This window comes from Amycolatopsis jiangsuensis (assembly GCF_014204865.1).
GTDB classification, from domain to species: domain Bacteria; phylum Actinomycetota; class Actinomycetes; order Mycobacteriales; family Pseudonocardiaceae; genus Amycolatopsis; species Amycolatopsis jiangsuensis.
The window spans coordinates 2402448-2458992 of sequence record NZ_JACHMG010000001.1 but is presented as its reverse complement, the minus strand read 5'-3'; the positions used below and the strand labels follow the sequence as shown (position 1 = coordinate 2458992).

The following is a 56545-nucleotide window of genomic DNA, read 5'->3' as shown; positions in this document are numbered from 1 at the left end:
GCTTCGTCTTCCGAAATCCGCGAGCAGCCTTCGGCGTCGCCGTCGGGGGTCGGTGAGCAGGTTCCCGCGTCGCCGGTTGGAGTCCGCGAGCAGGTTTCCGCGTCGCCGCCGGGGGTCGGTGATCGGCTGTCGGCGTCGCCGTCCGAGGTGGTCGGCCGGCTTTCGGCGTTCCCGTCGGGAATCCGCGAGCAGCCTTCGGCGTCGCCGCCTGAAGTTGGCGACCGGCTTTCGGTGTCGTCGTCCGAGATGCGCGAGCAATCTTCCGCCTCGCCGTCTGGGGTCGTCGGCCGGCTGTCGACGTCGCCGTTTGAAGTCGGCGACCGGGTTTCCGCGTCGCCGCCTGAAGTTGGCGACCGGCTTTCGGTGTCGTCGTCCGAGATGCGCGAGCAATCTTCCGCCTCGCCGTCTGGGGTCGTCGGCCGGCTGTCGACGTCGCCGTTTGAAGTCGGCGACCAGGTTTCCGCGTCGCCGCCTGGGGGCGGCGGTCGGCTTGCCGCGTCGTCGTCCGGAGTCCGTGACCGGCTGCCCGCAGCGGTGGCTGAGCTTCGCCGCGCGGTGAGGCTGGTGGTGCTGGGCGATTCGACGGCTGTCGGTCTCGGGGATCCGTTGCCGCGGCGTGGGGGATGGCGTGGGGTGGGGCCGTTCGTGGCGGACGCGCTCGGCGTCGGGGACGACGGGTACCTCAACCCCTCGTTCGCCGGCGCGCGGATGCGCTGCGTGCGCACCGAGCAGTTGCCGCGCGCGCTCGCGCATCGGCCGGACGTCGCGTTGCTCGTGGTCGGCATGAACGACACGCTGCGCCCGGACTTCGACGCCGACCGCGTCGCGGCCGATCTCACCGAGGTCGTCCGCGCGCTGGCCGCCGCCGGAACCACCGTGCTTCCGGTGCGGTTTCACGACCACAGCAAGGTTTTCCGCCTGCCACCCGCGCTGAAGCGGGCGTTGAGCGCGCGGGTCGCGGAACTCAACGGCGCGATCGACCGCGTGGTCGAGACGGAGGACATCGCATGCCTGGACCTCGACGCCCTGCCCGGTGCTTACGACCTGACCGCGTGGAGCGTCGACCGGCTGCATCCCTCGGAACTCGGCCATCGCATGCTGGCGCTGGGCTTCACCTCCCTGCTCACCGAAGCCGGCTTCGCGGTACCCCGGCCGGTGAGCCTGACGTGTTCGGGCGGGGTGGAGCCGAGCGCGGCGGGACACCTCGGCTGGCTGGTGGCCAAGGGGGTGCCGTGGTTGTGGCGGCGCGGACGCGAGTTCCTGCCGTACGCCGCGGTGATCATGTGGCGCTCGTTCCGCGGGCGAGGGGACTGAAAACCCGCAGCACCTCGACGTCCGACGCCGGATTCCGGACGAATTCATCCGCCCACACACTGATTCCGGGATACCCGGACGTGTTCTCCAGCTCCCGGCAGGCGGCTTCCGCGTCGTACTCGGTGCGCCGCAGCTGGACGCCAGGGCCGAGCAGGGCCCAGTGTGCACCCGTTGTGCCGTAAGGCATCCCCACACTTCCCGGGTTGACGATCCGGCGCCGGTCCGCCAGCCGGACGAACGGCATGTGGGTGTGCCCGCACACCACGGTTTCCGCGGTGCTTCCGGCGAGCACCTCCGCCCACCGCGCGGGCGGACTGTCCACAAGCACCACTTCCTCGTCGTCGCGCGGCGTGGCGTGGCAGAACAGCACCTCGCCCAGCCCGGTCACCTCGATCGTCAGCGAAAGCGGCAGGCCGGCCAGCAATGCGAGCTGGTCCGGACGGAGGTCTCCGGCCGCCCACGGCGCGATCGGGTCGGCGATCGTGGTGCCGCCACCGGCCGCGAGCGTGACCAGCTCGCGGTCGGCGTTGCCGCGCAACCACTTCGCCCGGTCGCCCAGCCCGGCGAGCCGGTCGAGGGTCCGGCGCGGCAGTGGCCCGGCGGCGTGATCACCGCACAGCACGACGACCTCGGCCGCCGCCACATCGGGCTCGGCCAGCACCGCCTCGAGCGCGGGCAGCATGCCGTGGACGTCGGAGAGCACCGCTACCGAGGACACCATCACCCCAGTGTGCCCGCCCGCACCCCGCAGCCGAGGCGTGTTCGCCGACGGCGCACAAGCAGCGTCAACAGCAGCACCCGGACTCCATCTCGTCGACCCGCCAGCGCAGATGGACAGTGGTGCGCGACGCCCGCGAAGGCGTGGGCGCAGGAACAGCCCGTCCCGCGCCCACGCGGGTGACCCGGGCCGGGGGAGCGGGAATGTCGGGGTGGTCGGATACCGTCGTCGGCGTGGCACAGGACGAACTCTTCACGGTGAACCCCGACCTGGGACCGCCGCCGGAGCCCGCCGGGGCAGGTGGCGCCGGATCGGGGAGCGCCGGTTCGGGGCTGCAGGCCGCACCGGCCAGCTCCCCGCTCGCGGTGCGGATGCGCCCGCGCACCCTCGACGAGGTGGTGGGCCAGCAGCACCTGCTGCGTGAGGGCGCCCCGCTGCGCCGGCTCGTGGAGGGGGCGGCGCCCGCGTCGGTGCTGCTCTACGGCCCGCCCGGGACGGGCAAGACCACGCTCGCGAACCTGGTGTCCGTCGCCACCGGGCGCCGGTTCGTCGCGATGTCCGCGCTCTCGGCCGGGGTGAAGGAAGTGCGCGGGGTGATCGAGGAGGCTCGACGGCGGCGGCAGTACAACACCGAGAACACCGTGCTGTTCATCGACGAGGTGCACCGGTTCTCCAAGACCCAGCAGGACGCGCTGCTGGGCGCGGTCGAGGACCGCACCGTGCTGCTGGTGGCCGCGACGACCGAGAACCCGTCGTTCTCGGTGGTTTCCCCGTTGCTGTCCCGTTCGCTGGTGCTGCAGCTGCGTTCGCTCACCGACGACGACATCGTGGCGCTGCTCGAGCGCGCGCGGACCGACGAGCGCGGGCTGGCCGGCGAACTCACGCTCACCGAAGAAGCACTGGCGCACCTGGTGCGGCTGGCGGGCGGTGACGCGCGGCGAGCGCTCACGGCGCTGGAAGCGGCGGCCGACGCCGCGGCGGCCACCGAGCACAAGACCATCGACCTGGCCACCGTCGAGTCCACTGTGGACAAGGCGGCGGTGCGGTACGACCGCGACGGCGACCAGCACTACGACGTGATCAGCGCGTTCATCAAGTCGATCCGTGGTTCGGACGTGGACGCCGCGCTGCACTACCTGGCGCGGATGATCGAGGCGGGGGAGGACCCGCGGTTCCTGGCGCGGCGGCTGGTCGTGCACGCGAGCGAGGACGTCGGCCTCGCCGACCCCACCGCACTGCAGGCGGCGGTGGCCGCGGCGCACGCGGTGCAGTTCATCGGCATGCCGGAGGGCCGGCTCGCGCTCGCCCAGGCCACCATCCACCTGGCCACCGCGCCGAAGTCCAACGCGGTGGTCACGGCCATCGACTCGGCGCTGGCCGACGTACGATCCGGTGCCATCGGCACCGTCCCGCCGCACCTGCGCGACGGGCACTACGCGGGCGCGCAGAAGCTCGGCAACGCGCAGGGCTACCGCTACCCGCACAACGTCCCGGAAGGCGTGCTCACCCAGCAGTACCCCCCGGACGAACTCGTCGGACGCGACTACTACGAGCCCACCCAGCGCGGCGGCGAACGCCCGCTGGCCGACCGAGTACCCCGGCTGCGCCGCACGATCCGGGGCGAACGCTGACGCCCTCCCGGCCGCCCGAGCCGCCCGAGCCGCTCGGCTCGTGGTTGGGTGAGTGGACCGGTGGCTGGGTGAGTGGACCGGTGGCTGGGTGAGTGGACCGGTGGCCTGCGTAGGCCGACCCACGGCTGGGTGAGGCAACTCGCTGCCTGCGTGGGCCGACCAGGGCGGCGTGAGCCGACCCGCTTGCCGTGTGGAGTCCGCCCGTGCGAGCCGCACCCGCCTGCCGCACGAGCCGGCACCCCGGCCCGGGCGACGGGCCGTGAACCGCGCCACTTTCTTCCCGTCGGCGTGCGGAAGGGGAATGCCCGGCCGCCACGTGGGTTGGTCCTTTGCGACGGAGGGGGTGGCGATGACGCTGCTGACGGTGTGGCCGGACGATCAGCCCGGGCACGTGCTGCTGCGTACCGAGGACACCGCGACGATCACGGCCGAGCTCGGCCGGGCGGGCGCCGGGTTCGTCCGCTGGCCGCTCGCCGGCCTGGCGTCCGGCGCGGGGGAGGCCGAGGTGCTGGCGCACTTCCGGGACCGCATCGACGCCCGTACCGCGGGGCCGGGCTACCACGCCGTGGAGCTGCTGGTGGCCGAGACGGGACCGGTCGAGCGCACCTCGAACGGCGACGAAGACCGGTTCTTCGTCAGCGGCTCCGCGGTCTGGTACCTGCGCGCCGGCCGCCAGGTGCTCGCGCTGCTGTGCGAACCCGGCGACCTGCTGACCATCCCGGCGCACACCCGGCACTGGCACGACGGCGGACCGCGGCCCGATCACGTCACGATCCGGGTCCGGCACCCGGCCGCGGCCGCTCCGGCGCGGTTCCCGGAGCCGGTGGTGCCGGCGGACTTCCCCGGTTTCGGCGCCCTGGTCGCCGAACGGCGAACCTCCTGGCCTGCGCTCAGCCACTGACCGGCTCATCATGACGGCATGAGCACCGTCGCATTTCTCGGCACCGGCATCATGGGCCGCCCGATGGCCGGCCACCTCGTGCGCGCGGGCCTCGACGTCCGCGCCTGGAATCGCACCGCGGCCAAGGCCGAACCCCTCGCCGCGGAGGGTGCGACCGTCGCCGCGTCCCCGCGCGAGGCCGCCGACGGCGCGGACGTCCTGGTCACCATGCTGGCCGACGGACCGGTGGTCGCCGAGGCGTTCGACGCGGCCGCGCCCGCGCCGGGCACGTTGTGGCTGCAGACCAGCACTGTCGGCACCGAATGGGTGAGCAGACTCGCCGAGACCGCCGCCGACGCCGAGGTGCCGTTCGTCGACTGCCCGGTGATGGGCACGAAAGTGCCCGCCGAGCAGGCGCAGCTGCAGATCCTCGCCGCCGGCCCGGACGACGTGCACGAGCGTGCCGAACCGGTGTTCGGCGCGATCGGCTCGCGTACGCGCTGGCTCGGCACCGAACCCGGTACGGCGACCCGGCTGAAGCTGGTGATGAACGCCTGGGTCCTCGCGCTCACCAACGCGACCGGTGAAAGCCTCGCGCTGGCCAAGGCACTGGGAGTCGACCCGCAGCTGTTCTTCGACGTCATGGAGGGCACCGCGTTCGACGTCGGCTATGCGCGGATGAAGGGTCCGCTCATGCTGTCCGGCGACTACCCGGCCAGCTTCCCGACCTCGCTCGCGGCGAAGGACGCGGCGCTGGTCGTGGAAGCCGCGGGAGAAGCCGCCGACGTCTCGGGCGTCGGCGCGGCGCTCGCGCACCTGCGTGCCGCGGCCGAGGCCGGCCATGGCGAGGACGACATGGCCGCGCTGTACGAGGCGATCGTCAGGGACGGCCGCTGAGCAGCCCGGCGATCGGGTCCACGCTGATGCCCGTTGGTGAGGGCGTGCTCCAGCAACTGCGTGCGCTCGAACGTCCGCCCGCCGCAGTCCCGTCCGGCGAAAACCGCGGCGACGAGGGTGAAATGCGCGAAGAAGCCCGGACCGGGTGGCTGCTACGCGGCCCGCCGCCGGGCGACCTCGGGCGCAGCGTGGTCACAGTCCACGCCGGACAGCCCGGTGAGCACTTCGGGCCACCGCGCCGCCCGGTCCGCCGAGCACCCGGGCCGGCGGCCGGCGCTCGCTGCTGCCGGTCATTCCCCGTGCCCACCAGCGCCGGTGCGACGGTCGCGAACGGTTTTCCACCGAGGTGGCTGCGCTGCGTGACCACAGCGGCGGGGCGCGCCCTGCGAACGGCGGGCCAGGCGGTAACCTCACTGACACACCGGAAACCCGCACCACCCGAGGAGGGCCCGTGTCGGCAGGGCAGATCGCCGCGCTGATCGCCGCAGGTGCTTTCGTGCTGCTGGTCGTGCTGCTCGCGATCCCGCTGCTCAAACTGGGCCGCACGCTGGACGAGGCCACCATCGCGATCCGCAAGGCACACGAGAACAGCGATCCGCTGCTGATCGGCGCCAACGAGACCATCACGCACGTGAACACCCAGCTCGAGCGCGTCGACGGGATCACCTCGAACGCGCAGGCCGTGAGCGGCAACGTCTCGGCGCTCTCGTCGGTGTTCACCGCGACGCTGGGCGGGCCGCTGGTGAAGACGGCCGCGCTGTCCTACGGGGTCAGCAAGGCGATCCGCGCGCGCCGCAAGCGCCAGGAGACCAAGGCGGAGCGCCCCGGCCGGAGGAAGAAGTGAAGCGCCTCTTCTGGCTCGGGGTCGGCGTCGTCGCCGGGGTCGCGCTCAGCCGCAAGGCCTCCGAAGCCGCTCGTCAGGCCACGCCGGCGGGGTTAGCATCGAATGTGGGCGACGCCGTGCGGGAACTCGCCGGCGCCGTCGGTTCGTTCGGCGCCGAGGTGCGCGCCGGGATGAGCGAACGGGAACAGGAGCTGCACGACATGGTCGAGGAACGCACCGGGTTCACCGCACCGCCCGCGGGTGGCGCGGGCCGGCACGCCGCCCAGCGCCCCGTCCGGCGAGCTCGCCGGGCGGAGGGCTGAGCCGCTTCCGCACGCCCTCCGCCGTCGCCGACCCCGTTCTTCCGTTTTCTCCCGGCACCCGCGCGTGCGGGGCCGGGCCCAGCCTGAGGACATTCCCGTGGACACACACGAGATCACCGATCGTTTCCTGCGCCATTTCGAAAGCCGCGGCCACACCCGGGTGCCGAGCGCGCCGCTGATCCTCGACGATCCGAACCTGCTGTTCGTCAACGCCGGCATGGTGCAGTTCAAGCCGTACTTCCTCGGCGAGGCGCCGCCGCCCTACCCGCGCGCGACCAGCGTGCAGAAGTGCGTGCGCACCCCGGACATCGAAGAGGTCGGCAAGACCACCCGGCACAACACGTTCTTCCAGATGGCGGGCAACTTCTCCTTCGGCGACTACTTCAAGGACGGCGCGATCGGGAACGCCTGGGAGCTGATCACCGGCTCCCAGGACGAGGGCGGTTTCGGCCTCGACCCGGACCGCATCTGGGCGACCGTCTACGAGCAGGACAGCGAGGCGGCCGGGCTCTGGCGCAAGATCACCGGCCTGCCCTCGGAGCGGATCCAGGTCCGCGACGGCAAGGACAACTACTGGGACATGGGCGTACCCGGTCCCGGCGGCCCGTGCTCGGAGATCTACTACGACCGTGGCCCGGAGTACGGCCGCGAGGGCGGTCCGGTCGCCGACGAGGACCGCTACATCGAGATCTGGAATCTCGTGTTCATGCAGGACGTCCGCGGTGAGCAGAGCCCGAAGCTGGGCTTCCCGCCGATCGGCGAGCTGCCGAAGAAGAACATCGACACCGGCATGGGGGTCGAGCGGGTCGCGACGATCCTGCAGGGCGTGGAGAACGTCTACGAGACCGATCTCGTGCGCCCGGTGATCGGCCGCGCCGAGGAGTTCTCCGGACGGCGCTACGGCGCCAACCACGCCGACGACGTGCGGTTCCGCGTGATCGCCGACCACGCGCGCACCGGGGTGCTGCTGATCGGCGACGGCGTGACCCCCGGCAACGACGGCCGCGGCTACGTGCTGCGCCGCCTGCTGCGCCGGATCGTGCGGTCCACCCGGCTGCTCGGCGTGGGCGAGCCGGTGCTGCAGGAGTTCGCGAAGGTCGTCAGCCAGACCATGGGGCCGACCTACCCCGAGCTGGTCAGCGGTTTCGACCGGATCTCCGAGGTCGTGCGCGTGGAGGAGGAGGCGTTCCTGGCCACCCTCACCAGCGGTTCGCGCATCTTCGACCTGGCCGCGGCGGAGACCAAGCGCGGCGGCGGCGACGTGCTGGCCGGGGACAAGGCGTTCCAGCTGCACGACACCTACGGTTTCCCGATCGACCTCACCCTCGAGATGGCCGCCGAACAGGGCCTGTCGGTGGACGAGGACGGCTTCCGCACCCTCATGGAGGAGCAGCGCAAGCGCGCGAAGGCGGACGCGGCGTCGCGCAAGAGCGGCCACGGCGACCTGTCGGAGTACCGGAAGCTGCTGGAGCAGCACGGCGAGACGGAGTTCCTCGGCTACACCGAGCTGCAGGCGAGCGCGAAGGTGGTCGGGCTGCTGGCCGAAGGCGTGCCCGCGCGCAGTGTCGCCGCCGGGCACCAGGCCGAGCTGGTGCTGGACCGCACGCCGTTCTACGCCGAAAGCGGCGGCCAGATCGCCGACACCGGGGTGCTGGTGGGCGACGGCGTCGAGCTGAAGGTGCTCGACGTGCAGAAGATCGTGCCCGGCCTGTTCGTGCACCGCGTGGAGATCACCGCGGGTGAGGTCGGCCTCGGGACCGAGCTGACCGGTTCGGTGGACGCGCAGCGCCGGCTGTCGATCGAGCGGTCGCATTCGGCCACCCACCTCGTGCACGCGGCCGTGCGCGGCGCCTACGGCAAGCGCGCGGCGCAGGCCGGTTCGCTCAACGCGCCGGGCCGCATGCGGTTCGACTTCACCACGCCCGGCGCGGTGTCGGCGGACATCCTCACCGAGGTCGAGCAGGAGGTCAACGACTACCTGCAGACCGACGCCGAGGTGCGCAGCTACACGACCACCAAGGACAAGGCCCTCGAACTGGGCGCGGTCGCGCTGTTCGGCGAGAAGTACGGCAACGACGTGCGCGTGGTCGACATGGGCGAGTACTCGCGTGAGCTGTGCGGTGGCACGCACGTCGAGCGCATCGGCCAGCTGGGCCTGGTGAAGCTGGTGTCGGACGCGTCGGTCGGCTCCGGGGTGCACCGCGTCGAGGCGCTGGTCGGGCCGGACGCGCTCAAGCACGTGCGCAAGGAGCAGCTGCTCGTCTCCCAGCTGGCGAACACCTTCAAGGTGCCCTCCGACGAGCTGCCCGGCCGGATCGAGGACGTGCTGAGCCGGCTGAAGAACGCGGAGAAGGAGATCGAGCAGCTGCGCACGCAGCAGGTGCTCGGCTCGGCCGGTGCGCTGGCGGACAAGGCCCAGGACGCCGGGGGTGTCTCGGTGGTCGCCGAGGTCGTGCCGGACGTCGACGGCAACGGGCTGCGCGCACTCGCCTCGGACATCCGCGGCCGGCTCGGTGACCGGCCCGGCGTGGTCGGGTTGTTCTCGCCCGCCGGTGGCAAGGTCGCGTTCGTGGTCGCCACGACCGCGGCGGCGCGGGAACGCGGGCTCGCCGCGGGCAAGCTCGTGCCCTCGTTCGCCGAGGCGATCGGCGGCCGCGGCGGCGGCAAGCCGGACATGGCCCAGGGCGGGGGCACCAACCCGGCCGGCGCGCAGCAGGCCACGGCCGCGTTGCGCGCGGCGGTCGCCGGCGTTGCCCGCTAAGGCGCACAGAGGCCCGGATCGGCCCGGCGAGTCCGATCCGGGCCGCGGCAGGCGGCTCGCGGTCGATGTCGGGTCTGTCCGGGTGGGCGTGGCACTGAGCGATCCCGCCCCGATCCTCGCGAGCCCGCTGGTTACCCTTTCCCGTGATGCGAAGGACGACAGCGATCTCGACCGGCTTGCCGAACTCGTCACCGAACACGAGGTGGTCGAGGTGATCGTCGGGCTGCCGAGGACGCTGGCGAACCGTCAGGGCAGTGCCGCCGAGCTGGCCGTGGACTACGCGGACCGGCTCGCCACGCGGATCGGTGAGGTTCCGGTGCGACTGGCCGACGAACGGCTGACCACGGTCACCGCGTCCCGGATGCTGTCCCAGCGCGGGGTCAAGGGCCGCAAGCAGCGCGCGGTGGTCGACCAGGCCGCGGCGGTCGAGATCCTGCAGGCCTGGCTCGACGCCGCCGCCGCACACCGCGCCCGGAAAGGCGACTCATGACCGAGCCCCGCGGCCCGGAACACCCGGGCGGCCGCCGCCGGCCGCGCCCCCCGGGAGCCGAACCCCGTGCCCGCCGCCGTGCGGACGGCCCCGAAGGCCGCGACCCCGGTGGTGCACCGGCCCCGGGTGGCCCGCCGCCTTCCGGCGCGGGCCGTCCACCGCGTCCGGCCTCGCGCGACCTGCCTCCCGGCCAGGACGACCTCGCCGAACCCGGCCGGGCCCGCCCCCGCCGGATTTCCCCGGACGCCGGCTCCCCGCGTCCCGGCCGCCGTCGTCGCGTGGACGAGGCGAGTCCACCCCCGCCCGGTCGCCGCCGTGCCGCGCCTCCGCCCGGCAATCGCCCGGACGAAGCGGAACAGTCTCCACCGCCCGGCCGTCGTGCCGGAGATGACCAGCCGCCACCTCGCCGTGCGGCCGACGCCGGGCAGCAGCCTCCGCCGCCTGGCCGCCGTCGCCGCGCGGAAGGTCCTCCGCAGCCCGGTCGCCGCGAAGGTGCACAAGTTCCGGCACCTGGTCCTGGTGCTGCCGGAGAACAGCTCCCACCGCCCGGTCGCGGTGTGGAAGGTGCGCCGGTGCCGCCACCCGGTCCCGACGCCAGGGGGGGCCAGGGTCCGCAGCTTGGCCCCCGTGGTGCCGAAGGGGAACCGCTGCCGTCCGGTGGCCGTCGCCGCGACGAGGGTGAGCAGGGTACGCCGGCGGCCGGCCGTCCGGTGGACGACCGGCCGCCGCCGCCCCCGCGGCGTCGCCGGGCCGGCAACGCCGAACAACCGCCGCCCGGCCGTCGTCCGGCGGCTCGTCCACCGCAGCCCGGGCCGGGCGAACCACCCCCGGGCGACAGCCACGGCAACGCCTCGTTGAGGAGGCGCCGCCGCCTGGAACCGGACGAGGTGCCCACCCCCGACGTCGGCACGCCGCTGTCCGCCGACCCACCCGCCGCGGCACCCCGGCCGCCACGCCGCCGCCCGGTGCCACCCCCGGACGGGTCCATGCCGCCGGATCCACGCTTTGCCACAGGTCCGGTGCCGCCCGAGGGTGCGGCGCCGGCCGACCCGCGTTTCGCCGAGGGCTCGATGCCGCCGGATCCGCGGCTCGCCGACCCCGGGCAGCACCCGTCGATGCCGCCGGATCCGCGGTTCGCGGCCACTTCGATGCCGCGCGACCCGCGGTTCGCCGACACTTCGATGCCTCCCGATCCCCGGGCCGGCCGCGACGGGGCGTACCCCCAGCGACGGCGTCCGCCCGAGCCGCCGACCGAGGTCATCCCGAGCCTGCCCGAGGAACATCCCGAACCGCCCCGGGAACAGCTCGACGACCTCTTCGACGAGGGCTACGACGAGTACCCGGACGGCGACTACGCCGACGACGAGCACTACGGCTACGAGGATGGCTACGAGGACGGCTACGACGAGGACTACGCCGACGAACCGCCGGAGAAGCCGCGCCGGCGCCGTCGCAAGCGCGCCCTCGGCTGGGTCGCCGCGCTCGTCGTGCTCGTGGTGTTCGCCGGCGGCGCCTACTACGGCTACCAGCGGCTCTTCGGGTACGCCGACTTCGACGGCTCCGGCCAGGGCGACGCCCTCGTGCAGGTGGAGGACGGGGACACCACCTCGGCCATCGGCTCGAAGCTGACCGAGGCCGGGGTCGTCGCGAGCACGAAGGCGTTCGTCAAGGCGGGCGTCGACAACACCGCGCTCAGCCGCATCCAGCAGGGCTACTACCTGCTGAAAAAGCAGATGTCCGGGTCCAGTGCGGTGGACGCGATCACGTCGCCGTCGGCCCGGGTCGGCCGGCTGGAGATCCGTCCCTACACCCAGCTCGACGACGTCAAGCAGCCCGGCGGCAAGGTCACGCCGGGAGTGTTCTCCTTGATGTCGAAGGCTTCGTGCGCCACCTTGAACGGCAAGAGCACCTGCATCCCGGTCGACGAGCTGCGCAGGACCGTCGCGGAAGCGGACCTGAAAACGCTCGGTGTGCCGGACTGGGCGGCCGCCGACGCGGACAAGGCGCTGAGCAAGGACAAGCGCGTCGAGGGCCTGATCGCGGCCGGCGTCTACGACGTGAAGCCCGGCTGGAGCGCGACCGAGCTGATCAGCGACCTGGTCAAGCGGTCCACGGAGGCGATCCAGGCGGCCGGGCTCGGCCCGGAGAACACCGGCCCCGACGTGTCGCCGTACGAGACGCTGGTCGTCGCGTCGCTGATCGAGCGGGAGGCGATCGGCCCGGACTTCGGCAAGGTCGCCCGGGTCATTTACAACCGGCTCGAGCAGCGCATCAAGCTGGGTCTCGACTCGACCGTCAACTACCCGCTCGACCAGCCGACCCTGCTGACCAAGCCGGAGGACCGCAAGAGGCCCGGTCCGTACAACACTTATCTCAACTACGGCCTCCCGCCGACGCCGATCGGGGTGCCCAGCGTGGACGCCATCGAGGCCGCGGTGAAACCGACCGAGGGTGACTGGGCCTACTTCGTGAAATGCGAGAAGGACGGGCATTCCTGCTTCGCGGTCACGAACGACGAGCACAACGAGAACAAGGCGTTGGCGCAGTCCCGTGGCGTCTACTGACGGGCCGCGCCACGCCGGTGTGCTGGGCAAGCCGGTGGCGCATTCGCTCTCGCCGGTACTGCACCGGGCCGCGTTCGCCGCGCTCGGCCTGGACCGCTGGACCTACGAACGGTTCGAGACCGACGCGGACGAGCTGCCCGGCTTCGTCGACGGCCTCGGGCCGGAATGGGTCGGCCTGTCGGTCACCATGCCGGGCAAACGCCGCGCCCTCGACCACGCGAGTGAGGTCACCCCGCGCGCGGCGGCCGTCGGCGCGGCGAACACGTTGGTACGCGAAGGCGATGGCTGGCTGGCCGACTGCACCGACGTCGAAGGCGTGACCGGTGCGTTGCGGGTGGCCGGCGGCTACGCGCCCGCGCCGGGAGACCACGCGGTCGTGCTCGGCGCCGGCGGCACCGCGGCGGCCGCGGTGGTCGGGCTGGTCGAGCTGGGCGTCGGGTCGGCACAGCTGGTCGTCCGCGATCCGGCGCGGGCGGCGGAAACGCTCGCAGCGGCCGAGCGGGCCGGGCTGCCGGTCGACGTGCTGACGTGGTCCGAAGCGGATTTCGCGAGGCTGGCGGACAGCGCGGCGGTCCTGATCAGCACTGTGCCGCCGGAGGCGGTGCGGCCGCACGTCGCGGAGCTGGCCGGCGTCGGCAGCGTGCTCGACGTCATCTACCACCCCTGGCCGACCCCTCTGGCAGAGGCCGTCACGGCCCGCGGCGGCCGCCTCGCGACTGGGCTGGACATGCTGCTGCACCAGGCATTCGGACAGGCCGAGCACTTCACCGGACGTCCCGCACCACGCGCCGAGATGCGCGCGGCCCTCCGCGCGGCGACAAACGACGTCCTGCCCCTGCCGATCTCCTGATACGCTGCCGGGCCGCCTTCCACACAGCCGAGGGGGAACGCCGGTGTCCAGAGAGGTGCACGACGAGGCCGCCATCCAGGCTGCCTGGGTCGGCGCAGCGCCGAAGCTCGGCACCACGGTGACGCTTCTCGAGTACAACCCCGAATGGCCGCGTCTTTACGAGCGCGAGGCCGCCCGCCTCCGCACGGTGCTCGGCGACCGGGTGGTGCTGCTCGAACACGTGGGCTCCACGTCGGTGCCCGGGCTCGCCGCCAAGCCGATCGTCGACATCCTGCTCGAAGTGCCCGATTCGGACGACGAACCGGCGTACGTGCCCACGCTCGAAGCGGCCGGGTACCGGCTGGTGATCCGCGAGCCGGAGTGGGAGAAACACCGCTGCTTCAAGGGTCCGGACACGAACATCAACCTGCACGTCCACTCGCCGGGCAACGGCCAGACGCCGCGGTACCTGCTCTTCCGTGACCGGCTGCGGTCGCATCCGGACGAACTGCGGTGGTACCTGGCGAAGAAGCGGGAACTCGCCGCGCAGGTCTGGGACTACGTCCAGAACTACGCGGACGCGAAGAACGACGTGATCGACGGGATCATCGACCGGGCCCGCGCCGCGCAGCGGGACGCGTCCGGCTGAACGACGGGCTACTGTGGCGGGTGTGAAGATCGCGATCCTCGACGACTACCAGAACGTCGCACTCGGATACGCCGACTGGGATTCGCTCGGGGCGGACCTGCACGTGTTCACCGAGGCCTTCGGCGACCAGGACGAGACGGCCGAGCGGCTGGCCGGCTTCGACGTGGTGGTCGCGATGCGTGAGCGCACCCGGTTTCCCGCTGCGGTGCTGGAGCGGCTGCCCGCGCTGAAGCTGCTGGTCACCACGGGACCACGCAATGCCGCGATCGACCTGGCCGCGGCGAAGCGGGGCGGGGTGGTCGTATGCGGCACCGGCGGTCTCGCTGCCCCCACCGCGGAGCACACCTGGGCGCTCATCCTGGCCGCCGCCCGCAACCTGCCCGCCGAATTCCGGTCGATGCGCGAGGGTGGCTGGCAGGTCGGGGTCGGCACCGTGCTGCACGGCAAGACGCTGGGCCTGCTGGGGCTGGGCCGCCTGGGTGCGGAAGCAGCCAGGATCGGGCAGGCATTCGGGATGAAACCGATTGCCTGGAGCCGGAATCTCACCGCGGAGCGAGCCGCGGAACACGGTGCGCGGCTGGTGTCCAAAGAGGAGCTTTTCGCGCAGGCGGACGTGCTGTCCATCCACCTGGTGCTCTCCGAGCGCACCCGTGGCCTGGTCGATGCCGCCGATCTGGCCAGGATGAAGCCTTCGGCGCTGCTCGTGAACACCTCGCGCGGCCCGATCGTCGTCGAGGACGCGTTGCTGGAAGTGTTGCGCGACAAGAAGATCGCCGCGGCAGCGCTGGACGTCTACGACACCGAGCCGCTTCCCTCTGACCATCCACTCCGGACTCTGGACAACGCCGTGCTGACCCCGCACATCGGTTACGTCAGCCGGGAGTCCTACGAGATCTTCTACCGCGAGGTGGTCGAGGACATCGCGGCGTTCCAGGCGGGATCGCCGATCCGCGTACTGGCATGACACCTCACGGGAACGGGCCGGCGTCCGGCGCGCAGGTCGTGCCGGACGCGGGCGGCGCGAGGTCCACGAAGTAGCGCACCATCGCGGTCGAGGCACAGGTGCTGGGCACGTCGAGCGTCGTGTGCCCGGCGCCCTCGACGACGAGCACCCGGCTGTCGCCCAGTTCCCCCGCGGTGGCTTGGGCGTTGGCCAGGGGAGTGGCCGGATCGTGCCGGTTGGCCAGGATCAGCGCCGGATGCTGGCGTGGCCGGTTCCACGGCCCGAGGTAGCGGTCGTCGTCGCGGGCGGGCCAGCCGAGGCATTGCGCCATCGAAAACACCGGAGCCAGACCGAAATACCGCTGCCGCCGCTCCTCGGTCGTGGCGAGCTTGCGGTAGGTCTCGGGATCCTGGGGAAGATCGCTGTCAAGACATTGCACAGCAAGAAATCCCGGCGAATGAGCGGGCACCCGGGGATCGAGCACGGGCGCCGGTGAAGCCGGTTTCGACGGAACGAGCGCGGCGAGCGTGCGGGCCAGCCGGGGCCACCGTGACCACTGGTACAGCGCTCGATCCACGCTCTGCATGAGCGAGGCCACGGTGACGCCGCCGACCGGACCATGGGTCAACCGCGCGTACAGCGAAGCGAATTTCTCCTTCGGATTCCCGCCGGCGAAAGCGCACTTGCCGGGCCCCGCGGCGGTGCACGCGGCGAAGAACGCATCGAGCTCCTCTTGTTGCGCGCTCGCGACATCCGCCCGCACGTCCACCGGCGCGCCTTCCTCGCCGGGCCGGCCGGTGGCGTTGGCGACGAGGTCGAGTGTGCCGTCGAGAGTCATCGCGCGCAGGTTGCCGGGGAAGAGGTTCGCATACGTACCACCGAGATAGGTGCCGTAGGAGTAGCCGTAGAAGTTCAGCTGCGGCTCGCCGAGCGCCTGCCGGAGCAGATCCATGTCCCGCGCGACATTCGCGGTGGACAGATGCGCCAGTTCGGCCCCGGAACCGGCCGCACACGCCTTGCCGATCGCCGCGCTCTTCGTCCAGAACGCCTTGTCGCGCAACGGCGAACCGGCTGAGGGCGCCTGATCGCCACCCGGACAGTGGATCGGCGAGCTGCCACCGATTCCACGCGGGTCGAAGCTCACGAGGTCGAACCGGGCACGCAACTGCTTCGGGTAGCGGCTGCCGAACCGGGTCAGCTCGCCCACGCCGTCCGCGCCCGGACCGCCGAAGTTGATCATCAGGGAACCCATGCGGTGCGCGGGATCCGTCGCGGGAAGCCGGATGACCGACAGATCCAGCTTCGCTCCAGTGGGTTCGCGGTAGCTCAGCGGCACCGTCGCTGTCGTGCACTGGAACCCACCGTGGCACGGCACCCAGCGCAGCCGCGGTACGGCGGCGTTTCCGGTGCCCAGCGGGGCCGGCGTCGCGGTCGTCGTCGGTGGCTCGTCCACCGGAGGCGCTGTGGCGGCCGGAGCCGAGCAGGCGGCAGCGAACAGCATCGTGGCAGCGGACAGCACCGCGGCAACCCGCAGCGCGGGACGGATTGTCACGCGCCGAGTTCGGCCAGCACCGCGTCGGTGAACGGGGGCCAGACCTTGGCCGCCCACGGGCCGAAGGAGCGGTCGGCCAGCGCGACACACGCGAAACCGGCGTCCGGATCGACCCACAGGAACGTGCCTGACTGTCCGAAGTGGCCGAACGTGCGTGCGGAGCTGCGCGCGCCGGTCCAGTGCGGGCTCTTGTGGTCGCGCAGTTCGAAGCCGAGACCCCAGTCGTTCGGCTTCTGGTGGCCGAACCCGGGCAGGACGCCGGTGAGCCCGGGGAACGCCACCTCGGTGGCCGCGCGCAGCGTCTCCGGCGCGAGCAGCTTCGGCGCCTGCAGCTCGGCGGCGAACCGCAGCAGATCGTCCAGTGTGGACGTGGCACCGGCCGCGGGGGAGCCCTCCAGCCGGGTCGCGGCCATGCCCAGCGGTTCGAACAGTGCTTCGGCCTGGTAGTCGGCGAAGGCGATGCCGGAGTGCTGGGCCAGCGCGTCGGCCAGCTCCTCGAACCCGGCGTTGGAGTACAGCCGCCGGGTGCCCGGCGCGGCCATTGCCTTGTGCGCGTCGAAGGCCAGCCCCGAGGTGTGCGCGAGCAGATGCCGCACGGTCGAACCCTCCGGCCCGGCCGGGGTGTCCAGCTCGAGAACGCCTTCCTCGAGGGCGATGTGCGCCGTGTAGGCGGTGAGCAGCTTGGTGACCGAGGCCAGCCGGAACGGCCGGGCCGGGTCCCCGTGACGGCCGCGGACCACGCCGTCGGCGCCGGCCACCCCGGCCGCCGCGTTGTCCACCGGCCACTCGTCGATCAGGCGCAGGCTCTCCATGCCGCCCAGCGTATCGGGCACGCCGCGGCATCTGTCCCCGGTGCACGAAGGTCCCCTTCAGAGACTCTGAAGGGGACCTTCGCTTCGGACGGCTGGGTGCTGCTACGCGTCGAGATCCGTGGAGACCAGCTCGGCCACGGCGTCCACCGCGGTCTCGGCCCCGTCACCTTCGGCGCTGATGACCACCTCGTCGCCGAACGCGGCGGCGAGCGTCATCAGGTTGAGCACACTGCCGGCGGCCACCGGGTCGCCGCCGGCCTTGGCGATCTGCACCGCCACGGGCTGGGCCGCGGCCGCCTTGGCCACCAGCGCGGCCGGGCGGGCGTGCAGGCCCACCTTGCTGCCCACCGTGACGCGTTTCTCCGGCATGGTCGTCCTTTCTGACTGTCGTCGGAAGTTACTTCGCGGCCGAGCGCTCGAGGTCCGCCTCGACCGAGTCGTCCTCGCGGCCCGGCGTGCGCAGGTTCCACTTGGTGATCACGAACCGGAACACCACGTAGTAGATCACGGCCATGACCAGCCCGATCGGAATCAGCAGCCAGGCCTTGTGCGCGGTGTCCAGCGACGAGTTGAGCGCGAAGTCGATCGCCCCCGCGGAGAACGAGAAACCCAGGTGGATGCCGAGCGCGTTGACCACCGCCAGCGAGATGCCGGTCATGATCGCGTGGAAGATGTACAGCGGCCACGCCACGAACATGAACGCGAACTCGATCGGCTCGGTGACGCCGGTGATGAACGAGGTCAGCGCCGCCGAGATCATGATGCTGCCGACGATCTTCTTCTGGCCCGGCCGCGCGGTCTGCCAGATCGCCAGCGCCGCGGCGGGCAGCGCGAACATGAAGATCGGGAAGAAGCCGGACTGGAAGATGCCCGAGCCCTGGACGTGGTTGTTCAGGAAGTTCGGGATGTCACCGCCGTTGAAGATGAACCACACCGGCACGTTCAGCAGCTGGTGCAGGCCGATCGGGATGAGCAGCCGGTTGAGCAGGCCGTAGAGGCCGCCACCGACCACCGGGGAGCCGACGACCGCTTCGCCCGCGGAGTTGATCGCCTGGTCGACGTACTTGAACACCAGCCCGAAGAGGACGCCGAGCACGATCATCGTCACCGCGGTGATGATCGGCACGAACCGGCGGCCGCCGAAGAACGCCAGCCAGGACGGCAGCTTGATCCGGTGGTAACGCTGCCACAGCAGGGCGGCGACGATGCCGGAGATGATGCCGGTCAGCACGCTGTAGGGCCAGTGGATCGGCGAGCCCTCCCAGGCCGGCTTGTAGCCCTGCTGGCTGTCGATGGGCGCGATCGCCTGGATCACCTTGTTGAACACGACCCAGCCGACGGCCGCGGCGACCGCCGTCGAACCGTCGCCCTTGCGCGCGAACCCGACCGCGATGCCGATCGCGAACAGCAGCGGCAGCCAGTCGAACAGGCCCCCGCCCGCCGCGCCGATCACGGCCGCGACCTTGTCCCAGCCGAGACCGTCCTTGCCGAAGATGTCGTCCTGGCCGAGCCGGTTCAGCAGACCGGCCGCGGGCAGGGTCGCGATGGGCAGCATCAGGCTGCGGCCAAAACGCTGCAACCCGGCGAGACCGCCGCCGCCCTTCTTGCCCTTGGCCCCCGCCGCAGTGGTGGCGCTCATCGGGTACCTCCATAGTGGGGTTGTTCGGTGGAGTTGATCGTGTCGGAACCGGGAATGCTCCGGTCCAGCTGCATGGTCACCTGGTAGTGGTCCCCCCGGTACCAGGACGTCATGTCCTCGACCGGCTCCCCGTTCGCGCTGGAGACCCGGCGGAAGACCAGGAGCGGAGTGCCGGTGCGCATGCCGAGCAGGCGCGCCGTCTCGCGGTCCGCGGATTCGGCCCAGACCGTCTGGTACGCGTGGTCCGGGCGCAGGTCGAACTCGTCGGCCAGCTGTGCGTACAGCGACCGGGTGAGGTCGAGCTCGAGCAGGCCGGGGGTGCGGTCCGCGTGATACCAGCCGCGTTCCACGGCCAGCGGCACGCCGTCCGCGCGGCGCAGCCGGATCAGCCGGTGCGCCGGAACGCCCGGGGCGAGGCCGAGCGCGTGCGCCGAGGTCACCGGCGGGACCTCGGTCGAGGTGGAGATCACCTCGGTGGCCGGGGCCAGCCCGCGGCGGCGCATGTCGTCGGTGAACGACATCAGGTAGAGCTGCAGCTCCATCCGCCGGGCCGCGGTGAAGGTGCCCTTGCCACGCACCCGGGCCAGCAGGCCCTCCTCGACCAGCTTCCCGATCGCCGAACGCACGGTCAGCCGGGACACCCCGTACTGCTGCGCCAGCTCCCGTTCGGACGGGATCGGTGACCCCGGCGGCAGCTCCCGCTCCACCGAGCGACGCAGGATCTCGCGCAGCTGCGCGTGCTTCGGCGTCGGCCCGTTCACCACGCGCTCGGTGGGCGTGGGTGGCGGGACGTGCGCGGCCGCGCTCATCGGCGTCACCCTCCCTTCGTCCTCGCACCGGGGGACCGGTGCTCGCGTCCGGGCCGGAAGATTGGTACGTTCCGGTCTAGACCATTGATCCGATGGGGCAGGATGCTCCGCCGGGCGAGCGGGTGTCAACCACCGTTATCCGTTCGTGCCCGGCGGCACCGCACGGACCGCCGGGCGGCGTAGTACTGGTGGTACGCACGCCTGTTCCGGGTGGGCAGGAAACGGGATACGAGGAGGCCGCGATGGCGGATGACAGGCCGGAGAAGATTCTCGCGGCGCTCGGTGGAGCGGACAACCTCACCGAGATCGAAGGCTGCATCACGCGGCTTCGCTGCGAGGTGGAGGACATGGGCCAGGTCGACGAGGCGGGCCTGAAGGCCGCCGGCGCGATGGGCGTGGTGAAGATGGGCAGCAGCGCCCTGCAGGTGATCGTCGGGCCCGAGGCGGACACCATCGCCAGCGACATCGAGGACCTTCTGTGAGCCTGCGGATCCTGAGCCCGGTGGCGGGCGAGGTCGTCGCGATCACCGAGGTGCCGGATCCGGTCTTCGCCGAGGCGATGGTCGGCCCGGGTATCGCGGTGCGCCCGTCCGGCGGCCGGTCCGACGCGGTCGCGCCGGTCGACGGCACGGTGGTGACCCTGCACCCGCACGCCTACGTCGTGGCCACCGAGGACGGCCGGGCGGTGCTCGTGCACCTGGGCATCGACACGGTCAAGGAGAAGGGCGAGGGCTTCACCCTGCACGTGGTGAAGGGCGAGTCCGTCCGCGCCGGCCAGCCGATCGTGGGCTGGGACCCGGAAGCGGTGGCGGCCAAGGGCTACTCGCCGATCGTGCCGGTGGTCGGACTGGACGCGTCGGCAGACGTCCTGGCAGACCTGGACACCGGAAGGCAGATCACGGCCGGCACGGAACTGTTCACCTGGAACGACTGAACCGGAGGCCCTTTGTGGACGGTGTTCGTCCACAAAGGGTGGTCCCGGTTCGGGTGTGGTTCCGGCCGGGTAGTTCCGGCCGTTCTGGAACGTGCAGACGGCTACCTCGGTAACGGCCGCCCGGTTCCTTCTTGACGGCACTGGTGAGCGTGCCGAACACCTAACCCAGTGCGTAGGCGGTGTGCGTCGCTGTCCCGGGAGCGCGCGTCCACTGTGATGGCCATGGTGCCTGTGGTGGCCGCGACGCCTGCACGGTACTGAAGAAGGTCACGACCGTTCCCCGTTGAGGGCTTGCGGTCTCCATGCGTCGCCGCCGTCCGCCACGAGTGGCCCGCTGTCGGTGGCCGGCACCCGCTGCGGTGGTTCGCAATCTGTTGCCCGAGCGGCTGCTCCGTTACTCGCTGCCCGTGCTTCTTTGTTCGCTCTCGGCGGTGCGCTACCTGGTGTTCGCTGTTTCGCCGCTCGCTGTCGGTGCTCCGGCGCGCACTGCCGGTGGCTCCCGACTTGCTACCCGTGGCCCGATTCCATGCTCGCCGCTCGCGGCCCGCGACGCGTTGCTTCTTGCTTGCTGCCCGTGTTTCGCTGCCCGCTGCTTTGCCGTGCCCTGCGGGGTGCTCCGCTGCTTGCTGTCAGTAGTTCTCGACCTGCGACCCGTGGTTCGCTGCTTCGCCGCTCGCTGTCGATAGTTCCCTACCCGCTACCCGCTACCCGCTACCCGCTACCCGGCGATTCGCGACCCCGGGTTACGTCCGCGGAGGTGGTGTACGGGTTCGTCGCTGGTGAGCGGCGTGGCGTCGTGACGTGAGACGGCCACCGCGTGATCTTTCTCGAGTACCGACCAAGGAACTCCAGGAAGGACCACCACGATGGCCGCACCACACAGTGTGGACCCTGCCCAGCTTGTCGAGGAGCTCGCCTCGGCGGGTGTGTCGCCGGATCTGTTGCAGACGATGATCGCGACGATGGCGAACGCGTTGATGTCGTCGCAGGCCGATCAGCAGTGCGGGGCCGGCTATGGCGAGCGCAGCAGCGAGCGGACGAACCAGCGCAACGGCTACCGGGCCCGGGAGTGGGACACCCGAGCGGGCACGATCGAGTTGGCGGTGCCGAAGCTGCGCCAGGGCTCCTATTTCCCGGACTGGCTGCTGACCCACCGCCGCCGCGCCGAGCAGGCCCTGGTCACCGTCGTGGCCACGGCCTACCTACTCGGTGTCTCCACCCGGCGGGTGGAGAAGCTGGCCGAACAACTCGGGGTGAAGTCGCTGTCGCGTTCGCAGGTCAGCGAGATGGCCACGCACCTCGACGGGCAGGTCGCCGCGTTCCGCGAGCGCCCGCTCGACCAGGGCCCGTACACGTTCGTGTGGGTCGACGCGCTCACGGTGAAGGTCCGCGAAGACGGCCGGGTGGTCAACGTGCACGCGCTGCTCGCGACCGGGGTGAACGCCGACGGGCACCGCGAGATCCTCGGCCTGGATGTGGCCTCCAGCGAGGACGGAGCGGGCTGGTTGGCGTTCCTGCGCGGTCTGGTCGCCCGCGGCCTGTCCGGGGTCCAGCTCGTCATCTCCGACGCCCATCCCGGCTTGGTGGCGGCGATCGCCTCGGCGTTGCCGGGTGCGGCGTGGCAGCGGTGTCGCACCCACTACCTGCGTAACCTGCTCTCCCGTGTTCCGAAGTCGGCGCAGCCGCATGTCGCTACGCAGGTGCGCACGATCTTCGACCAGCCCGACGCCGACGCCGTCACAGCCCAGTACGGACGCGTGGTCGACACTCTCACCGCGCGCTGGCCCGACGCAGCCGAGCACCTCGACAACGCCCGCGATGAGCTGCTGGCGTTCACCGCATATCCGCGCGAGGTCTGGCGCCAGATCTGGTCGAACAACCCTCAAGAGCGACTGAACAAGGAGATCCGCCGTCGCACCGACGTGGTCGGGATCTTCCCCGGCCGCGACTCCCTGATCCGCCTCGTCGGCGCCGTCCTGGCCGAACAGAGTGATGAGTGGACCGAGAACCGCCGCTACATGGGCCTCGATCTACTGGCCCGCTCACGCATCCGCATCGTCACCACCGAAGCCGCACCGACCGGCAGCGAGGCACTCATGACAACCGAGGCAATAACCGCCTAGAATCCCGAACCAAGATCACGCGGAGTCGATCTCATACACCACTCCGCCGGACGTGACCCGACCCCGCGGCCCCGTGACCCGGCTACCCCGCTACCTCGCGACCCGTGGTCCGCCGTCCGCCCATGGCAGCGTCCGCCGGGCGCTTCCCCCACTTCCCCGCTCAACGCTCGCATCCACGCCGCAGCCGCTGATGATCTCCGCTCGCGGCCCCGTCGAGTGAATCTTCCGGCGTGTCGCGAGCGAGGGGGACCGTCGTGACGCTCGGCATTTGCACTTCTCCCCACTTCGCCGACACGCTGGCGACATGGTTCTGATGGCGGTGCTCGCGGCCGGGGTGGTGACGCCCGTGCTGGTGATGATGGTGAAACGGGCCGGCGCCCCGGTTCCGGCGTTGCTCGTCGTGGCGGGAGCGGCGGCGGCTGTCGCGGTACCGGCAGTCCGCGTGGAGGCCGGAGTGCTGCCCGCCTGGTGGTTGCCGGTGCCATGGGTGGTCGCCGTGCTCGGGATGCCCTTGGCACTGGCCGACCTGCGCCACCACCGGCTGCCCGATGTCCTGACCTGGCCCGCGTACCCGGCGATCGCGATCGCGCTGGTCCTCGCCGCGACCGGTGGCGGACCCCGCCTGCTCACCGGCGCAGTGGCCGGATGCCTCCTCTTCGGCGGCGCCCACCTTCTCGTGCACCGGCTTTCCGCGGGCGGCCTGGGCGCGGGCGACGTGAAACTGTCCGGTGCACTCGGCGCGGTCCTGGGCGCGCTGGGCGGAGAAACGCCGATCGTCGCGGCCGCACTGGCGGCCACGGCGAGCCTGACCGGCATAACGACGACCTGGTTCCTCGAACGACGCCCCAGTTCGCCGCCGCCGCAAACCTCGCCCGGGCAGGTCCCGGACAATTCGCAGCCCTGGCCGCATGATGACCGCCCGGCTTCGCCCCAGCCACCTTCTCCGGACGCCACGTCCGAGACTGCGCGACTCCCAGCCGAAACTCCACGACCAGACCACCTGTTTTCTGACCCGACCATCGCAGCCGTCCTGGAGTCGTCCGTCCTGGAGTCGTCCGTCCTGGAGTCACCCGCCCCGGACCCGCCCACGCCGGACCCGCCCACGCCGGACCCGCCCACGCCGGAGCCACCCACCCGGGCCCCGCCCGCCTCGGACCCTGCCGCACCGGAGGCCGCTTCGCCCCCAGTCACCCGAGCCCGGGCCGGACCCGGGCGGGCCACGGTGCACCCGACCGGTCCACTGCTCGCTCGCGCCGTGTGGGGCGTACGTCGCCGGGGCGTGGCTCGTCGCCGTCGGGGGTGGGGTGGGCCGGGGCGCATGGTCGTTCCGCATGGGCCGGGGTTGGTGCTGGCCACCTGGGTGTGCGCGGTCTTCCCGGCCGCGGGAACGGGGGTCGTCTGAGATCAGGGGCTCTGCCGGGGCTGCGGGCGGGTCGTGACAGGATTGGCCGGTGTTGCGCTGGATCACTGCTGGAGAATCACACGGCCCCGCTCTCGCCGCCGTGCTCGAGGGCATGCCCGCCGGGGTGGAAGTGACCACCTCCGATCTCACCGCGCAGCTCGCGCGGCGGCGGCTCGGGTTCGGCCGCAGCCCGCGGATGGGCTTCGAGACCGATCACGTGCAGTTCCTCGGTGGCGTCCGGCACGGGCGTACCCAGGGCGGCCCGATCGCGGTGCAGATCGAGAACGCCGAGTGGCCCAAGTGGGAAAAGGTGATGGCGGCCGACCCGGTCGACGAGGCCGAGCTGGCCGGTCTGGCCCGCAACGAGCCGCTCACCCGGCCCCGCCCGGGGCACGCGGACCTGCCCGGCATGCAGAAGTACGGGTTCGACGAGGCGCGGCCGGTGCTCGAACGTGCCAGTGCCCGCGAGACGGCTTCGCGGACCGCGCTCGGCACGGTCGCGCGTAACTTCCTCCGCCAGCTGCTGGGGGCCGAGGTGCTGAGCCACGTCGTCTCCATCGGCGCCGCGGACGCGCCCGACGGGCCGTTGCCGCAGCCGGGGGACCTCGCCGCGATCGACGAGAGCCCGGTGCGGTCGTTCTCCGCGGCAGGCACCGAGGCGATGGTCGCCGAGGTCGATGCGGTGCGGAAGGCGGGCGACACCGTCGGAGGCGTGATCGAGGTCCTCGTCTACGGTCTCCCGCCTGGCCTCGGCTCGCATGTGCACTGGGACCGTCGCCTCGACGCGCGGCTCGCCGGTGCGCTGATGGGCGTGCAGGCGATGAAGGGCGTCGAGGTCGGTGACGGCTTCACCACCGCCCGGCGGTGGGGCAGTCAAGCGCACGACGAGATCGACCGCGGCCCCGGGCCGTCCGGCGTCACCCGCCGGTCGAACCGTGCCGGCGGGCTCGAAGGCGGCATCACCAACGGCGAACCGCTGCGCGTGCGGATCGCGATGAAGCCGATTTCGACCGTCCCGAAAGCACTGTCCACTGTGGACGTTCAGACGGGGGAGCCGGCGGTGGCGATCCACCAGCGTTCCGACGTGTGCGCGGTGCCGCGGGCCGGGGTGGTCCTGGAGTCCGTGGTCGCGCTGGTCGTCGCGGACGCCGCGGTGGAGAAGTTCGGCGGCGACTCGCTGGCCGAGACCCGGCGCAACGCGCAGGCGTACCTGAGCGCGCTCGAGGAACGCTGGTGAGCCCGCGCGCGGTCGTCGTCGGGCCGCCCGGGTCCGGCAAGAGCACTGTCGGCCCGATGCTGGCCGCGGCACTCGGCACAGCGTTCCGCGACACCGACGACGACATCATCGCCCGCGCCGGACGGCCCATCGCGGACATCTTCGCCGAGGACGGCGAACCGGCTTTCCGCGCGCTGGAAGAAGACGCGGTCGCCGCCGCGCTCGCCGAGCACGACGGCGTGCTCTCCCTCGGCGGCGGCGCCCCGCTCACGCCCGGTACCCGGGCCCGGCTGGCGCAGCACACGGTGGTGTTCCTCAACGTCGGCCTCGCCGCGGGCGTGCAGCGGACCGGCCTGTCCACGGCGCGTCCGCTGCTGGCCGGCGTGAACCCGCGCGCCACCTTCAAGGCTCTGCTCGACGCCCGGCTGCCGGTGTACCGCGAGGTGTCGACCATCGAGGTCGAGACCGACCACCGGTCGCCGGACGAGATCGTGGCCGCTGTGGTCGCCGCGCTCGCGCCCGGCCAGGTCCAGCAGCAGTAGCCGGGCAGGAGCCGGACCACGGACACCGAATCGCCGCCGAAACCACGACGACACGCGCGGCCCTCGAACAGCCACGCACCCCGGGGCCGGTCACTCGGCGCGCGGGCAACCCACCGACCCGGGAAGGCCCGGCCCGCAACCGCCGTCCCGGCCGGGCCACCCGGCCCGCAACCGCTGCCCGTCCCACCCGGCCTCCCGCCCGGCCCGGCCGCCGGGTGGCGAGCCGTTCGTCCATGCGAGCCTTCACCAGCAGCCAGCAGCCAGCAGCCAATCCCCGGAGCAGTGAGGAAGTACCGTGCCCGAGATGCAGCCGGCCCGGATCCGGGTCGCCACCGCGCAGCCCTACGACGTGCTCGTCGGACGGGGGCTGCTCGGTGAGCTCACCGAGCAGCTCGCCGACGCCTCCAGGGTCGCGCTGATCCATCCGCCCACGTTGACCGCCACCGCGGAGGCCGTGCGGGACGAGCTGGCCGCGGCCGGGCTCGACGCGCACCGGGTGGAGATCCCCGACGCCGAGGACGGCAAGGCGTTCTCCGTGGCGAGCTTCTGCTGGGAGGTGCTCGGCCGGATCGGGCTCGACCGGCGCGGCGTGGTCGTCGGGCTGGGCGGTGGGGCGGTGACCGACCTGGCCGGGTTCGTCGCGGGCACCTGGATGCGCGGAGTGCGGCTGGTCAACGTGCCGACCACGCTGCTGGGCATGGTCGACGCCGCGGTCGGCGGGAAGACCGGCATCAACACCGAGGCCGGCAAGAACCTGGTCGGCGTCTTCCACGAGCCGAGCGCCGTGCTGGTCGACCTCGCGACGCTGGAAACGCTGCCGCGCAACGAACTCGTCGCCGGGATGGCGGAGATCGTCAAGACCGGGTTCATCGCCGACCCGCGGATCCTCGAGCTCATCGAGACGGATCCGGCCGCGGCCGTCGACCCGGGCGGCGAGGTGCTGGCCGAGCTGGTCCGCCGCTCGATCCAGGTGAAGGCCGACGTCGTCGCCGCGGACCTGCGCGAATCCGACCTCCGCGAAATCCTCAACTACGGCCACACCCTCGGCCACGCCATCGAACGCCGGGAGCGCTACCGCTGGCGGCACGGCGCGGCGGTCAGCGTCGGCCTGGTCTTCGCGGGCGAGCTGGCCCGACTGGCCGGCCGCCTCGACGACGCGACCGCGGCCCGGCACGCCACGGTGCTGAAGCTGCTCGGCCTGCCCACCACCTACGAGGCGGGCGCGCTGCCGCAGCTCGTCGAGACGATGAAGGGCGACAAGAAGACCCGCTCCGGCGTCCTGCGCTTCGTGGTCCTCGACGGCCTCGCCAAACCCGGCCGGCTCGAGGGCCCTGACCCGGCGCTGCTGGCCGCTGCGTACTCCGCGCTCGAAGCCGAGGAGCCGACCAACGGCGGGAGCGTCCTGCTGTGAACGTCTCGGCGTGCGCCCTTCGCGAGGCGGACGGCCCAGCGGTGGAAACACGGGAGAAGTACCCGGAAACGACCGATGCGAACCGGGCCGCGATCGCGGTTCCGGCGACGTACCCGGCGGCAGGTACGCCGGGTGAGGGGAGCGTGGCGTGGTGAAGGCGTTCGTGTTCAACGGGCCCAATCTCGGCCGTCTCGGAAAGCGTGAACCGGGCGTCTACGGCGCGGCCACGCATGCCGACCTCGCGCAGCTGTGCGTGCGCACCGGCGAGGAGCTGGGCATCGAGGTCGAGGTCCGGCAGACCGACCACGAGGGTGAGCTGGTCGGCTGGCTGCACGAGGCCGCGGACGTCGGCGCGCCGGTGGTGCTCAACGCGGCGGCGTGGACGCACTACTCGATCGCCGTACGGGACGCCGCGGCGCAGCTCAGCGCGCCGTTCATCGAGCTGCACATCAGCAACGTCCACCGGCGTGAGGAGTTCCGGCACCACAGCGTGCTCGCGGACCTCGCGGCCGGCGTCATCACCGGGCTCGGAGTGGACGGGTACGCACTCGCTCTCCGCTGGATCGCGGCGCACGGCTCGTGACGCCGCCTCCGGAGCTGGCGACCGGTCGGCTCCGGCTGCGCCCGCTCGCCCCCGCCGACCGTGCCGCGGTGGTCGCGCTGTTCGCCGATCCCGCGATGAGCCGGTACTTCGCCGCCGACTTCTCCGACCCGGCGCAAGCCCGCGCCCTGGTGGCCGAACGGCTGGCCGCCTCGCCGCCGGCCGGGCAGGGGCACTGGGTGATCGAACACGCCGGTGCGCTGATCGGCCTCGCGAGCCTGCGCCCCTCGTCGGTGCTTCCCGGCGCCGGGGCCGAGATCGGCTACTCCGTGGCAACCGAGCACGCGGGCACCGGATTCGCCACCGAAGCGGTCACCGCGGTGCTGGAGCACGCACACGACTTCCTGGGCCTGCCCGCCGTGTACGCGCTCGTCCACGAGGACAACGCGGCGAGCCTCGCGGTCTCGGCACGGACGGGATTCCTCGACGTCGGCAGCCGCGAGCACTTCGGCGCGACGCACCGGGTCCTGATCGCGCTGCCGCCCGCCCGGCGTGGGCGGCTGCACCACGTCGAGCTGTGGGTGCCCGACCTGGCCCGTGCCGAACAGAGCTGGGGCTGGCTGCTCGGACGGCTCGGCTGGCGGGAGTTCCAGCGCTGGCCGGCGGGCGTGAGCTGGCGGTCCGGCGTCACCTACCTGGTCGTCGAGCAGGTGCACGCCGGATCGGAGCACGACCGCATCCGCTCCGGGCTCAACCACCTCGCCCTGCACGCCGGCACCCGCGCCGAGGTCGACCGGTTCGCCGGCGGCGGACACGGCTGGCGGCCGCTGTTCGCCGATCGCTACCCGCACGCGGGCGGCCCCGAGCACTACGCCGCCTACCTGGAGAACGAGGACGGGTTCGAGGTCGAGCTGGTCGCCACCGACACCCCGTGAACCCGGCTGCTGTCACCCGTCCGGTGGTGGGCTCGCTACACTCGGCAGTCGTGCACCTGATCCGTCGTGGGGCTCGGCGACCCGTGCGTCAGCTGTCCGCCCTGCTGCTGGCCGGGACGGTGGTCGTGGGCTGCAGCCCGAGTGCCGCGCAGCCGCAGGCGGAAGGCACCGGCCACGGCGGGATCTCCGGTGACGCACCGCAGACCGCCGAGCCGCCGCGTGCCGCGAACGTCCCCCTCGAGACCACCTCGTCGCGACAGAGCGGCCACGAGGTGGCGGCGGGCACTGCCGACGCGGTGTACAACTACGGCCCCACCGCGATGGTCGAGGACGGCCGGACACGCCTGTGGTGGTGCAGCCAGTACGGCAGCGCCCCGCCACCCGGCGACGACATCCTCTACGCGGAGGCCGGGTCCCCCGACGGCCCGTTCACCGGCCCCGGCGGTGGCGCCCCCGCCGCGGTCTTGTCCGGTGCACCGGGGAAGTTCGACGGCGTGCACACCTGCGATCCATCCGTGCTCCGCGTCGGCGGCACCTACTACCTGTACTACACCGGCGCCGCGGGGGACCACGCGCTCGGCAACGCGATCGGGCTGGCCACCAGCAGCGACGGAGTGCACTGGACCCGGGCGAACGGCGGGCAGCCGATCCTCGGCCCGTCCCACGACGTGCACCGCGCCAACGTCTACGGAGCCGGCCAGCCCTCGGCGGTGTTCCTCGACGGCTGGTACTACCTGATGTTCACCGACACCACCGGCCGCGCCGCAGGCTGGAACGGCGCGGGCCAGTTCCTGCTGCGGGCCCACGACCCGGCCTTCCGCGACGGAGTGGAAGCACTGGGGGACAACGGGTTCAGCCCGGCCGCGGGCACCGCCGCGCCCCGTCAGCGGTCGGTGGTCGACGGGTTCAGCGCCGACCTGGCCTGGGTCGGCGCGCTCGACGCGTTCGCCATCGCGCACGAGACCGCCGGCGGCACCACGGTCACCTTCTGGGACCGCGGCTTCACCATGCAGCCCTACGCGCCGCTGGTGATTCCCGGTGCGTGGAAGGAAGGACCCGGCCTCGTCCGCCGCCCCGACGGGCACACGCCCACCTCGGTCACCGACCCGTGCGGCACCGTGGCGCTGGACGTCGTGCGGGCCACCCGGATCGGCGGCGCCGGCGCGCCCACCGGGCTGGCACACTTCGGCCTCGACGTGCACGGCGCCGGTGGGTGCTCGTCGCGGTCCCGGACGACCGCGACCTTCGACGGCGTGGCGATGCCCTCCCCGGACCGCACGATCGACCTGTTCCGCCGCGGCGAGCGGATCCGGATCGACCGGCGCTCGGTGGCCGGGGCGCTCGCCGGTGAAGTCGTGGACCGGCCATTGCCGCAGGTCGGCGAGCTGCCGGTGAAAACCCGCCTGCGTTCGGGCGCCACCGTGGTGCACACCGCCGGCCGCGGCTACGGCATCGTGCTCGACGGGGTGCGCTACGGGCTGCCGGACACCTCGATCGTCGAGCTCAACGGTTCCGGGGTGCTGGAGATCGACCAGCGACAGTGGGACGCCGCCGCGCCCGGGCTGCCGCTGGGCGGCTGACCGGAGAGGGCCGCGGCTCCTCGGCTCCGGATCGTGGACCCGCCGCCTCCGCGGTGCGGCGCGCGTGTTTCCCCGGGGATCGCGGCTCGTCGTCGCCGGGGGAGCGCCCGGTGTCCGCGGCCGGCAGCTCCAGCTCGCCGGAACGGCTGCCCGAACCGTCCTCGGCCTCGTCGTCCTCCGGAGATGGCGCCCCGGCGTCGTCGCCGGTGGTCGCGGGCCGGCGGATCCGGCTGCCGACGAACAGCCCCAGCCCGGCCGGGACGAGCACCAGCAGCGCGGTGAACGCGGCCCCGCCGGTGAGCGCCGGGCCGAGCTCGGAGACACCGGTCTCGTCGACGAAGACCGCGCGTCCGATCACGTACAGAATTCCCGAGACCACACCCGCGACGAGCCCGCCGATGAACCAGGCCCGCCCGCGGTCCGGTTTGCCGAGCCAGCCGTCGACCGCGCTCCACAGCGCCGCGACGCCGACCAGCACGGCCAGCGTCAGGGAGATCAGCACGCTCTGGCCGGTCGGGTGGAACACGGACCACTTGGCGAGCAGCGTCATGGCGACGGCGTGCACGACGGCCATCACCAGCCCGCGAGTCAACCAGGCACCCAGCATGGACGGAGTGTAGGCGGCGCCGGGTGAACGTGGTGTGGCCTCCTCTCCCGCGCCGCCGGACGGGCCGGCGGCGCCCGCTGGTTAAGCTGGCCGGGTGCCGGAAATCCACGCTCACCGCCGCGACGCGCTGCGTACCCTGCTCCACGAGACCGGGGTCGACGCGCTGCTCGTCACCGACCTGCGCAACATCCGCTACCTGACCGGGTTCACCGGATCCAACGCCGCACTGCTGCTGCACGCCGGGGGCGAAGCGAAGACGGTGTTCTGCACCGACGGCCGCTACACCACCCAGTCCGAGTCGGAGGTGCCCGACCTCGAACGGGTGCTCGACCGCGCCAGCGCCCGCGCGCTGGCTTCGCGGGCCGCCGGGCAGCGCGCGAGCTACGGCCGCACCGGGTTCGAGAGCCAGCACGTCAGCGTCGAGGAGCACGAGACGCTCACCGTGCGCTTCGAGGACGTGCAGCTGATCCGCACGCCGGGCCTGGTCGAGCAGTTGCGGGTGGTCAAGGACGAGGTGGAGGTCGAGGCGCTGCGGGCGGCCTGCGCGGCGGCCGACCGGGCGCTGGCGGACCTGCTCGCCGCCGGGGGAGTGCGGGCGGGGCGCACCGAACTGGAGGTGGCGCGCGAGCTGGACAGCCGGATGCTGGACCACGGGTCGAGCGAGCCGTCGTTCGCCACCATCGTGGCGGCCGGCCCGAACTCGGCCATCCCGCACCACCGGCCGACCGGCGCGCAGCTGCGGGCGGGGGACTTCGTGAAGTTCGATTTCGGCGCGACCGTGGACGGGTACCACTCGGACATGACTCGCACGTTCGTGCTCGGCGAACCCGCGGAATGGCAACGTGAGCTCTACGGGCTGGTGCACCGCGCGCAGGCGGCGGGCACCGACGCCGTCACGCCCGGCGCGGAGGTGTCCGAAGTGGACGCCGCGGCCCGTTCGGTGATCACCGCGGCGGGGCACGGGGACGACTTCGCGCACGGTCTCGGGCACGGCGTCGGGCTCGAGGTGCACGAGGCGCCCAGCCTCGCCGCCACGGGCGCCGGTACACTGTCCGCCGGTATGGCGGTCACCGTCGAGCCCGGCGTGTACCTCGCGGGGCGCGGTGGCGTGCGCATCGAGGACACGCTCGTCGTGCGGGACTCCGGGCCCGAGCTCCTCACCCTGAGCACCAAGGACCTCGTGGCCGTCTGAGACGGGCCGCGGACGCAGAGATCGACACAGGAGACCAAAGCTCGTGGCCACCACCAACGACCTGAAGAACGGACTCGTCCTCAACCTGGACGGCCAGCTCTGGACCGTCACCGCGTTCCAGCACGTCAAGCCGGGCAAGGGCGGTGCGTTCGTGCGCACCACGCTCAAGCACGTGCTGACCGGGAAGGTCGTCGACAAGACCTTCAACGCCGGCACGAAGGTCGACACGGCCACCGTGGACCGCCGCACCATGACGTACCTGTACAAGGACGGCGCGGACTTCGTGTTCATGGACAGCGACACCTACGACCAGATCACGGTGCTGGCCGGGATCGTCGGCGACAACGCCAGCTACATGCTGGAGAACACCGAGGTCCAGGTCGCGGTGCACGAGAACGAGCCGCTCTACGTCGAGCTGCCCACCTCGGTCGAGATCGTCATCCAGCACACCGACCCCGGCCTGCAGGGCGACCGTTCCACCGGGGGGACGAAGCCGGCCACCCTGGAGACCGGCGCGGAGATCCAGGTCCCGCTGTTCCTCTCGACCGGCGAGAAGATCAAGGTCGACACGCGCGACGGCCGGTATCTCGGCCGTATCTCCGCCTGATGGCCGACGGGAAGCTCCCGCCGCATCCGAACCGCGGTGGTCCGATCAGCCGCCGGCAGGCCCGCCGGCGTGCGGTCGAGATGCTGTACGAGGCCGCCCAGCGCGACACCGACGCGGTGACGCTGCTGGCCGACCGCGTCGGCGCGGTCGAGGTGGACCCGGTCGCGGACTACACGATCACGGTCGTGGAGGGCGTGACCGCGCACCGCGAGCGAATCGACGAACTGCTCGCGCAACACTCCCAGGGCTGGACACTGGAGCGGATGCCCCCGGTCGACCTCGCGGTGCTGCGGGCCGGCGTGTACGAGATGCTGTGGTCGGCCGACGTCCCGGACGCGGTCGCCATCGACGAGGCGGTGGGGCTGGCGAAGGAGCTGTCCACCGACGACTCGCCCCGCTTCGTCAACGGGGTACTGGGCCGGCTCGGCACCATCGCCGACCGCCTGCGTGCAGTGCTGTAACGCCACGTCGCACGCTCCGGCGAAGCCGCGTCGCGCCCGCGACGGTGCTGTCAAACCTCGTGAAGACCTCTTTCAGGGAATCCGTTTTCCTGAAGGCGACACGATAATTGTTTACCTACTTGTGACCTGCGGAGACTTCGTAGCGACCTATGGGCTAAAGACAACTCTGGGATCGGCCGTGTCTGCCACGAGGGTCGGGCATGATGATGGAGATGAGCGAGCCTTCCGACGCGCCTTCTGGCCAGGACACCTCGTCGAGTTATGCCGACGATCTGCGCCGGAGCTCGGCGACGTTTCGGGCATGGGCGGGGACCGAAGACCGTGCCGCCGCGTTGTTTGCTGGGCTGGCTGAGCGGGGGCTTTCCGGCATGGCCAAAATGCAGAGTCGTGCCGAACGTGCGGCACGGATGCTGGAGCAGGTGGCGTCCGTGACCGCTGCGCAAGCATTGGCCTACGAGGAGATGATCGCGGCCGGTGGCCCCGACGACTCCCGGGCATACGTTGAGTACGAGGCCACCACGCGGCGTCTCCTTGCGCTGATGCCTGCCGACATGCTCACCGACTGAACGCCGAGGTGGGCGGAACGGGTCGTCGGGGGAACCCGCTCCGCCCAGCTTTGGGGCCGGTGCCTGTCCCGGCCAGTCAATGGACGCAGGTTCAGGCATGCCTGTCCGCGCGTGCTGCTGCGACGATCTTGGACGCTGCGCCGATGACGCGTTGCCATCCGGCGAGGTGTGAGACCAGTTGGTCAAGGCCACAGTCCGAGAGCTGCCACGCTGATCTCCGCGCGTCCGTTGCAGGTCGTGTCGTCACGTAGCCAGCTCTCCGCAAAGCGGCTAACTGTTTCGACAAGACGGCGGGAAGCAGTCCCAGTTCCTCCCGCAGTTCGGAGTAGTCGTGCCACTGTTGGTCGACTAAATGGACCGTGATCAGCAGTCGCACCGGTGGCACCAAGGTCGGATCAATCTCCTCGGTGTAGCCGTTGACGTGGACGAACTTTGCCATCAGGCGCCGGTCGCCAGTTCGGGAACGGCCGGTATCTGCCGCAGGCAGTCTGTGCAGGGCATACCGCTCAGGGCGTGGATGAGTTCCAGTTCGCCGGAGCCGAAATCCGCGCCGCAGAGTGCGCCTAGCCGGGGAGGGATCTCACCGGCCGGGACGGGAAACACGTGGACCAAGCGGCGCGTTTCACCGACGGTTCCTCGCGCGGGGCGAGCGAGAAACACGGGCCCGCTCACCGCGCACCGCCGAAGGAAGCCGTCGTGCCCGTGCACCGATGCACTCGGCGCAGCAGTCGGTGCCAGGGCGAGTCTGCGTGCCGTCGGGTTCGCCGTGGTCGGGTGCTCGGTGCCGAAGCCCCGTTTCGCGCGGCGACGTACGCCCCGCATGCCACACACGGGATGCCAGGGGCCTGAAGCATCGATCCGACCAGGACTGCGTGACCGCAGACCGCCGGATAACGACCACCTGAGTTCTGGTGCCGTCCCCACGCGAATTCTTCGTCGGTGACGGCATGGTCGCGGCCGTCGCAAGCGCAGCGATGCCACACCACGTAAAGCCGTTCCACCGTGACTGCCATGTTCGTCGTTCCCCTCCGCCGGCACGTCGTGCACCAAGGGCGCCATCTCCAAATTGAGCCGATATGAGCGTGTACTATGAGACTATTTCAGCGTAAGGACATGAGCGGGCCAATACCGGGCCACATCGGGGACGTAGGGACAGTGAGCGTGACGGACGCAAGCAGGCAACCACGGACGTTGCTGGAGCAGCGGATCTGGGAACGTAACCAGTCCCTGACTGAGTTTGTTGAATTCGCCGAGGAGTTTGCACGCCGCTCCGAAGAGCCTGGCACGCTCAGTGAACGGAACCTCAAGCGTTTGGTCGCCGGACGCCGGACAGACGGCACCCGGGTCGGGCGTCCGCGTCCTGCGACGGCACGTCTGCTGGAGCGGATCTTCAACACCCCGGTAGACGAACTCCTGAACACACCCGGGCTCCCGGGAGGAGTACGGACAGACCGGCAGGAGTTGCAAGCAGCCTTTGCTATCTCTCGGAGAGTCACGTCGGAGGTGGTCACACTGTTGCGAGATCAACTGGCGGCCATCCGGAAACTCGACCGACAGTTAGGTGCCGCCGTCGCGTACGAGGAAGTTGCGGTCAAGATCAACCAAGTGACTCGCCTGCACTCTTACAGCCTGACCGCCGGGACGCGCAGCAACCTCGCCGCATTACTCGCCGAACTCAGCGCTCTTGCCGGATGGCAAGCCCTCGACCAAGGGCAGGCTTCCGTGGCATGGGACCACTACGAACGCGCGAAACAAGCAGCAAGCCAACAAGAAAACACTGCCTCGGCGCACCACGTCGGCGCGGAGCAAGCATTCGTGCTTCTCGACCTCGGGCGCGCGAATGACGCGGCCGAGCTGCTGGCAGCCTCCGAGGACGACGCTCGCGGCACGTCTGGACGATTCCTGCGCGCCTGGCTTGCAGCCGCGCACGGTGAAGCCCTCGCCGCAAGCAACCAGCGCGCCGCCTGCCTGCGTGCCTTCGACCGCGCGGCGTCGCTGCTCCCGTCCGGATCTACTGACGCGGATGGCCCGTATCTCGTTCTTGATGCTGTCCACCTCGCCCGATGGCGAGGGAACGCGCTTGCCTGCATCGGCGAGACAGAAGCCGTCGACGTCCTCAGTACAGCTCTGCGGAACCTGGATCCGACATTTACGCGCGCGGAAGCAGGGCTACGCGTCGATCTGGCGACCGCGTTTGTTGCAAGCGGAGAGCATGACGGAGCACGCGAGCAGATCACGAAAGCACGCGCGTTGGCGTCCGAGATCGGCTCAGCCCGGCAGTTGCGGCGGCTGGCATGCCTGCCGGACGTGCAGCGCTGACACGTCAGGTGTTCAGTCCTCGCATGGTGTTGTCCAAGGTCGCGGTGATGTAGTCGGCGCTTCCCGGGCCACATGAGATGACGTCGTCGCCATCGGGACCGTTCTGGAGCATGGTCAATATCCGTCCGTGGTCGATCGTGTCGACAGCGGTTAGCGGATAGCTGGACGAACGCGCGCCCTTGCTGCGGCTGGCCACGTAGAATTGATGTACCGCGCTGCGTCGAGCGGCCATCAACGTACGCATCTGTTCTGCTGCGTTTGGCGCGGTGTAATCGCTGTTCATATCCAGGTCGTAGGACTCGGATGTAGGTCCCGCTCCGTATTCCGACCGGAGTACCCGGATCTCTCGGATACCGGCCGGACGCAGATCAGGAAGAGCGCCCACCACCGCCCGGCACAACCGGCCGGCTGGAATCTGCACCAATGTCGCCTCGTCATCGTCCACCGTGACCAGCAAGGCGGAACGTCCAGCGAGGACAGCCAGCGAACCGGACTTGCGTCCGTCGCGCCGACTGGAAATCCGGTAGCACTCCGCGTCGGCGGTGGAAATGCCCAGAAGTACGTCCCGGAAATCCCCGGTCAGCCGCTGCCGACGCAGGTCATAGAAACCGGGCTCGGCGAGAGATTGCCGCATCAGTTCGTCGAACGAGGCTACCGCGTCGTCTTCGAGCCACCATTCCACGATCCCCAGCACGGGGTGTGCCGGACCGATTCGTTCGCCTTCCCATGCCCAGGCAAGAGCCACCCGTGGCACCGTGACCGGCTGGTCGATCACCATAACCGGCTATTTGCCGATCACCGGCGGCACGGCCTTGCCGTCGTATCCGAACAACGCATTCGGGTCCGGTTCCAGCAAGTACGAAGCGGACTTCTTCTCTTTGTCCTCTTCCTTATTACCCTTTCCGCCGGCAGCGCCCATTGGCATACCGTTCGCGCCCCGGGCACCGGACGCACCCGTCCCACCCCCGCCGCGCGTCATCGGCTCTTCCGCTGCGCCGAACCTGCCACCCGAACCGGTCGACCGTCCCGCCCCACCGAGACCGCCCGAGCGAGAACCCCCACCGGTCATCCCCGGCGTTCTTCCACCTGTTCCCGGTTCTCCCGGGCCAGACACACCAGGGGCGAAACCCCCGCTGAATCCCGAACCACCGCCAAGGCCGCTCCCCGGACCGTAGGAGGACGATCCTCCACCACCAGGGCCGATCGGGTTGAGCCGCGACGGGTCGCCACTCCACCCACCAACCGGGCCGGACGCCGGAGGAGGGACCACGCCGGAGGTGTGTGTTCCATCGCCACCGCTCCCTTGCGCGGCAGGCACCTGCACGTTGCCTGCGGAGCCGGACCCAACGTTTCCCGGGTGGTACTGCACGGGTGGTGAAACCGACGAACCGTCCTGCGCCGAGCTACCCGGACCGGACGAGTGTGGCTGAAATGCGGAATGCCCGGAGTTTGCAGACTGCTGATTTCCAGTGCCAGAAGGATCCCCGATAGAGAAATCGCCCTGCGCGTCGGGCATCTGACCATACTCGGTGGGCATCGTCTGCGCGTGCCCATCGCTGGTAGAGGTGAAACCGTCGTAGATCTGCTTGTTCTGCTGGATCGCCGCATTGTTCTTGTTGATCTGATCCTCGGTGTCGGTGTCCCACACCGTCAGTACGTCAACTGCATCCCGCTCCGGCGGCGAGTCGGTCACGTCCTGCATCGAGTCCCGAGTGGACTGAAACGCATGCGACTGATCCGTCAGCGTGTTCTGTCCCGTGCCCAAAGCCGCTGATGCCGCAGTCGCCGCTTGAGTCAGCGGCTGTAGCCCGCCCCGGGCCGCGTCACCGCTCTGCCCGGACCACGCCGCCTCCAGCCGGGCCACGATCGCCCGCGTATCCGACTCAATCCCCTGCTGCTCGGATGCCTGCGACATGCTTACCTGCTGGGCCTCGCCGAGGCTGCCCGGACCCGGCCCGCTCTTCACCCGTCGCACCAGTTCTCCGGGCAGGATCAGCTTGCCCTCCTTCTGCTGCAACTGCATCCATGCTCTGACCGCATCGGCCGGACCGGACATCACGCGCCCCCCTTCAACGTCGTGAGCGCCAGATTCGCAACGTTCCGGGCGTCCTCACACGGATCCCCGGTACCAGTAGCCGATTGGGCAACAGTTGCGTCAGCTTCAAATGCCGCGTTATCAGCAATCCCCACGGCGACGCCACATCTCCCGCGCGAACGGTCGTCGGAAGGACCATAGGCCACCACCGGATATCCCTGTACCGGCTGCAGAACCTTGAAAAACCCACCCTTCGCCTGCGTCGCGTACACGTCAGTAAGACCGCGCTTCCAGGCGTATACAAACTGGATCGTCACCAGCGAGCCGCGATCAACATCGTGCCAACTACACGCGTGGGCCACGCCGGTGTCATCCGCAGCATGGTCACGTGTGGGTGTGTTCGTAAACAGGCCGTCTACCTGGGCATCAGTGAGCGCTTTGCAAGGGTCTCCTTGAACCACCGATGCGGGCAACGGCTGCGCTACCGTCGGTACCGGTAGGCCGCTGCTCGACGCGGCGGGCGCGGAGCTAGGTCCAGGTGTCGCCGTGCCTGCGGTAGTCCCCGAACAGGCCACAACCATGTATGTAACAGTCAGACCGGCCGCAACACCGACGAACCTTGTTGACAAGCCAGGCATCAGAAGCGACCCCCGTCACCCTTGGTATTGACGGTTTGCGCAGCCTGCTCATCATTGGCCTCATGGATTCCGAGTGCCTTTTCGATCTTCTCGATGAAGACGCCCACAAAATCGCGCTTGCGGACAAGAGCGTCACGGTAGGCCAAGCCGGACCTGTTGCTGGCATCCGTGTTGCGTAATGACGCGGGATCGTTCCCCGGAGACTGGATGGACCACATTGGCGCTGCACGGTCAATCTGGGCGGCGATCCGGTCCTTCAACTTCTTGAGGTTCGTCAACTCCGCGGTCATGGCGTCCCGGTCCAGCGTGAACGCTCCGCCGCCCGAACCCCCGGAAGCGCCTCCGCCTCCGGCGCCGGCCACGACGAAGGTCGCGGCGTTCATCGCTTGCTCCTGCCCTGCCACTTGCTGCCTCCCCTGTTGCACTGTGGGCATCTAGCCTCGCACCGATAGTAGCCAACCGGCAACAACCTGTCCGGAGAAAGCCGGAGATCACCCCTGTGAGCATCCGCACCTAGCCTGACCTGCTGATATGCGTTCACGACGGCGGCTGGCCCGGAGCGTTCAACGGACATTGGATGGAGATGCCATGGACGTTGACAGCCCCGTAGGGTGCTGGGCGTGACTGACGAGCATGGGGCGTGGAAGACCTTCGGCGAGCGGACCGTCTACGACAACAAGTGGGTCCGGCTTGGCCTGACCGACGTGCAGGCGCCGAACGGTGAGCGGTGGGAGTACCACGTAGTGCATCTGGCGCGGATCGCCATCGGCCTGGTCGTGGATGATCGTGATCGGGTGCTGATGCTCTGGCGCTACCGGTTCGCCACCGATCAATGGGGCTACGAACTGCTCGGCGGTCTGGTCGAGGAAAGTGAGGAACCGGCTGCCACGGCTGCCCGGGAGATCCGGGAAGAGAGTGGCTATCAGCCGCTCGGCGAGGCCGAGCATCTGATCAGTTTCGAGCCGTTGCCTGGTCAGGTAACCGCAGGTACGGACGTCTATCTGTGGCGTGCGGCGGAAAAGGTTGGGGAGCCAACCGACACCGAAGAGGTTGGCAGGCTGGAATGGGTCCCGCTCAGCCGGATAACGGAGTTGGCGCAGCGGCAGGAACTTCTCGGCGCGGGCGCGCTGGTACCGCTGCTGTACTACGTCGCTTCACGCGGCACCGGCAACGCTGCCGGGCAGGATCAGGCGCCCGAGCCTGCGTAGCTGCCGGTCGGACTTGATCTGTCCCGCGAGTCGCCGCGCCTGCCGTGCGTGGGTAAGCGCGGCATCACGGTCGCCCGCCGCCGCGTAGGCGATTGCGAGGTCGACCAGCATTCCTGTCTTGGCCCGGATGAAGTCGGGTGGTAGCCGTAGCAGGGCGGTGGTGAGCTGCTGGATTGCGTCCGGTTCGCCGAGCTTGCTCAACGCGTTGCCACGCCAGCGGTCAAGATGCGCCCCGCCCAGGAAGAGGAACGGCAACGACGGGTCCACCGGATCGGTGGGCAGCAGCGCGTCCGCCGCGTCGAACGCACGCAATGCGTCGTCGCGCTGGCCCACTGCGGCGAGACCTTCGCCGTGCGCTGCCGCCATCCAGGAACGCAAAAGCGGTGGCGCCGCGCGCTCGGCAAGTTTGCGTGCTTCGGCGAGCTGCCCTACCGCCATCTCGACCTCCCCAAGGTCGATCAAGATAAATGCCTGTTGCGCCGTCGAATGCGCCAGCAGGATCGGTGATCCTGCTTCACGGGCCGCCGACTTGGCCGTTTCGTGGTGCTCCCACGCCTGCCGGATGGCGTTGCGGTCGAGCGCTTCCCAGCCGGCCAACGCGGATGCTTCGGTCAGCACCCCGGCCAAAGCTTCGCGCTGGCCGCGCATGGTGCTGAAGCCGAGAAGGCCTTGAAGCTGATCGATGTTGCTGCGCAACTGGTCAAGCAGGGGCACCCCGCCCAACCGGCGGTCGACGTGCCGTGCCTGGTCAACCTGGCGCCGGAAGATGTCGACGGTCTCAGCGTCGACCGACCGCGCGAGAGTCAGGCGGGACACGAGTTCTTCGGCCTCGTCGTCGGTCTCCTCGGGCGGGAAGCCGAGTTCGTCGTTCGTCCGGCCGTACACGTCGCGGAACAGCCGCCGGTATGGCTGGCTGGCGGCTTCGTGCCCGTTCTCCCAGCGCGACAGCTTGACTTTGAGACTTGTTGCCGACATGACCGGCGTGCCGAGTTCGTCGGCGCGCCGCAGCAGCATCCGAATGACTTCTTCGGCTTTGTAGTCGAGCTGTCTGCGGACGGCTTGAAGCCTGGTATCAGCCATCGGCCGAACCTTCGCGATAACCGCGCTGACCTGCGAAGTTTATTGCAGTTAATGGTTCCGCGGTTAACTTCAGCCACCTGCGAAAAGGTGCCCAGGTGCCGTTCTCTTGAGGCATGAAGGAACTCGAACACCGGCCAGTGGTCCAGCCGCAGAAGCGCGGCGCGCCGCTGAACATCAGCCCCCTACTGCTCGTCCCGGTTGCCCAGCGCCGCACCGAGGTCAGCCCTCAGCCCGGCGAGTTGTTCGGTGATCTCGGAGAGCCGGAGCTCAATCACCGCAAGCCGTGCGGACACTGCGTCCTCCATGTCTTCCCGAGGTTGGCCCGGGGCCGGCGGAATCCGGCCGTGCAACACGGCCAGCAGGTGTTGCGGGTGCAGCCCGAGGGCCAAAGCCAGAGCTTCCAAGGTCCGATCGCTGCGCTTGCGTTCGACGGTGTGGTTCTGAATTTCCCGGACGATCGCCTGGGAGACCTGCGAACGCGCGGCCAGTTCGCGTTGCTTCCATCCGAGCGCCTGCACGCGCTCGTTGATGACCCTCGCGACCGCCGCCCAGTCTTCCGACACCCATTCCTCCGTGGTCCGCCTCAGCGCCGAGATTAGCGCGTAACGGATTCCACGCGGCCGAGATCGACTCCGCGTCGCGCGTTCGGACCATTTACGCGCCATCGTGCGACTAAATCAGCTCCTAATTTCAGCTTAAATCATCGTTCTTGACTTAAAGGGACTCAATCCAATGCAGAAGAAAATTCTTGACGCCGGTGGTCCGGCGTTCTACTCGCTGGCTGACGCCGGGTGGATTCTCGGCGTCGACCTCAACGAAGTTCATCGCGCTGTCCGGGTCGGGGCACTCCGCGCCGTGCGACGCCGGTCCCGGCTCGTCATCCCCGCCGCTGAACTGCGACGTGCGCTCAACGGGGGTGCGCGATGACTGAACACCGCTATACGGAGATGGCTGCCCGGCTCGATCGATACGCAAGCGCGTCAACCGGCGTGCTCACGGACGTGGTGATCAGGGATGGTTTGTGCTTCTGGGCTTTCGATCGCACTGACATTCCCGAGCTGACCGGGGACGACCAGCCGGACCGCGAGCTGGCCTCCCGCCTCTGCTCCGGATGCCCGGTGATCGACGAGTGTCTTGAACTGGAACTCCGCACTGCCGGGCCGGACACACTCGGGGTTTGGGGCGCGTTGCCGGACACCGACCGGCGGGCGTTGCACCCCGTGTGGGCACGCCGCCGGGGAGGTGAGGCGCGATGACGCTCAACCTCACGTCGGCGCAGATCCTCACCGGGGCCTTGGTGCTGGTCGCACTGTTCGCGGTGTGGCGGCTGGGCGCGCGGAAGGCACGTCGGGCGGAAGAACGGGTTCGGGCCGGTGCGCGGGTGGTGTCGCTGGCCGGGCGGGTGCTGTTCACAGGCGCCGCGTTCATGGGTGTTCAGTGGCTGGTGATCACCCATCCCGGCAACCCGACACTGCTCGTTGTCGTACTCGGGCTTCCCGATCTGGTCGCCGCTCATGTCCTGACTCGTGCCTTGACGGTGACGTCGCTGGACACCACGAGGCGCCGGGGTGGTGAGCGCCGATGATCAGGACTGATCGGAACGTGCCGGTGGTGCACCGCAAGGCATTGCGGCTGGCCGAGGATTCTGCAGCAGCGGCAGAGGTGCGACGCTGGCAGACCGACCCGGACGTAGTGGCGTTGCGGGTAGAGCAGGTGCGTACCCAGGTAGACCAGCTGTGCTGGGCAGGGATTCTGCTCGGGCTGGCATTCACGACCGCCAATGTCCAGGGATTCGCCGCCGCTGGCGCGTCGGTGTGGTCGCTGCCTTGGTCAACCGCGTGGCTGCTGGACCCGACGGTGTGCCTAGTGCTGTTGGCGATCCTGCGTGCAGAGCAGGTGACCGCGCGATACCAGGTACGGACCGGCCGGTGGGTGCGAGCGGCGAAGTGGTTCACGCTTGCGGCCACGTACGTGATGAACACCTGGTCATCGTGGGCTGCGGGCTCGCCGGCCGGAGTGGTGCTGCATTCGGTTCCGCCGCTGGTCGTGTTCGTCGCGGCCGAGGCGGTGACGGATCTGCGGGACAAGCTCACCGAAGCCGTCCAGGTCGCGTTCGCGCATGCCATGAACGGAGCAGTAGTTCATGAACCGCGCGTGCCGGACCCGGAGCGTCCGGTACGGCGGAAGTTGTTCGGTGACTACCTCGCCGTCGCTCGCCAAGCGTGGGCGCCGGGAGTTGTCGTCACCCCCGCGTGGGTACGGGAGGTCTCCGGCTGTTCGCGCGGCTTGTCCTCCCGGCTTGCCGCCACGCTGGCCGCCGAGGTCGGGAAGGGGGACCGCGATGAGCGCTGAACCCGAACGGCACGAGGAGAACCACGCGGCGTTGAGCCCAACCGGCACACAGGACGTAGAACACGTCGGTCCAGTGCTGGACGGCGAACTGATCGACGACACCTTGCCTCAACCACGAACCCGCGCGGCATCCGGCCGTCGGACGAAATGGTGGCGAACGTGGTGCGGGGCCTCCGGTCGGCTCTGGCGCTCCGGACCGCTGCTGCGCGCACGCTCGGTGGCTGCGTACCGGGCGCGTAAGGCTCCGCTGGACGTCGTGCGGCTGATCTGGTTCGTACTGCGGGGCAACGGGCGGTGGCTGGTCAAGTTCTGGAACTGGGCCACCTATGCCGACCTGCGGGCGGACGCGCGACGCGCGCGGCTGGCCGGGGATTCCGAAGCACGGAGGACCGCGCAGGAGTTGATCCGGTCGGACGCCACGGCGAGGTGGGCCAAAGTAGGTATTGCCCTCCGCCGGTGCGTGATCACACTGCGAGTGGCGGCGCCGGTCGTGGCGCTGCTGTGGCTGGTCGATTCAGTGATGGACCGCGCGGACATGTGGCCGTGGCTGGCCCAGATGTACGCGGACCTGACGGCAGTCTGGTCGGCGCTCACGGTGGTAATCCCGGTCGTGCTGGTGCTGGCGCCGATCGCGTGGGCGGTGGCAGCGGCATTCGAAGGCCGCGACCGCGCGCCCGGTGCCGGTTGGCTGGTACGCCCGGACCGTGCGGATGCCGACTCGTGGATCGATGAGCGGATGATCTCGAAAGCGTTGGCACACCTGGGAATTTCTCCGTTGGATCGGTTCTATAAGGACGGAGGTGAGCTGGCCTACACCGTTGTGGCGCGCAAGGACGGAGATGGCACGTTCGCGCAAATCAGGTTGCCACTCGGCGTCACCGCTGACATGGTCGCGGCCCGCCGGTCGAAATTGGCCGCGAACCTCGGACGCGCGTCGCTGGAAACCTGGCCCACCAAGGGAGATGAAGACGGCCTTCTTGATTTGTGGGTTGCCGACAAGGGTGTCTTGCAAGGTGGGGCCGGTGCCTGGCCCCTGGTCCACGAAGGACAGGTAGACGTATTCGAGGGTGTCCCGTTCGGACTGTCGCAACGCGGCCAGGTCATCAACGCCCCGCTGGTCGGGGTGAACTGGCTGATCGGCGGCAGGCCCGGCCAAGGCAAGTCGGCCGCGTTGCGGACGCTACTGCTCGGCGCCGCGCTCGATCCCACCGCCGAACTGTGGGCGTTCGTCATGGGCGAGTCGCCGGACTTCGACCCGTTCGCACCACGCCTGACCCGCTACCGGATGGGCATGGACGACAGCGTGGCCGAAGCCGCCACGCAGGCACTCGCGGATCTGCTGTCCGAGATGGAGCGACGCGGCCGGGTACTGGGCGAACAGCCGGGGCGTCCGCCGAAGGTGTCGCGCAAGCTGGCCGACAAGCGTGGACTTGGGCTGCACCCGCTGGTGTGCGGGATCGACGAGTGTCACGAACTGTTCCAGCACCCGAAGTACGGCAAGAAGGCCGCAGAGCTGGCGGTGCGGCTGATCAAGCGCGGACGCAAGTACGGCATCGTGTTGTTGCTCGCGACGCAGTCACCTACGAAGGACAGCATTCCTCGCGAGATCACCCGCAACGTCTCCTGTGGTGTCGCGTTCTCCGTGGCCGACCAGGTCGCGAACGACGGGCTGTTGGGGTCGGGCAAGTATTCGGCCGGCATCCGCGCCACCGAGCTACGCATCAACACCGATCGAGGAACCTGCGTAGCCGTCGGCATCACCGATGAGACGTTCGAACTGGTGCGAACCTTCTACGTACCGTTCGAGGACGGCGCCGACGACGTGACCCCGGTCATCGCCCGCGCCATGGAACTGATCGAAGAGGCGGGCCGGGAGATCGAGGCCGGTGCCCGACCACAGATTGAAACAGCCGCGCCCGTCGCGGTGGATCATCTCGCCGACATCGCGGCCGTTTGCGCGGGAGAGAAGCGGGTACGCACGCAGGTTGTACTCGCCCGGCTGATCGCCCGGAACCCGGAGGAGTACGACGGGTGGACCCTGCGAGACCTGACCGCCGCACTCGCGGCGCACGGCCTCGCCCCGGCCAAGTCGGACGGGAACAAGGTCATCCGCGCCGACGACCTCGCCGCCGCGCTTGCCGACCGTCAGCGCGCCGGTGCCGACGAGAGCAGGGAGGAAGACAGGGACTCGGCAGGGAGTCAGGGACTTATCCCTGACCGGTCCCTGACTCAAAGTCCCTGGACTGACCAGCGGAAACACGACTCAGGGACCGCAGGGACCCAGCAACGGGACATCTCTGAAAACCCCCGACAACAGGGCGGAGAGACCACTGGGCCTGACTCCCTCCCTGGGGACGCCGATGGCAGCTAGGCCACCGGCCACCGACGACGAGCGCACGCCGCGCGATGCGGCATCACAGATCAGCGAGGAATCCCGCGCCTACTGGCGCCCCATCGTGGCAGCGATGGAACCGATGACCCACGAACAACTTGCCGACGTCGCCGCGATCCTGCGCCGCATCGAGGCACGACACAGTGACTGACACTGCACCGACCTTTGGCTAGGCAGCGATGACCACCCAGCACACTCCCCCGATTCCCGGATCGGCAACCCGACCTCTTAAGGCATCACCGATGAACCATGAGAGCACGTACGCACCTTCACCGGCTGACCTTCACGCCTAGTACTCCAGCCGGACTTCGTGATCGGGGCTGGTGGGGGGGGTGCCTGGAGATGGGTGCGGCCGACAGTTGATCATGGTTGGTTGTGTGGACTTCCCAAGATCGCCTGACGGCCGCAGGTGTGAGCATAGACCCTGTCCGGTGGCGGGCGATGTTCGATGAGCTCATGGGGCGGATCGCGGGCCGGTTCGGGCGGGTCGAACCGCGTCGTGGGGCGGAGAAGTTGTTGCTGGGGTTGATGTCTGAGTTGCCGCGGAAGAATTGCTGGACCATCGCCGAGTATGTCGGGGACCCGAGCCCGGACAGGTTGCAGCATGTGCTGGCGCGGGCGGTGTGGGACGCCGACGCGGTACGCGACGACCTGCGTGACTACGTGGTCGAGCACCTCGGTGAGACTGACGCGGTCCTGATCGTGGACGAGACCGGGGATGTGAAGAAAGGCAGCCACACGGTCGGGACGCAGCGCCAGTACACGGGCACTGCTGGGCGGATCGAGAACTCCCAGGTCGCGGTCTATCTGACCTACGCCACCACCGCGGGACACGCCTTCGTGGACCGGGCCCTGTATCTGCCGAAGTCCTGGACCAGCGACCCCGAACGCTGCCACGCGGCCGGAATCGACGAGAACATCGCGTTCGCGACCAAACCGGCGCTGGCCACCGAGATGATCGCCCGCACCCTCGACGCCGGAATCACGGCGTCCTGGGTGACCGGCGACGAAGTGTATGGCGCCGACCCGCACCTGCGCACGGAACTGGAACACCGTGGTGCCGGCTACGTGCTGGCCATCGGACGCGACCGCCGCGTCGCGACCGGAGTCGGCACCTTCCGCCCCGACGACCTCGCGGGACGGCTGCCGAAACACGTGTGGCAACGCTTCTCCGCCGGTGCGGGCGCGAAAGGACACCGCTACTACGACTGGGCCCTGATCGACATCGACCCTGACACCACACCGGCGGGACACCGGTGGCTGCTGATCCGGCGCAACCGCCGCACGAAAGAACTCGCGTTCTACCGCTGCTTCGCAGCCACTGCCACCGCGCTGCCCGTTCTGGTGCGGGTGGCCGGAACCCGATGGCGCGTCGAGGAATCCTTCCAAACCAGCAAAGGACTCACCGGACTTGACCAGCACCAAGTCCGCCGCTGGACCTCCTGGCACCGCTGGACCATCCTGGCGATGCTCGCCCACGCCTTCCTCACCATCGTTGCCGCCACCGAGCGCACCCGGCAAGCGACCTCGACCGACTGGATTTCCTTGACCTGCAACGAAGTCCAGCACCTATTCGCCACACTCGCCATCACACCGATCACCGACATCGCGCACCGACTACGCTGCTCGATCTGGCGCAGACAACACCAATACCGAGCACGGCAGGCCCACTACCAGCGACAAGCCACCCGAGAACCATGAACATCACGATCTACGGCTGGAGTACTAGCCGGGGCCTTCACGGAGGGCTATTACGCCGCGTTAAGGGGGGCAGTTAGGCTGGCATGCTGCGGACCGTAGGAAAGGTGCATTCTTTGACCCGACGTGTTCCGGCTGCGCCGGGTCAACGAGATGGCGCAGTGGGCACCCACTTGCAGCTAGATACCCACAAGTAGGTGAGCGATACTCGGTTATTTCTATGCACACAAGCTATCGATCATCAAATGCCTGCAAGAAATTGCACAGCGGAGTGATTCCACTTTGAAATACATTGCTTAGAATACTTCGACAGTAAGACACTTTTCAGGCTATTATCCCAATTATATCTCACATTTCGTCGATGGCAGCCAATTCCGCGAAAATATGCCGGAACTAGTTTCACGACCGACAGTTTCGATCCTGAAAAATCGGTTATCCAACTGCTTGATGATGGAAAGAACTTGTCGAATGCCAACATTGCGCTGGCTATCTCGTCGACCGGAACGCCGGACTCTTCTGACATCCATGCATGCTCATCGTCGATCTGGTCGGTAAGCACAAATCCGCCCCAATTCCAGAGTATGTTCTGCCAGAAGAGTGCATATCGATAAAATGTATGCTGACGAGAAAGCCATCTCAGGCCAGAACAAAAAGTGGCAGGCAGGCCATCCAATTCGACGGCGTTCCAGTCCTCATCAGATGGGCGTCGATCTAGTTCACTCGTGACCCTGCAGCATATGTCGACAGCAGCCCGTAGGATCGATAGCCTTGCCATGTGCTCTGTATAGAAACAAGCCTGTAGGAGTGGATGTTCACCATCGTTCAGCGCCTGCCCGTAGAGTGCGCTTTGCTGACCGTTTAACGCGTCGTCAAAGTCTCGGCCGTCCTGCTCGTGGGCAGTCGAGAGGGTAAGCCTCGGGTGCCGTTGAAACTCACCGTAAAGCGCAGCAACGGCATGGGTCTCGGATTCAGCGAAAAAGACACCGCCATTGACAAGTCGATGGTACTTTACTGCAACCTGGGGTCCCCGTTTATCTGTTGACCTGGCAGCCTTAATCAGTGTGCCAACAAGCTTTCTCTCGATCTCATAAGAGAATCTCCATGAGTCGACCGAATCCTTTTCTGGGGTTCTCCCTAAACCCGCGTCACTGAAAACGGAAAGGGGTTCTATTGCACCTTCGAAGCAGACTACCTTTAACCCCCACGGCGCAAACTTGTTTGCTACAAGAGAGATGTCCTTACTGGAGGACTTTGCAGCAAACAGTACACCCTCAGGCTTCCCCAGGTAGGCCATCCAACCAAGAACCTTGAACAGGTCTGGATATCCCCAATTACCACTCTTAACCTCGGCAATTAGCGATTCAGGCAACATTGAATCATACTTAGTCGCCACAACATCCAATTCAAGTACGTCACTTGGATCGCGCTGTATCAGGTTCTTCTCCACGTAATTGCCAGAAGCCTGAAATAGTGCTGCTACGTAGTCTTCGAGCCCCTCGGGTGTCGAAGGCATGTCTGCGAGTTCTACGCTTACCACTTGACCTCCCAATGGCCGCACCGATCGCCGACGTCTACACACAGTCGGCCACGCGGCCATCGGCGTTACAGGCTGTGATGGCGGGTTCAAGCGTCGGCCCGTGAGGCGAACTATCAGATGCTCACCCGCAGCGCCTTGGCCAATGCCGGAGCCGGACATGCCGGCTACGGCCACCTCCGCAGGCCGCTCAACGGGACTCCCCGCGACCCAACGCACTACGCACCGGTGAGACTTGCGGTTGGGTGCAACATTCGTCCAACACGGCACCAGACGAGGTCAGCCAGCAGTAGCCAACGGACGGCCGAAGTTTCCGCCGGCGAGAACGATGAGGTCAAGGGGACGTCGGCTCAACTCAGGATCAACACCGCTGGCAACCCCGATCATCGCCCTTCTATAGGCAACCCGACGCTCACATCTGCGGGAGATCGACTGCCGTATCACGGCGCCGCAGTCGGGGGTTGCGGCTTGAGCCGGGATCGGTCGAACTCCCGCTTCCCAGTGCGGTCGGCCGGGAAGACCGTCATCCGGTCCCGCCCTAACGCGCGGGTCAACATCGCTCGCTTCTCCGAGGTATCTCCCTTCTCCCACTCGTCGGCCAGTGTCTGCGCCGACGCCACCTCGGTCGGCCCGGCCGGGACCTCCTCGGTCAACTCGTCCCGTTCCGCAATTAACCGCGCCAAATCAGCCGCCAAAGGTTCGTTCGCGACATCGAACGCATCCAGAGAGATCCGACGCGCCCCCAGTCGCTCCGACAAGCCCTGCTGCAGCACCTCAATCTGCGCGATCTCCGCGCGCACCTCGGCGAGCCGGTCACTGGTCCGGCTCTGCAACACCGCGACCTCGTGCGCATGCCGCTCGTCGGACAGCCGCTCCACGGTGAACGCCAGCAACTCCCGATCGACCGCGCGTCCGTCGACGTACACCGTGCCGCATCCGCGCCGCTGCTTCGGGCAGAAGTACTGGAAGCGCCACTGCCCATCCTCGCGGTAGGTCGCCGTCCTGTTGGTGCGCGCGCTCAACTTCCGCCTGCACACCGCGCACCGCAGAATCCCGGTCCCCACATACGATTTACCCGCGACCCGGCCACGTTTGCGGCCCGCATACATGGCCTGCACACGCTCGAATGTCCGCTTGTCCAACACTGCCTCACCCGGCAAGCGCCCCGCGATCTCACCGTTGTGGACGACGAACCCGCCCAGCGCCTGCCGCTTCATGATCGCAGTCGCCGTGTCCGAGGTGAATTCCAGGCCGTTCACCGACCGCAGACCGCGCGCGTTCCACAGATCGGCCACCTTCTGTGCGGAACCGTCCTCCGAGAGCAGCAAGACTGCCGCGTCACGAATCGCCGCGCGTTCCTGCTCGACCTGCTCACCGGCAACCTCCGGCCGGTCCGCGTTGGTCTGGCCCAGCTCGGGCTCCCATCGCGTGTCCTTGCCCGGGAACCCGAACCGGCGCTGACCACCGGTGTCCTTGCCCTGTTCCCGGTAGGTCGCGAACCGGCGTTTCAAGCGTCGGGACGTGTCATCCGAGGATCGGGCCGCGTGCGCGACCTCGATCCGCAGAATGAACCGGTCGTCCGGATCGGCCAAGTCCCGCTCACCATGCGCGGAATACACCTTGAACCCGCGCTCACCCAGATCGATCAACGTCTCCAGGTCGCGCGGCTGCCGGAACAGCCGGTCGGTGTGCCAGACCACAATCCCGTCCGACTCACCCGACTCCACCCGCTCCAGCAGCCGTTCCCACCCCGGCCGACGAACACCCCGCTTCCATGCGGAGAGCCCATCTTGCAACTCCGCACCCAGCCGGGCGCCAACCCGCGTGATCACCTTTCGGTTATCCGCCCACTGGGTGTCGATCTTCTCTAGCTCGCCCGTGTCCGGCACCTTCGACAATCGGCCGTAGGAGTCCAGCACCGGCTGACGCTGGCCCTGACCTGCGCTAATCTCGTCGCCACCACCCATGACAACCACAGTAGGTAAACAGGACCTGTGTCGCCAAAGAGGCCTTCACGGCACACGGTGAGCTTCGGCGGGGTTCGCCGGAGGTTCAGCTCACCGTGGCGGGAGCTTGTTCGGCACCCGTTCGGGTTAACCGGGCGGTGAGGGTGACTGACGTGATAGGGACCGTTCCTGCACATTGATCACCGAGCGGAGTCGGAACAGGGGCACGCCGGGCGGTCGGGAGCCGGTGGCCGGACCGCCCCGTCCCGCCTCACCGCGGCCTCGCTCCACCATGCCCAAGCTCGCCACGGCTGGCTTCACCACGGCCTCGCCTCACCATGTCCGGCCTCACCACGGCAGGCCCCGCCACGGCCCCGTCTCACCATGCTCGGTCTCGCCACGGGCCGCTCCACCACGCCTGGCCTCACCACGGCCCGGCTTCACCACGGCCGGCACCGCCACGGCCCCGCTCGCCCCATCCCATCCCGCCCCGCCCACCTCGGAGCGGGATGTGGTGGGTGTCCCGGCTCCCCCAGGGCCGGGGACGCCCATCACGTCGCGGGGTGGCCGGCCGCGGGCGTCAGTCCTCTTTGGACGGCCGGGCTTCCGGCGGGAGGACGCCCCAGTCGATGAGCTGCTCGGTGAGTTCGCCGGGGGTCATGTCGTAGATGATCGCCAGGGAGCGCAGGTCCTCGGTGCGGATGGAGAGCACCTTGCCGTTGTAGTCGCCGCGCTGGCTCTGGATCGTGGCCGCGTAGCGGGCCAGCGGGCCGACCTTCTCCGCGGGCAGCTGCTGCAGCCGCTCGAGGTTGATCACGATCTTCGTGGCGGGCTCGGCACCCGAGGGCACGCGGCCCTCCGGCAGCAGTTCGACCACCGGCACGCCGTAGAAGTCGGCCAGTTCGGCCAGCTTCTGGACGGTGACGGCCCGATCGCCACGCTCGTACGAGCCGACGACGACGGCCTTCCAGCGGCCGCCGGACTTCTGCTCGACTCCGTGCAGGGACAGGCCCTGCTGCTGGCGGATCCCGCGGAGCTTGGCCCCGAGCGCCTTGGCGTAATCGCCCATCTGGTGGTTCTCCGTTTCCTCACCCCACGCCGGCCGGAACGACCGGGCCGGGGACTCCTCGAGTCGAATACTCAGAGTAATGGTTACGCATAGTTGTCACCAGGTCAAGCAGAACGTCGGTACGCGCAGGTGACGGGCTTGCCCGTACCACTCGGAAGGATGATTGACCGCTCCTGCTACTGTCGGTGCGGTTTCCGGCGCCGGCCGGAACCGACGTCCTTTAAGGACCCGTCCGGAGAGGCGGGGAAGGAGGTCCGCCTTGTCGTCACGTCCGCGTGGCGCGGCGGAGCCGGCGGGACAGCGAGAGCTGCTCTCAGCCGGTGATGTCGCGCGCACGATCGCCCGGATGGCCCACCAGGTCATCGAGAAGACCGCCCTCGGGGCCGGTCCGCCCGAGCAGCATCCGGTGCTGCTGGGCATTCCCACCCGCGGCACCCCGCTGGCCGCCCGCCTCGCCGCCCGCATCGGCGAGTTCGCCGGGACCGAGCCGCCGCACGGCGCCCTCGACATCACCCTGTACCGCGACGATCTGCGCCGCCGCCCGCCGCGGGCGCTGGAGGAGACGCAGCTGCCGCCGGACGGGATCGACGACCGGGTGGTGATCCTCGTCGACGATGTGCTGTTCTCCGGCCGCACCGTGCGAGCCGCTCTCGACGCCTTGCGCGACCACGGCCGCCCGCGTGCGGTGCAGCTGGCCGTGCTGGTCGACCGCGGGCACCGCGAGCTGCCGATCCGTGCCGACTACGTCGGCAAGAACGTGCCCACCGCGCGAGCCGAGGGCGTGTCCGTGCTGCTGTCCGAGACGGACGGGCTGGACTCGGTGCTGCTTCGCGCGCCGGAAGGAGACACCCGGTGAAGCACCTGCTCGCCACGGACGGGCTGGACGCGGAGACCGCCACAGCCGTCCTCGACACCGCCGACGAGTTGAAGCACACCCTGCTCGGCCGCGAGGTCAAGAAGCTGCCGACGCTGCGCGGCCGCACGGTGATCACGCTGTTCTACGAGAACTCCACCCGCACCCGGGTGTCGTTCGAGATCGCCGGGAAGTGGATGAGCGCCGACGTGGTCAACGTCTCGGCCTCCAGCTCCTCGGTGAACAAGGGCGAGTCGCTGCGGGACACCGCGCTCACCCTGGCTGCCGCGGGCGCCGACTGCGTGATCGTCCGGCACCCCGCCTCGGGCGCCGCGCACCGGCTGTCCGGCTGGCTCGCCGAGGCCGGCACGTCGGTGGTCAACGCCGGCGACGGCACGCACGAGCACCCCACGCAGGCGCTGCTGGACGCCGCCACCCTGCGCGAACGCCTCGGCAGCCTGAAGGACCGCCGGATCGCCATCGTCGGCGACGTGGTGCACAGCCGGGTCGCGCGGTCCAACATCCACCTGCTGCACACCCTCGGTGCCGAAGTCGTCCTCGTCGCGCCTCCGACGCTGCTTCCGGTGGGCGTGGAGAAGCTGCCGGTCACCGTGTCGCACGACCTCGACGCCGAGCTGCCCGCGGTCGACGCGGTGATGATGCTGCGCGTACAGGCTGAACGCATGTACGGGGGCTTCTTCCCGTCCGCGCGCGAGTATTCGATCTCCTACGGCCTCTCCGAACGTCGTCAGGCGCTGCTGCCGGACCACGCCGTGGTGCTGCACCCCGGGCCGATGCTGCGCGGGATGGAGATCGCGCACGCGGTCGCCGATTCGCCCGCCTCGGCCGTCACCGAACAGGTCCGCAACGGCGTTCACGTGCGCATGGCGGTCCTCTACCACCTTCTGGCCAGTGAAGGAGCCGCTGCATGACCCTCGTGATCAAGGGCGCCCGCCCGTACGGCGAGGGCGAGCCGGTCGACGTGCTCGTCGAGGACGGGGTCATCACGTCCATTGGCTCGGTGAAGGTGCCCGAGGGCGCGGAGGTGCTCGACGCCGCGGGGCAGGTGCTGCTGCCCGGGTTCGTCGACCTGCACACGCACCTGCGCGAGCCGGGCCGCGAGGACACCGAGACGATCGACTCCGGGTCCGCGGCCGCCGCGCTCGGCGGCTACACGGCGGTGTTCGCCATGGCCAATACCGATCCGGTCGCCGACAACGCGCTCGTCACCGACCACGTGTGGCGGCGGGGGCAGGAGGTCGGCCTGGTGGACGTCCACCCGGTCGGCGCGGTCACTGTCGGGCTCAACGGGGCGAAGCTCGCCGAGCTGGGCACCATGGCGAAGGGCACTGCCGGCGTACGCGTCTTCTCCGACGACGGCGTGTGCGTGGCCGACCCGCTGCTGATGCGTCGCGCGCTGGAGTACTCCACTGCGCTCGACGCGGTGATCGCGCAGCACGCCGAAGAGCCGCGGCTCACGGTCGGCGCGCAGGCACACGAGGGCGAGCAGGCGTCACGGCTCGGCTACCCGGGTTGGCCTGCTTCGGCGGAGGAGTCGATCGTCGCGCGCGACTGCTTGCTGGCGTTGCACGCGAACGCGCGGTTGCACGTCTGCCACGTCTCCACCGCGGGCACGGTCGACGTGCTGCGCTGGGCGAAGGACCGCGGCACCAAGGTGTCCGCCGAGGTCACGCCGCATCATCTGCTACTCACCGACGACCGGCTGGACACCTACGACCCGGTCAACAAGGTCAACCCGCCGCTGCGTACCGGCAGGGACGCGGAGAAGCTGCGGGCCGCGCTGGCCGAGGGGGTCGTCGACTGTGTCGCGACCGACCACGCCCCGCACGCCCCGCAGGACAAGGACACCGAGTGGAACGCCGCCCGGCCCGGCATGCTCGGGCTGCAGACCGCGTTGTCGGTGGTGGTGGAAACCATGGTGAAGACAGGGCTGCTCGACTGGCGCGGTGTCGCGCGCGTGCTGAGCGAGCGGCCCGCCGAGATCGGCAACCTGCCCGACCACGGCCGCCGGATCGCGGTGGGGGAGCCGGCCAACCTGGCGCTGGTCGACCCGGACGCGGAGTGGACCGTGCGCGGCGCCGAGCTGGCCAGCATCGCGGCCAACACCCCGTATGAGGGAATGCGGCTGCCCGGCGTGGTGACAGCCACCGTGCTGCGCGGGCGGATCACCGCGCGAGAAGGGAAGATCCGCTGATGGAGCGCTTCTGGCTCGTACTGGCGATCGTCGTGTTCTTCCTGCTGTGCCTGGCGGGCATGCGGCTGGGCTGGCGGCGCAGGTCACGGTCGCAAAGTGCGTGGCTGCCGCCGTTCCCGGAGATCCCCGCGGAGCCGGGCGAGGTGCGGCTGGAGTCCGTCGGGCTCTACGTCAGCACCACCACCGCGGGCAACTGGCAGGACCGCGTCGTGACCCGCGGGGCCGGGCTGCGCACCGGCGCGGTGTGGCGGCTGCACCCCGAAGGCGTCGCGGTGGAACGTGGTGGCGCACCGGACTTCTGGATCCCGCGCGCGTCGATCACCGGTGTGCGCCGCGATTCACGGATCGCGGGCAAGGTGATGGGCACCGACGCGCTGCTCGTGCTCACCTGGCGCCTCGGCGACGTCGAGCTGGACACCGGGTTCCGCGGCGACGATCTGGACGACTATCCACAGTGGATTTCTTACCTGTCAGACCACGACATCAAGGGAGGTGCCCAGTGAGCACCCGCAACGCGGCGGCACTGGTTCTCGAGGACGGCCGGGTCTTCCGCGGCGCCGCCTACGGCGCGCGGGGGCGGACGCTCGGCGAGGCGGTGTTTTGCACCGGGATGACCGGCTACCAGGAGACCCTGACCGATCCGTCCTACCACCGGCAGATCGTGGTGCAGACCGCGCCGCAGATCGGCAACACCGGCTGGAACGACGAGGACGACGAATCCGACCGGATCTGGGTTTCCGGTTACGTGGTGCGCGATCCCGCGCGCACGCCGTCGAACTGGCGCTCCCGGCGCACCCTCGACGACGAGCTGAGCCGCCAGGGCGTGGTCGGGATCTCCGAGGTGGACACCCGCACGCTGACCCGGCATTTGCGCGAACGCGGGGCGATGCGGGCCGGGGTGTTCTCCGGCGACGCGCTGGACACCGACGAGCGGATGGTCGAGCAGGTGCTGGCGAGCCCGCAGATGAAGGGCGCCGATCTGGCCGGTGAGGTCACCACGGCGCAGCCGTACGTGGTGCCCGCGCTCGGCGAGCGGCGTTTCCGGGTCGCCGCGCTCGACCTCGGCATCAAGTCGAACACCCCGCGGCAGATGACCAGGCGCGGCATCGAGGTGCACGTGCTGCCGAGCCGCACCAGTGCCGAGGAGCTGCTGGCACTGGCCCCGGACGGGGTGTTCCTGTCCAACGGCCCCGGCGACCCGGCCACCACCGAGCACGCCACGGCGCTGACGAAGACGGTGCTGGAACGGGAGATCCCGCTGTTCGGCATCTGCTTCGGCAACCAGATCCTCGGCCGCGCGCTGGGCCTGGGCACCTACAAGATGCGCTACGGCCACCGCGGCATCAACATCCCGGTGATCGACGTGGCCACCGGCCGGGTCGCGATCACCGCGCAGAACCACGGCTTCGCGCTGGAAGGCGAGCCGGGGCAGCGCTTCGATTCGCCCTACGGTGC

General features: G+C 69.7%; 56 protein-coding genes and 1 pseudogene (1 of these 57 running past the window's edge). 40 read left to right on the top strand and 17 right to left on the bottom strand.

The genetic code is table 11. The features are described from left to right. The first annotated feature begins 522 nt into the window (after nucleotides 1–522). Nucleotides 523–1314 (top strand): SGNH/GDSL hydrolase family protein, encoded by a 792-nt coding sequence (locus BJY18_RS10710; protein WP_246459694.1) that lies wholly within the window; start codon nucleotides 523–525, stop codon nucleotides 1312–1314. On the opposite strand, the gene BJY18_RS10705 is transcribed toward BJY18_RS10710, so the two are convergent. Continuing rightward, a complete protein-coding gene (locus BJY18_RS10705; RefSeq protein WP_184779833.1) occupies nucleotides 1280–2035 on the bottom strand; it encodes a metallophosphoesterase family protein in 756 nt (251 codons plus the stop codon). The two genes, BJY18_RS10710 and BJY18_RS10705, sit on opposite strands and share 35 nt — an antisense overlap. A gap of 230 nt (nucleotides 2036–2265) precedes the next feature. Here BJY18_RS10705 and BJY18_RS10700 point away from each other — a divergent pair, with 230 nt between their 5' ends. The 11 genes and pseudogenes from BJY18_RS10700 to BJY18_RS10650 all read left to right on the top strand — a co-directional run bounded on the left by BJY18_RS10700 (nucleotide 2266) and on the right by BJY18_RS10650 (nucleotide 14843). Beyond that, a complete protein-coding gene (locus BJY18_RS10700; RefSeq protein ID WP_184779832.1) occupies nucleotides 2266–3663 on the top strand; it encodes a replication-associated recombination protein A in 1398 nt (465 codons plus the stop codon). A 349-nt stretch (nucleotides 3664–4012) separates the two neighbouring features. Further along, nucleotides 4013–4564, top strand: coding sequence for a cupin domain-containing protein (locus BJY18_RS10695; RefSeq protein WP_184779831.1), 552 nt, complete (start codon nucleotides 4013–4015; stop codon nucleotides 4562–4564). Nucleotides 4565–4582: 18 nt separating this feature from the next. Continuing rightward, entirely contained in the window at nucleotides 4583–5440 is an 858-nt protein-coding gene (locus tag BJY18_RS10690) for an NAD(P)-dependent oxidoreductase (RefSeq protein ID WP_184779830.1), read from the top strand. Nucleotides 5441–5891: 451 nt separating this feature from the next. After that, on the top strand, nucleotides 5892–6284 hold the full coding sequence (locus BJY18_RS10685; RefSeq protein ID WP_184779829.1) for a DUF948 domain-containing protein: 393 nt from the start codon (nucleotides 5892–5894) through the stop codon (nucleotides 6282–6284). Then, entirely contained in the window at nucleotides 6281–6586 is a 306-nt protein-coding gene (locus tag BJY18_RS10680) for a hypothetical protein (protein WP_184779828.1), read from the top strand. The genes BJY18_RS10685 and BJY18_RS10680 overlap by 4 nt, the downstream gene beginning before the upstream one ends. A gap of 97 nt (nucleotides 6587–6683) precedes the next feature. After that, the gene (gene alaS, locus BJY18_RS10675; protein ID WP_184779827.1) at nucleotides 6684–9347 is read left to right on the top strand and encodes an alanine--tRNA ligase; all 2664 of its coding nucleotides are present in this window, start codon (nucleotides 6684–6686) and stop codon (nucleotides 9345–9347) included. Beyond that, nucleotides 9337–9837, top strand: coding sequence for a Holliday junction resolvase RuvX (gene ruvX / locus BJY18_RS10670; protein ID WP_184779826.1), 501 nt, complete (start codon nucleotides 9337–9339; stop codon nucleotides 9835–9837). The genes alaS and ruvX overlap by 11 nt, the downstream gene beginning before the upstream one ends. Before the next feature lie 572 nt (nucleotides 9838–10409). Then, complete coding sequence (locus BJY18_RS36785) at nucleotides 10410–12401, top strand: endolytic transglycosylase MltG (RefSeq protein ID WP_312873810.1); 1992 nt, start codon at nucleotides 10410–10412, stop codon at nucleotides 12399–12401. After that, on the top strand, nucleotides 12388–13251 hold the full coding sequence (locus BJY18_RS10660) for a shikimate dehydrogenase (RefSeq protein WP_184779824.1): 864 nt from the start codon (nucleotides 12388–12390) through the stop codon (nucleotides 13249–13251). Before BJY18_RS36785 ends, BJY18_RS10660 begins: the two co-directional genes overlap by 14 nt. A 43-nt stretch (nucleotides 13252–13294) precedes the next feature. Continuing rightward, nucleotides 13295–13867, top strand: a pseudogene (locus BJY18_RS10655) (GrpB family protein); the annotation flags it as partial. Nucleotides 13868–13901: 34 nt separating this feature from the next. Next, nucleotides 13902–14843, top strand: coding sequence for a D-2-hydroxyacid dehydrogenase family protein (locus BJY18_RS10650; RefSeq protein ID WP_184779822.1), 942 nt, complete (start codon nucleotides 13902–13904; stop codon nucleotides 14841–14843). A gap of 4 nt (nucleotides 14844–14847) precedes the next feature. On the opposite strand, the gene BJY18_RS10645 is transcribed toward BJY18_RS10650, so the two are convergent. The 5 genes from BJY18_RS10645 to BJY18_RS10625 form a co-directional block, all read right to left on the bottom strand. Next, nucleotides 14848–16374 (bottom strand): alpha/beta hydrolase, encoded by a 1527-nt coding sequence (locus BJY18_RS10645; protein WP_312873809.1) that lies wholly within the window; start codon nucleotides 16372–16374, stop codon nucleotides 14848–14850. Then, nucleotides 16371–17186: a serine hydrolase domain-containing protein gene (locus tag BJY18_RS10640; protein ID WP_184779821.1), complete on the bottom strand. Its 816-nt coding sequence runs from the start codon at nucleotides 17184–17186 to the stop codon at nucleotides 16371–16373. The genes BJY18_RS10645 and BJY18_RS10640 overlap by 4 nt, the downstream gene beginning before the upstream one ends. Nucleotides 17187–17288: 102 nt before the next feature. Continuing rightward, nucleotides 17289–17555 (bottom strand): HPr family phosphocarrier protein, encoded by a 267-nt coding sequence (locus BJY18_RS10635; RefSeq protein ID WP_184779820.1) that lies wholly within the window; start codon nucleotides 17553–17555, stop codon nucleotides 17289–17291. Between the two features lie 28 nt (nucleotides 17556–17583). Further along, nucleotides 17584–18825, bottom strand: a complete 1242-nt coding sequence (locus BJY18_RS10630) for a PTS transporter subunit EIIC (protein ID WP_184779819.1) — start codon at nucleotides 18823–18825, stop codon at nucleotides 17584–17586. Further along, nucleotides 18822–19634, bottom strand: coding sequence for a GntR family transcriptional regulator (locus BJY18_RS10625; protein ID WP_184779818.1), 813 nt, complete (start codon nucleotides 19632–19634; stop codon nucleotides 18822–18824). The genes BJY18_RS10630 and BJY18_RS10625 overlap by 4 nt, the downstream gene beginning before the upstream one ends. A gap of 242 nt (nucleotides 19635–19876) precedes the next feature. Between BJY18_RS10625 and BJY18_RS10620 the strand changes: the two genes are divergently transcribed. From BJY18_RS10620 to BJY18_RS10575, 10 genes are all read left to right on the top strand, one after another. Further along, nucleotides 19877–20116 carry a PTS sugar transporter subunit IIB gene (locus BJY18_RS10620; protein ID WP_184779817.1) on the top strand — a complete coding sequence of 80 codons (240 nt, stop codon included), beginning with the start codon at nucleotides 19877–19879 and terminating at the stop codon, nucleotides 20114–20116. Further along, nucleotides 20113–20568 (top strand): PTS sugar transporter subunit IIA, encoded by a 456-nt coding sequence (locus BJY18_RS10615; RefSeq protein ID WP_184779816.1) that lies wholly within the window; start codon nucleotides 20113–20115, stop codon nucleotides 20566–20568. The genes BJY18_RS10620 and BJY18_RS10615 overlap by 4 nt, the downstream gene beginning before the upstream one ends. A gap of 866 nt (nucleotides 20569–21434) precedes the next feature. Continuing rightward, nucleotides 21435–22691, top strand: coding sequence for an IS256 family transposase (locus BJY18_RS10610; RefSeq protein ID WP_184776778.1), 1257 nt, complete (start codon nucleotides 21435–21437; stop codon nucleotides 22689–22691). Between the two features lie 304 nt (nucleotides 22692–22995). Further along, entirely contained in the window at nucleotides 22996–24093 is a 1098-nt protein-coding gene (locus tag BJY18_RS10605; protein ID WP_184779815.1) for a prepilin peptidase, read from the top strand. A 49-nt stretch (nucleotides 24094–24142) separates the two neighbouring features. Continuing rightward, complete coding sequence (gene aroC, locus BJY18_RS10600) at nucleotides 24143–25330, top strand: chorismate synthase (protein ID WP_184779814.1); 1188 nt, start codon at nucleotides 24143–24145, stop codon at nucleotides 25328–25330. After that, nucleotides 25327–25851, top strand: a complete 525-nt coding sequence (locus BJY18_RS10595) for a shikimate kinase (RefSeq protein WP_184779813.1) — start codon at nucleotides 25327–25329, stop codon at nucleotides 25849–25851. Before aroC ends, BJY18_RS10595 begins: the two co-directional genes overlap by 4 nt. Before the next feature lie 304 nt (nucleotides 25852–26155). Continuing rightward, a complete protein-coding gene (aroB, locus tag BJY18_RS10590; protein WP_184784538.1) occupies nucleotides 26156–27262 on the top strand; it encodes a 3-dehydroquinate synthase in 1107 nt (368 codons plus the stop codon). Between the two features lie 151 nt (nucleotides 27263–27413). Next, nucleotides 27414–27845, top strand: coding sequence for a type II 3-dehydroquinate dehydratase (gene aroQ / locus BJY18_RS10585; protein WP_184784537.1), 432 nt, complete (start codon nucleotides 27414–27416; stop codon nucleotides 27843–27845). Further along, nucleotides 27842–28738, top strand: a complete 897-nt coding sequence (locus BJY18_RS10580) for a GNAT family N-acetyltransferase (protein WP_184779812.1) — start codon at nucleotides 27842–27844, stop codon at nucleotides 28736–28738. The genes aroQ and BJY18_RS10580 overlap by 4 nt, the downstream gene beginning before the upstream one ends. A 92-nt stretch (nucleotides 28739–28830) precedes the next feature. After that, nucleotides 28831–30318 carry a glycoside hydrolase family protein gene (locus BJY18_RS10575; protein ID WP_184784536.1) on the top strand — a complete coding sequence of 496 codons (1488 nt, stop codon included), beginning with the start codon at nucleotides 28831–28833 and terminating at the stop codon, nucleotides 30316–30318. On the opposite strand, the gene BJY18_RS37995 is transcribed toward BJY18_RS10575, so the two are convergent. After that, nucleotides 30242–30925 (bottom strand): B-4DMT family transporter, encoded by a 684-nt coding sequence (locus BJY18_RS37995; protein ID WP_184779811.1) that lies wholly within the window; start codon nucleotides 30923–30925, stop codon nucleotides 30242–30244. The two genes, BJY18_RS10575 and BJY18_RS37995, sit on opposite strands and share 77 nt — an antisense overlap. A 94-nt stretch (nucleotides 30926–31019) precedes the next feature. On the opposite strand from BJY18_RS37995, the gene BJY18_RS10565 reads away from it, so the two are divergent. The 4 genes from BJY18_RS10565 to BJY18_RS10550 all read left to right on the top strand — a co-directional run bounded on the left by BJY18_RS10565 (nucleotide 31020) and on the right by BJY18_RS10550 (nucleotide 33751). After that, complete coding sequence (locus BJY18_RS10565) at nucleotides 31020–32117, top strand: M24 family metallopeptidase (protein ID WP_184779810.1); 1098 nt, start codon at nucleotides 31020–31022, stop codon at nucleotides 32115–32117. 43 nt (nucleotides 32118–32160) lie between these two features. Further along, entirely contained in the window at nucleotides 32161–32724 is a 564-nt protein-coding gene (gene efp / locus BJY18_RS10560; RefSeq protein WP_184779809.1) for an elongation factor P, read from the top strand. After that, nucleotides 32724–33185: a transcription antitermination factor NusB gene (gene nusB / locus BJY18_RS10555; RefSeq protein ID WP_184779808.1), complete on the top strand. Its 462-nt coding sequence runs from the start codon at nucleotides 32724–32726 to the stop codon at nucleotides 33183–33185. The genes efp and nusB overlap by 1 nt, the downstream gene beginning before the upstream one ends. A gap of 212 nt (nucleotides 33186–33397) precedes the next feature. Continuing rightward, on the top strand, nucleotides 33398–33751 hold the full coding sequence (locus BJY18_RS10550) for a hypothetical protein (RefSeq protein WP_246458827.1): 354 nt from the start codon (nucleotides 33398–33400) through the stop codon (nucleotides 33749–33751). Nucleotides 33752–33842: 91 nt separating this feature from the next. On the opposite strand, the gene BJY18_RS10545 is transcribed toward BJY18_RS10550, so the two are convergent. After that, on the bottom strand, nucleotides 33843–34190 hold the full coding sequence (locus BJY18_RS10545; protein WP_184779807.1) for a transcriptional regulator: 348 nt from the start codon (nucleotides 34188–34190) through the stop codon (nucleotides 33843–33845). 722 nt (nucleotides 34191–34912) lie between these two features. Between BJY18_RS10545 and BJY18_RS10540 the strand changes: the two genes are divergently transcribed. Then, nucleotides 34913–36070 (top strand): NsdA family TPR-like regulatory protein, encoded by a 1158-nt coding sequence (locus tag BJY18_RS10540; protein WP_312873808.1) that lies wholly within the window; start codon nucleotides 34913–34915, stop codon nucleotides 36068–36070. A 4-nt stretch (nucleotides 36071–36074) separates the two neighbouring features. On the opposite strand, the gene BJY18_RS10535 is transcribed toward BJY18_RS10540, so the two are convergent. Genes BJY18_RS10535 through BJY18_RS10520 form a run of 4 tightly spaced genes read right to left on the bottom strand, consistent with a single transcriptional unit; the run spans nucleotide 36075 to nucleotide 39126 of the window. Next, a complete protein-coding gene (locus BJY18_RS10535; RefSeq protein ID WP_184779806.1) occupies nucleotides 36075–36848 on the bottom strand; it encodes an ESX secretion-associated protein EspG in 774 nt (257 codons plus the stop codon). 6 nt (nucleotides 36849–36854) lie between these two features. Then, nucleotides 36855–38126: a hypothetical protein gene (locus BJY18_RS10530; protein ID WP_184779805.1), complete on the bottom strand. Its 1272-nt coding sequence runs from the start codon at nucleotides 38124–38126 to the stop codon at nucleotides 36855–36857. Beyond that, nucleotides 38126–38686: a DUF3558 domain-containing protein gene (locus tag BJY18_RS37990; RefSeq protein ID WP_376774757.1), complete on the bottom strand. Its 561-nt coding sequence runs from the start codon at nucleotides 38684–38686 to the stop codon at nucleotides 38126–38128. The genes BJY18_RS10530 and BJY18_RS37990 overlap by 1 nt, the downstream gene beginning before the upstream one ends. 56 nt (nucleotides 38687–38742) lie before the next feature. Further along, nucleotides 38743–39126: a hypothetical protein gene (locus BJY18_RS10520; RefSeq protein ID WP_184779803.1), complete on the bottom strand. Its 384-nt coding sequence runs from the start codon at nucleotides 39124–39126 to the stop codon at nucleotides 38743–38745. A gap of 237 nt (nucleotides 39127–39363) precedes the next feature. Here BJY18_RS10520 and BJY18_RS10515 point away from each other — a divergent pair, with 237 nt between their 5' ends. Continuing rightward, a complete protein-coding gene (locus tag BJY18_RS10515) occupies nucleotides 39364–39951 on the top strand; it encodes an NUDIX hydrolase (RefSeq protein ID WP_184779802.1) in 588 nt (195 codons plus the stop codon). Here the strand turns inward: BJY18_RS10515 and BJY18_RS10510 are convergent. Together BJY18_RS10510 and BJY18_RS10505 are read right to left on the bottom strand one after the other, a co-directional pair. Further along, the gene (locus BJY18_RS10510; RefSeq protein WP_184779801.1) at nucleotides 39898–41031 is read right to left on the bottom strand and encodes an NsdA family TPR-like regulatory protein; all 1134 of its coding nucleotides are present in this window, start codon (nucleotides 41029–41031) and stop codon (nucleotides 39898–39900) included. The genes BJY18_RS10515 and BJY18_RS10510 overlap by 54 nt on opposite strands. 182 nt (nucleotides 41032–41213) lie before the next feature. Further along, complete coding sequence (locus BJY18_RS10505; RefSeq protein ID WP_184779800.1) at nucleotides 41214–41594, bottom strand: helix-turn-helix domain-containing protein; 381 nt, start codon at nucleotides 41592–41594, stop codon at nucleotides 41214–41216. 169 nt (nucleotides 41595–41763) lie between these two features. Here BJY18_RS10505 and BJY18_RS37985 point away from each other — a divergent pair, with 169 nt between their 5' ends. The 7 genes from BJY18_RS37985 to BJY18_RS10475 all read left to right on the top strand — a co-directional run bounded on the left by BJY18_RS37985 (nucleotide 41764) and on the right by BJY18_RS10475 (nucleotide 47476). Then, a complete protein-coding gene (locus BJY18_RS37985) occupies nucleotides 41764–41958 on the top strand; it encodes a helix-turn-helix domain-containing protein (RefSeq protein WP_376774651.1) in 195 nt (64 codons plus the stop codon). Continuing rightward, nucleotides 41955–42287 (top strand): WhiB family transcriptional regulator, encoded by a 333-nt coding sequence (locus BJY18_RS10500; RefSeq protein ID WP_184779799.1) that lies wholly within the window; start codon nucleotides 41955–41957, stop codon nucleotides 42285–42287. Before BJY18_RS37985 ends, BJY18_RS10500 begins: the two co-directional genes overlap by 4 nt. Further along, nucleotides 42284–42616, top strand: coding sequence for a hypothetical protein (locus BJY18_RS10495; RefSeq protein ID WP_184779798.1), 333 nt, complete (start codon nucleotides 42284–42286; stop codon nucleotides 42614–42616). The genes BJY18_RS10500 and BJY18_RS10495 overlap by 4 nt, the downstream gene beginning before the upstream one ends. Beyond that, nucleotides 42613–43383: a hypothetical protein gene (locus BJY18_RS10490; RefSeq protein ID WP_184779797.1), complete on the top strand. Its 771-nt coding sequence runs from the start codon at nucleotides 42613–42615 to the stop codon at nucleotides 43381–43383. The genes BJY18_RS10495 and BJY18_RS10490 overlap by 4 nt, the downstream gene beginning before the upstream one ends. Continuing rightward, nucleotides 43373–45754, top strand: coding sequence for an FtsK/SpoIIIE domain-containing protein (locus BJY18_RS10485; protein ID WP_184779796.1), 2382 nt, complete (start codon nucleotides 43373–43375; stop codon nucleotides 45752–45754). Before BJY18_RS10490 ends, BJY18_RS10485 begins: the two co-directional genes overlap by 11 nt. Then, entirely contained in the window at nucleotides 45744–45926 is a 183-nt protein-coding gene (locus tag BJY18_RS10480) for a hypothetical protein (protein WP_184779795.1), read from the top strand. The genes BJY18_RS10485 and BJY18_RS10480 overlap by 11 nt, the downstream gene beginning before the upstream one ends. 290 nt (nucleotides 45927–46216) lie before the next feature. Next, a complete protein-coding gene (locus BJY18_RS10475) occupies nucleotides 46217–47476 on the top strand; it encodes an IS701 family transposase (RefSeq protein ID WP_446680338.1) in 1260 nt (419 codons plus the stop codon). Nucleotides 47477–47714: 238 nt separating this feature from the next. On the opposite strand, the gene BJY18_RS10470 is transcribed toward BJY18_RS10475, so the two are convergent. The 3 genes from BJY18_RS10470 to bldD form a co-directional block, all read right to left on the bottom strand. Then, complete coding sequence (locus BJY18_RS10470; protein WP_184779794.1) at nucleotides 47715–48986, bottom strand: hypothetical protein; 1272 nt, start codon at nucleotides 48984–48986, stop codon at nucleotides 47715–47717. Nucleotides 48987–49447: 461 nt separating this feature from the next. Further along, the gene (locus tag BJY18_RS10465) at nucleotides 49448–50974 is read right to left on the bottom strand and encodes a recombinase family protein (protein WP_184779793.1); all 1527 of its coding nucleotides are present in this window, start codon (nucleotides 50972–50974) and stop codon (nucleotides 49448–49450) included. A gap of 559 nt (nucleotides 50975–51533) precedes the next feature. After that, entirely contained in the window at nucleotides 51534–52022 is a 489-nt protein-coding gene (gene bldD, locus BJY18_RS10460; RefSeq protein WP_003096372.1) for a transcriptional regulator BldD, read from the bottom strand. Nucleotides 52023–52281: 259 nt separating this feature from the next. Here bldD and pyrR point away from each other — a divergent pair, with 259 nt between their 5' ends. The 5 genes in view from pyrR to carA are tightly spaced (each overlapping or abutting the next) and all read left to right on the top strand, a layout consistent with a single transcriptional unit that may run on beyond the window. After that, nucleotides 52282–52878 carry a bifunctional pyr operon transcriptional regulator/uracil phosphoribosyltransferase PyrR gene (gene pyrR / locus BJY18_RS10455; protein WP_184779792.1) on the top strand — a complete coding sequence of 199 codons (597 nt, stop codon included), beginning with the start codon at nucleotides 52282–52284 and terminating at the stop codon, nucleotides 52876–52878. Further along, complete coding sequence (locus BJY18_RS10450) at nucleotides 52875–53807, top strand: aspartate carbamoyltransferase catalytic subunit (protein ID WP_184779791.1); 933 nt, start codon at nucleotides 52875–52877, stop codon at nucleotides 53805–53807. The genes pyrR and BJY18_RS10450 overlap by 4 nt, the downstream gene beginning before the upstream one ends. Beyond that, on the top strand, nucleotides 53804–55090 hold the full coding sequence (locus BJY18_RS10445; RefSeq protein WP_184779790.1) for a dihydroorotase: 1287 nt from the start codon (nucleotides 53804–53806) through the stop codon (nucleotides 55088–55090). The genes BJY18_RS10450 and BJY18_RS10445 overlap by 4 nt, the downstream gene beginning before the upstream one ends. Further along, nucleotides 55090–55593, top strand: coding sequence for a PH-like domain-containing protein (locus tag BJY18_RS10440; RefSeq protein WP_184779789.1), 504 nt, complete (start codon nucleotides 55090–55092; stop codon nucleotides 55591–55593). Before BJY18_RS10445 ends, BJY18_RS10440 begins: the two co-directional genes overlap by 1 nt. Beyond that, nucleotides 55590–56545, top strand: the 5' portion of a protein-coding gene (gene carA / locus BJY18_RS10435; RefSeq protein WP_184779788.1) for a glutamine-hydrolyzing carbamoyl-phosphate synthase small subunit. The gene runs 166 nt beyond the window's last position; only the first 956 of its 1122 coding nucleotides appear in the window; it begins with the start codon at nucleotides 55590–55592; its stop codon lies beyond the right edge, outside the window. The genes BJY18_RS10440 and carA overlap by 4 nt, the downstream gene beginning before the upstream one ends.

What these genes read in the sequence shown, in the direction of transcription:
- BJY18_RS10480 (WP_184779795.1), top strand. Translation starts at nt 45,744, where the DNA reads ATGGCAGCTAGGCCACCGGCCACCGACGACGAGCGCACGCCGCGCGAT.
- BJY18_RS10690 (WP_184779830.1), top strand. Translation starts at nt 4,583, where the DNA reads ATGAGCACCGTCGCATTTCTCGGCACCGGCATCATGGGCCGCCCGATG.
- BJY18_RS10545 (WP_184779807.1), bottom strand. Translation starts at nt 34,190, where the DNA reads ATGGCAAAGTTCGTCCACGTCAACGGCTACACCGAGGAGATTGATCCG.
- BJY18_RS10500 (WP_184779799.1), top strand. Translation starts at nt 41,955, where the DNA reads ATGACTGAACACCGCTATACGGAGATGGCTGCCCGGCTCGATCGATAC.
- BJY18_RS10510 (WP_184779801.1), bottom strand. Translation starts at nt 41,031, where the DNA reads ATGGCTGATACCAGGCTTCAAGCCGTCCGCAGACAGCTCGACTACAAA.
- BJY18_RS10495 (WP_184779798.1), top strand. Translation starts at nt 42,284, where the DNA reads ATGACGCTCAACCTCACGTCGGCGCAGATCCTCACCGGGGCCTTGGTG.
- BJY18_RS10470 (WP_184779794.1), bottom strand. Translation starts at nt 48,986, where the DNA reads ATGCCTTCGACACCCGAGGGGCTCGAAGACTACGTAGCAGCACTATTT.
- aroB (WP_184784538.1), top strand. Translation starts at nt 26,156, where the DNA reads ATGCAGCCGGCCCGGATCCGGGTCGCCACCGCGCAGCCCTACGACGTG.
- BJY18_RS10475 (WP_446680338.1), top strand. Translation starts at nt 46,217, where the DNA reads ATGTTCGATGAGCTCATGGGGCGGATCGCGGGCCGGTTCGGGCGGGTC.
- BJY18_RS10485 (WP_184779796.1), top strand. Translation starts at nt 43,373, where the DNA reads ATGAGCGCTGAACCCGAACGGCACGAGGAGAACCACGCGGCGTTGAGC.
- BJY18_RS10490 (WP_184779797.1), top strand. Translation starts at nt 42,613, where the DNA reads ATGATCAGGACTGATCGGAACGTGCCGGTGGTGCACCGCAAGGCATTG.
- BJY18_RS10630 (WP_184779819.1), bottom strand. Translation starts at nt 18,825, where the DNA reads ATGAGCGCCACCACTGCGGCGGGGGCCAAGGGCAAGAAGGGCGGCGGC.
- BJY18_RS37990 (WP_376774757.1), bottom strand. Translation starts at nt 38,686, where the DNA reads ATGGTTGTGGCCTGTTCGGGGACTACCGCAGGCACGGCGACACCTGGA.
- BJY18_RS10465 (WP_184779793.1), bottom strand. Translation starts at nt 50,974, where the DNA reads ATGGGTGGTGGCGACGAGATTAGCGCAGGTCAGGGCCAGCGTCAGCCG.
- BJY18_RS10620 (WP_184779817.1), top strand. Translation starts at nt 19,877, where the DNA reads ATGGCGGATGACAGGCCGGAGAAGATTCTCGCGGCGCTCGGTGGAGCG.
- BJY18_RS10705 (WP_184779833.1), bottom strand. Translation starts at nt 2,035, where the DNA reads ATGGTGTCCTCGGTAGCGGTGCTCTCCGACGTCCACGGCATGCTGCCC.
- BJY18_RS10635 (WP_184779820.1), bottom strand. Translation starts at nt 17,555, where the DNA reads ATGCCGGAGAAACGCGTCACGGTGGGCAGCAAGGTGGGCCTGCACGCC.
- BJY18_RS10605 (WP_184779815.1), top strand. Translation starts at nt 22,996, where the DNA reads ATGGTTCTGATGGCGGTGCTCGCGGCCGGGGTGGTGACGCCCGTGCTG.
- BJY18_RS10550 (WP_246458827.1), top strand. Translation starts at nt 33,398, where the DNA reads ATGAGCGAGCCTTCCGACGCGCCTTCTGGCCAGGACACCTCGTCGAGT.
- BJY18_RS10445 (WP_184779790.1), top strand. Translation starts at nt 53,804, where the DNA reads ATGACCCTCGTGATCAAGGGCGCCCGCCCGTACGGCGAGGGCGAGCCG.
- BJY18_RS10610 (WP_184776778.1), top strand. Translation starts at nt 21,435, where the DNA reads ATGGCCGCACCACACAGTGTGGACCCTGCCCAGCTTGTCGAGGAGCTC.
- BJY18_RS37985 (WP_376774651.1), top strand. Translation starts at nt 41,764, where the DNA reads ATGCAGAAGAAAATTCTTGACGCCGGTGGTCCGGCGTTCTACTCGCTG.
- BJY18_RS10695 (WP_184779831.1), top strand. Translation starts at nt 4,013, where the DNA reads ATGACGCTGCTGACGGTGTGGCCGGACGATCAGCCCGGGCACGTGCTG.
- nusB (WP_184779808.1), top strand. Translation starts at nt 32,724, where the DNA reads ATGGCCGACGGGAAGCTCCCGCCGCATCCGAACCGCGGTGGTCCGATC.
- BJY18_RS10520 (WP_184779803.1), bottom strand. Translation starts at nt 39,126, where the DNA reads ATGAACGCCGCGACCTTCGTCGTGGCCGGCGCCGGAGGCGGAGGCGCT.
- BJY18_RS10535 (WP_184779806.1), bottom strand. Translation starts at nt 36,848, where the DNA reads ATGGTGATCGACCAGCCGGTCACGGTGCCACGGGTGGCTCTTGCCTGG.
- BJY18_RS10440 (WP_184779789.1), top strand. Translation starts at nt 55,090, where the DNA reads ATGGAGCGCTTCTGGCTCGTACTGGCGATCGTCGTGTTCTTCCTGCTG.
- bldD (WP_003096372.1), bottom strand. Translation starts at nt 52,022, where the DNA reads ATGGGCGATTACGCCAAGGCGCTCGGGGCCAAGCTCCGCGGGATCCGC.
- BJY18_RS37995 (WP_184779811.1), bottom strand. Translation starts at nt 30,925, where the DNA reads ATGCTGGGTGCCTGGTTGACTCGCGGGCTGGTGATGGCCGTCGTGCAC.
- BJY18_RS10530 (WP_184779805.1), bottom strand. Translation starts at nt 38,126, where the DNA reads ATGTCCGGTCCGGCCGATGCGGTCAGAGCATGGATGCAGTTGCAGCAG.
- BJY18_RS10625 (WP_184779818.1), bottom strand. Translation starts at nt 19,634, where the DNA reads ATGAGCGCGGCCGCGCACGTCCCGCCACCCACGCCCACCGAGCGCGTG.
- BJY18_RS10640 (WP_184779821.1), bottom strand. Translation starts at nt 17,186, where the DNA reads ATGGAGAGCCTGCGCCTGATCGACGAGTGGCCGGTGGACAACGCGGCG.